The organism is Agrobacterium sp. NPDC058088 (assembly GCF_042885035.1).
Classification (GTDB): domain Bacteria; phylum Pseudomonadota; class Alphaproteobacteria; order Rhizobiales; family Rhizobiaceae; genus Agrobacterium.
In genome coordinates, this window is record NZ_JBHVSU010000001.1 from 561,155 (window position 1) to 616,230 (window position 55,076).

General features: G+C 58.9%; 54 protein-coding genes and 4 tRNA genes (2 of these 58 running past the window's edge). 36 read left to right on the forward strand and 22 right to left on the reverse strand.

Annotated elements, in window-relative coordinates:
* Together ACFVTJ_RS02690 and ACFVTJ_RS02695 are read right to left on the reverse strand one after the other, a co-directional pair.
* Positions 1 to 223, reverse strand: the 5' portion of a protein-coding gene (locus ACFVTJ_RS02690) for an RNA polymerase sigma factor (RefSeq protein WP_386904417.1). It extends 335 nt beyond the left edge of the window; the window shows 223 of its 558 coding nt (coding positions 1-223); it begins with the start codon at positions 221 to 223; its stop codon lies off the left edge, out of view.
* Positions 207 to 587 carry a hypothetical protein gene (locus ACFVTJ_RS02695; protein WP_386904419.1) on the reverse strand — a complete coding sequence of 127 codons (381 nt, stop codon included), beginning with the start codon at positions 585 to 587 and terminating at the stop codon, positions 207 to 209. Before ACFVTJ_RS02695 ends, ACFVTJ_RS02690 begins: the two co-directional genes overlap by 17 nt.
* Positions 588 to 720: 133 nt before the next feature.
* Between ACFVTJ_RS02695 and ACFVTJ_RS02700 the strand changes: the two genes are divergently transcribed.
* The 3 genes from ACFVTJ_RS02700 (at position 721) to ACFVTJ_RS02710 (ending at position 2,766) form a co-directional block, all read left to right on the forward strand.
* Positions 721 to 1,080: an ArsR/SmtB family transcription factor gene (locus ACFVTJ_RS02700; RefSeq protein ID WP_386904421.1), complete on the forward strand. Its 360-nt coding sequence runs from the start codon at positions 721 to 723 to the stop codon at positions 1,078 to 1,080.
* Complete coding sequence (locus tag ACFVTJ_RS02705; protein ID WP_173989529.1) at positions 1,077 to 1,559, forward strand: SRPBCC family protein; 483 nt, start codon at positions 1,077 to 1,079, stop codon at positions 1,557 to 1,559. Before ACFVTJ_RS02700 ends, ACFVTJ_RS02705 begins: the two co-directional genes overlap by 4 nt.
* A gap of 79 nt (positions 1,560 to 1,638) precedes the next feature.
* Positions 1,639 to 2,766: an ATP-dependent RecD-like DNA helicase gene (locus ACFVTJ_RS02710; protein WP_386904423.1), complete on the forward strand. Its 1,128-nt coding sequence runs from the start codon at positions 1,639 to 1,641 to the stop codon at positions 2,764 to 2,766.
* A 105-nt stretch (positions 2,767 to 2,871) separates the two neighbouring features.
* On the opposite strand, the gene ACFVTJ_RS02715 is transcribed toward ACFVTJ_RS02710, so the two are convergent.
* Positions 2,872 to 3,567: a MerR family transcriptional regulator gene (locus tag ACFVTJ_RS02715; RefSeq protein ID WP_386904425.1), complete on the reverse strand. Its 696-nt coding sequence runs from the start codon at positions 3,565 to 3,567 to the stop codon at positions 2,872 to 2,874.
* A gap of 235 nt (positions 3,568 to 3,802) precedes the next feature.
* Here ACFVTJ_RS02715 and ACFVTJ_RS02720 point away from each other — a divergent pair, with 235 nt between their 5' ends.
* Both ACFVTJ_RS02720 and ACFVTJ_RS02725 read left to right on the forward strand, forming a co-directional pair.
* Positions 3,803 to 4,558, forward strand: a complete 756-nt coding sequence (locus tag ACFVTJ_RS02720; protein ID WP_386904427.1) for a pyridoxine 5'-phosphate synthase — start codon at positions 3,803 to 3,805, stop codon at positions 4,556 to 4,558.
* A gap of 72 nt (positions 4,559 to 4,630) precedes the next feature.
* Positions 4,631 to 5,896: an NAD(P)/FAD-dependent oxidoreductase gene (locus ACFVTJ_RS02725; RefSeq protein ID WP_386904429.1), complete on the forward strand. Its 1,266-nt coding sequence runs from the start codon at positions 4,631 to 4,633 to the stop codon at positions 5,894 to 5,896.
* A 67-nt stretch (positions 5,897 to 5,963) separates the two neighbouring features.
* Here the strand turns inward: ACFVTJ_RS02725 and ACFVTJ_RS02730 are convergent, their stop codons facing one another.
* Positions 5,964 to 7,010, reverse strand: coding sequence for an NAD(P)-dependent alcohol dehydrogenase (locus tag ACFVTJ_RS02730; protein ID WP_386904431.1), 1,047 nt, complete (start codon positions 7,008 to 7,010; stop codon positions 5,964 to 5,966).
* A gap of 179 nt (positions 7,011 to 7,189) precedes the next feature.
* Here ACFVTJ_RS02730 and ACFVTJ_RS02735 point away from each other — a divergent pair, with 179 nt between their 5' ends.
* The 3 genes from ACFVTJ_RS02735 (at position 7,190) to ilvC (ending at position 10,196) form a co-directional block, all read left to right on the forward strand.
* The gene (locus ACFVTJ_RS02735) at positions 7,190 to 8,095 is read left to right on the forward strand and encodes an AraC family transcriptional regulator N-terminal domain-containing protein (RefSeq protein ID WP_386904433.1); all 906 of its coding nucleotides are present in this window, start codon (positions 7,190 to 7,192) and stop codon (positions 8,093 to 8,095) included.
* Between the two features lie 381 nt (positions 8,096 to 8,476).
* Positions 8,477 to 9,130: a TetR/AcrR family transcriptional regulator gene (locus ACFVTJ_RS02740; RefSeq protein WP_386904435.1), complete on the forward strand. Its 654-nt coding sequence runs from the start codon at positions 8,477 to 8,479 to the stop codon at positions 9,128 to 9,130.
* A gap of 46 nt (positions 9,131 to 9,176) precedes the next feature.
* Complete coding sequence (gene ilvC / locus ACFVTJ_RS02745) at positions 9,177 to 10,196, forward strand: ketol-acid reductoisomerase (RefSeq protein ID WP_386904437.1); 1,020 nt, start codon at positions 9,177 to 9,179, stop codon at positions 10,194 to 10,196.
* Positions 10,197 to 10,250: 54 nt separating this feature from the next.
* Here ilvC and ACFVTJ_RS02750 read toward each other — a convergent pair whose 3' ends face one another.
* Positions 10,251 to 10,706: an RbsD/FucU family protein gene (locus tag ACFVTJ_RS02750; protein WP_386904439.1), complete on the reverse strand. Its 456-nt coding sequence runs from the start codon at positions 10,704 to 10,706 to the stop codon at positions 10,251 to 10,253.
* 273 nt (positions 10,707 to 10,979) lie between these two features.
* Between ACFVTJ_RS02750 and ACFVTJ_RS02755 the strand changes: the two genes are divergently transcribed.
* From ACFVTJ_RS02755 to ACFVTJ_RS02775, 5 genes are all read left to right on the forward strand, one after another.
* Positions 10,980 to 12,224: a PLP-dependent aminotransferase family protein gene (locus ACFVTJ_RS02755; RefSeq protein WP_386904441.1), complete on the forward strand. Its 1,245-nt coding sequence runs from the start codon at positions 10,980 to 10,982 to the stop codon at positions 12,222 to 12,224.
* 342 nt (positions 12,225 to 12,566) lie between these two features.
* Positions 12,567 to 13,550, forward strand: coding sequence for an ABC transporter substrate-binding protein (locus tag ACFVTJ_RS02760; RefSeq protein WP_386904443.1), 984 nt, complete (start codon positions 12,567 to 12,569; stop codon positions 13,548 to 13,550).
* Positions 13,551 to 13,559: 9 nt separating this feature from the next.
* Positions 13,560 to 15,254 (forward strand): ABC transporter permease, encoded by a 1,695-nt coding sequence (locus ACFVTJ_RS02765; protein ID WP_386904445.1) that lies wholly within the window; start codon positions 13,560 to 13,562, stop codon positions 15,252 to 15,254.
* Complete coding sequence (locus ACFVTJ_RS02770) at positions 15,242 to 16,270, forward strand: ABC transporter ATP-binding protein (RefSeq protein ID WP_386904447.1); 1,029 nt, start codon at positions 15,242 to 15,244, stop codon at positions 16,268 to 16,270. Before ACFVTJ_RS02765 ends, ACFVTJ_RS02770 begins: the two co-directional genes overlap by 13 nt.
* 130 nt (positions 16,271 to 16,400) lie before the next feature.
* Positions 16,401 to 17,510: an endonuclease/exonuclease/phosphatase family protein gene (locus ACFVTJ_RS02775; protein ID WP_386904449.1), complete on the forward strand. Its 1,110-nt coding sequence runs from the start codon at positions 16,401 to 16,403 to the stop codon at positions 17,508 to 17,510.
* Positions 17,511 to 17,645: 135 nt separating this feature from the next.
* On the opposite strand, the gene ACFVTJ_RS02780 is transcribed toward ACFVTJ_RS02775, so the two are convergent.
* Positions 17,646 to 19,385, reverse strand: coding sequence for a GGDEF domain-containing protein (locus tag ACFVTJ_RS02780; RefSeq protein ID WP_386904450.1), 1,740 nt, complete (start codon positions 19,383 to 19,385; stop codon positions 17,646 to 17,648).
* Positions 19,386 to 19,597: 212 nt separating this feature from the next.
* Here ACFVTJ_RS02780 and ACFVTJ_RS02785 point away from each other — a divergent pair.
* Positions 19,598 to 19,673 (forward strand) — tRNA-Thr (locus ACFVTJ_RS02785).
* A 190-nt stretch (positions 19,674 to 19,863) separates the two neighbouring features.
* Positions 19,864 to 20,433, forward strand: coding sequence for a hypothetical protein (locus ACFVTJ_RS02790; protein ID WP_386904452.1), 570 nt, complete (start codon positions 19,864 to 19,866; stop codon positions 20,431 to 20,433).
* A gap of 39 nt (positions 20,434 to 20,472) precedes the next feature.
* Here the strand turns inward: ACFVTJ_RS02790 and ACFVTJ_RS02795 are convergent, their stop codons facing one another.
* Positions 20,473 to 20,826, reverse strand: a complete 354-nt coding sequence (locus tag ACFVTJ_RS02795; RefSeq protein ID WP_386904454.1) for a nuclear transport factor 2 family protein — start codon at positions 20,824 to 20,826, stop codon at positions 20,473 to 20,475.
* Positions 20,827 to 21,211: 385 nt separating this feature from the next.
* Between ACFVTJ_RS02795 and ACFVTJ_RS02800 the strand changes: the two genes are divergently transcribed.
* Complete coding sequence (locus tag ACFVTJ_RS02800) at positions 21,212 to 21,814, forward strand: J domain-containing protein (protein ID WP_386904456.1); 603 nt, start codon at positions 21,212 to 21,214, stop codon at positions 21,812 to 21,814.
* Positions 21,815 to 21,821: 7 nt separating this feature from the next.
* Here ACFVTJ_RS02800 and ACFVTJ_RS02805 read toward each other — a convergent pair whose 3' ends face one another.
* Both ACFVTJ_RS02805 and ACFVTJ_RS02810 read right to left on the reverse strand, forming a co-directional pair.
* Positions 21,822 to 22,427 carry a DUF922 domain-containing Zn-dependent protease gene (locus ACFVTJ_RS02805; RefSeq protein ID WP_386904458.1) on the reverse strand — a complete coding sequence of 202 codons (606 nt, stop codon included), beginning with the start codon at positions 22,425 to 22,427 and terminating at the stop codon, positions 21,822 to 21,824.
* A gap of 157 nt (positions 22,428 to 22,584) precedes the next feature.
* Entirely contained in the window at positions 22,585 to 23,040 is a 456-nt protein-coding gene (locus ACFVTJ_RS02810; RefSeq protein WP_060723339.1) for a PRC-barrel domain-containing protein, read from the reverse strand.
* Between the two features lie 163 nt (positions 23,041 to 23,203).
* Here ACFVTJ_RS02810 and ACFVTJ_RS02815 point away from each other — a divergent pair, with 163 nt between their 5' ends.
* The gene (locus tag ACFVTJ_RS02815) at positions 23,204 to 23,629 is read left to right on the forward strand and encodes a DUF1801 domain-containing protein (protein WP_386904461.1); all 426 of its coding nucleotides are present in this window, start codon (positions 23,204 to 23,206) and stop codon (positions 23,627 to 23,629) included.
* A 32-nt stretch (positions 23,630 to 23,661) separates the two neighbouring features.
* Here the strand turns inward: ACFVTJ_RS02815 and ACFVTJ_RS02820 are convergent, their stop codons facing one another.
* Both ACFVTJ_RS02820 and uvrB read right to left on the reverse strand, forming a co-directional pair.
* Positions 23,662 to 24,630, reverse strand: coding sequence for an alpha/beta hydrolase (locus tag ACFVTJ_RS02820; protein ID WP_386904462.1), 969 nt, complete (start codon positions 24,628 to 24,630; stop codon positions 23,662 to 23,664).
* 32 nt (positions 24,631 to 24,662) lie between these two features.
* The gene (uvrB, locus tag ACFVTJ_RS02825) at positions 24,663 to 27,641 is read right to left on the reverse strand and encodes an excinuclease ABC subunit UvrB (protein ID WP_386904465.1); all 2,979 of its coding nucleotides are present in this window, start codon (positions 27,639 to 27,641) and stop codon (positions 24,663 to 24,665) included.
* Positions 27,642 to 27,879: 238 nt separating this feature from the next.
* Here uvrB and ACFVTJ_RS02830 point away from each other — a divergent pair, with 238 nt between their 5' ends.
* On the forward strand, positions 27,880 to 28,341 hold the full coding sequence (locus ACFVTJ_RS02830) for a GNAT family N-acetyltransferase (RefSeq protein ID WP_386904466.1): 462 nt from the start codon (positions 27,880 to 27,882) through the stop codon (positions 28,339 to 28,341).
* A gap of 32 nt (positions 28,342 to 28,373) precedes the next feature.
* On the opposite strand, the gene ACFVTJ_RS02835 is transcribed toward ACFVTJ_RS02830, so the two are convergent.
* A complete protein-coding gene (locus ACFVTJ_RS02835) occupies positions 28,374 to 28,757 on the reverse strand; it encodes a winged helix-turn-helix transcriptional regulator (protein WP_386904468.1) in 384 nt (127 codons plus the stop codon).
* A 156-nt stretch (positions 28,758 to 28,913) separates the two neighbouring features.
* On the opposite strand from ACFVTJ_RS02835, the gene ACFVTJ_RS02840 reads away from it, so the two are divergent.
* Both ACFVTJ_RS02840 and ACFVTJ_RS02845 read left to right on the forward strand, forming a co-directional pair.
* Positions 28,914 to 29,525, forward strand: coding sequence for an NAD(P)-dependent oxidoreductase (locus tag ACFVTJ_RS02840; protein ID WP_386904470.1), 612 nt, complete (start codon positions 28,914 to 28,916; stop codon positions 29,523 to 29,525).
* A gap of 12 nt (positions 29,526 to 29,537) precedes the next feature.
* Positions 29,538 to 30,014, forward strand: coding sequence for a nuclear transport factor 2 family protein (locus tag ACFVTJ_RS02845; protein ID WP_386904472.1), 477 nt, complete (start codon positions 29,538 to 29,540; stop codon positions 30,012 to 30,014).
* Between the two features lie 67 nt (positions 30,015 to 30,081).
* Here ACFVTJ_RS02845 and ACFVTJ_RS02850 read toward each other — a convergent pair whose 3' ends face one another.
* The 4 genes from ACFVTJ_RS02850 to rlmB all read right to left on the reverse strand — a co-directional run bounded on the left by ACFVTJ_RS02850 (position 30,082) and on the right by rlmB (position 33,374).
* Positions 30,082 to 31,446 carry a PepSY-associated TM helix domain-containing protein gene (locus tag ACFVTJ_RS02850; RefSeq protein WP_386904474.1) on the reverse strand — a complete coding sequence of 455 codons (1,365 nt, stop codon included), beginning with the start codon at positions 31,444 to 31,446 and terminating at the stop codon, positions 30,082 to 30,084.
* A gap of 45 nt (positions 31,447 to 31,491) precedes the next feature.
* Positions 31,492 to 31,896 (reverse strand): DUF2946 family protein, encoded by a 405-nt coding sequence (locus ACFVTJ_RS02855; RefSeq protein WP_386904476.1) that lies wholly within the window; start codon positions 31,894 to 31,896, stop codon positions 31,492 to 31,494.
* A gap of 121 nt (positions 31,897 to 32,017) precedes the next feature.
* Positions 32,018 to 32,410 carry an acyl-CoA thioesterase gene (locus ACFVTJ_RS02860; RefSeq protein ID WP_386904478.1) on the reverse strand — a complete coding sequence of 131 codons (393 nt, stop codon included), beginning with the start codon at positions 32,408 to 32,410 and terminating at the stop codon, positions 32,018 to 32,020.
* 76 nt (positions 32,411 to 32,486) lie between these two features.
* Positions 32,487 to 33,374, reverse strand: coding sequence for a 23S rRNA (guanosine(2251)-2'-O)-methyltransferase RlmB (gene rlmB / locus ACFVTJ_RS02865; protein ID WP_386904480.1), 888 nt, complete (start codon positions 33,372 to 33,374; stop codon positions 32,487 to 32,489).
* A 209-nt stretch (positions 33,375 to 33,583) separates the two neighbouring features.
* Here rlmB and ACFVTJ_RS02870 point away from each other — a divergent pair.
* Positions 33,584 to 33,668 (forward strand) — tRNA-Tyr (locus tag ACFVTJ_RS02870).
* 25 nt (positions 33,669 to 33,693) lie between these two features.
* Positions 33,694 to 33,767, forward strand: a tRNA-Gly gene (locus ACFVTJ_RS02875).
* Between the two features lie 61 nt (positions 33,768 to 33,828).
* Here ACFVTJ_RS02875 and ACFVTJ_RS02880 read toward each other — a convergent pair.
* The gene (locus ACFVTJ_RS02880; RefSeq protein WP_386904482.1) at positions 33,829 to 34,023 is read right to left on the reverse strand and encodes a hypothetical protein; all 195 of its coding nucleotides are present in this window, start codon (positions 34,021 to 34,023) and stop codon (positions 33,829 to 33,831) included.
* A gap of 115 nt (positions 34,024 to 34,138) precedes the next feature.
* Positions 34,139 to 34,462 carry a BA14K family protein gene (locus tag ACFVTJ_RS02885; protein WP_386904484.1) on the reverse strand — a complete coding sequence of 108 codons (324 nt, stop codon included), beginning with the start codon at positions 34,460 to 34,462 and terminating at the stop codon, positions 34,139 to 34,141.
* A gap of 318 nt (positions 34,463 to 34,780) precedes the next feature.
* On the opposite strand from ACFVTJ_RS02885, the gene ACFVTJ_RS02890 reads away from it, so the two are divergent.
* Together ACFVTJ_RS02890 and ACFVTJ_RS02895 are read left to right on the forward strand one after the other, a co-directional pair.
* Positions 34,781 to 35,230: a hypothetical protein gene (locus tag ACFVTJ_RS02890; protein ID WP_386904485.1), complete on the forward strand. Its 450-nt coding sequence runs from the start codon at positions 34,781 to 34,783 to the stop codon at positions 35,228 to 35,230.
* A gap of 647 nt (positions 35,231 to 35,877) precedes the next feature.
* The gene (locus ACFVTJ_RS02895) at positions 35,878 to 36,246 is read left to right on the forward strand and encodes an MliC family protein (protein ID WP_386904487.1); all 369 of its coding nucleotides are present in this window, start codon (positions 35,878 to 35,880) and stop codon (positions 36,244 to 36,246) included.
* A gap of 467 nt (positions 36,247 to 36,713) precedes the next feature.
* Here the strand turns inward: ACFVTJ_RS02895 and ACFVTJ_RS02900 are convergent, their stop codons facing one another.
* Complete coding sequence (locus ACFVTJ_RS02900; RefSeq protein ID WP_386905259.1) at positions 36,714 to 37,346, reverse strand: TerC family protein; 633 nt, start codon at positions 37,344 to 37,346, stop codon at positions 36,714 to 36,716.
* A 403-nt stretch (positions 37,347 to 37,749) separates the two neighbouring features.
* Between ACFVTJ_RS02900 and tuf the strand changes: the two genes are divergently transcribed.
* From tuf to rpoC, 11 genes are all read left to right on the forward strand, one after another.
* On the forward strand, positions 37,750 to 38,925 hold the full coding sequence (tuf, locus tag ACFVTJ_RS02905) for an elongation factor Tu (protein ID WP_386904489.1): 1,176 nt from the start codon (positions 37,750 to 37,752) through the stop codon (positions 38,923 to 38,925).
* 138 nt (positions 38,926 to 39,063) lie between these two features.
* Positions 39,064 to 39,957, forward strand: coding sequence for an NAD-dependent epimerase/dehydratase family protein (locus tag ACFVTJ_RS02910; protein WP_386904491.1), 894 nt, complete (start codon positions 39,064 to 39,066; stop codon positions 39,955 to 39,957).
* 127 nt (positions 39,958 to 40,084) lie between these two features.
* A tRNA-Trp gene (locus ACFVTJ_RS02915) sits at positions 40,085 to 40,160 on the forward strand.
* Between the two features lie 183 nt (positions 40,161 to 40,343).
* Positions 40,344 to 40,544 (forward strand): preprotein translocase subunit SecE, encoded by a 201-nt coding sequence (gene secE, locus ACFVTJ_RS02920; protein WP_003523719.1) that lies wholly within the window; start codon positions 40,344 to 40,346, stop codon positions 40,542 to 40,544.
* A gap of 45 nt (positions 40,545 to 40,589) precedes the next feature.
* Positions 40,590 to 41,120 carry a transcription termination/antitermination protein NusG gene (gene nusG, locus ACFVTJ_RS02925; RefSeq protein WP_065113670.1) on the forward strand — a complete coding sequence of 177 codons (531 nt, stop codon included), beginning with the start codon at positions 40,590 to 40,592 and terminating at the stop codon, positions 41,118 to 41,120.
* Positions 41,121 to 41,264: 144 nt separating this feature from the next.
* Positions 41,265 to 41,696, forward strand: a complete 432-nt coding sequence (rplK, locus tag ACFVTJ_RS02930) for a 50S ribosomal protein L11 (protein WP_003523723.1) — start codon at positions 41,265 to 41,267, stop codon at positions 41,694 to 41,696.
* A 2-nt stretch (positions 41,697 to 41,698) separates the two neighbouring features.
* Positions 41,699 to 42,394 carry a 50S ribosomal protein L1 gene (rplA, locus tag ACFVTJ_RS02935; RefSeq protein WP_003523724.1) on the forward strand — a complete coding sequence of 232 codons (696 nt, stop codon included), beginning with the start codon at positions 41,699 to 41,701 and terminating at the stop codon, positions 42,392 to 42,394.
* A gap of 355 nt (positions 42,395 to 42,749) precedes the next feature.
* The gene (gene rplJ / locus ACFVTJ_RS02940; protein ID WP_003507705.1) at positions 42,750 to 43,268 is read left to right on the forward strand and encodes a 50S ribosomal protein L10; all 519 of its coding nucleotides are present in this window, start codon (positions 42,750 to 42,752) and stop codon (positions 43,266 to 43,268) included.
* A gap of 58 nt (positions 43,269 to 43,326) precedes the next feature.
* Positions 43,327 to 43,704: a 50S ribosomal protein L7/L12 gene (gene rplL, locus ACFVTJ_RS02945; protein WP_046798159.1), complete on the forward strand. Its 378-nt coding sequence runs from the start codon at positions 43,327 to 43,329 to the stop codon at positions 43,702 to 43,704.
* 262 nt (positions 43,705 to 43,966) lie between these two features.
* Positions 43,967 to 48,103 (forward strand): DNA-directed RNA polymerase subunit beta, encoded by a 4,137-nt coding sequence (gene rpoB, locus ACFVTJ_RS02950; protein WP_386904496.1) that lies wholly within the window; start codon positions 43,967 to 43,969, stop codon positions 48,101 to 48,103.
* A 183-nt stretch (positions 48,104 to 48,286) separates the two neighbouring features.
* Positions 48,287 to 52,495: a DNA-directed RNA polymerase subunit beta' gene (gene rpoC / locus ACFVTJ_RS02955; RefSeq protein ID WP_386904498.1), complete on the forward strand. Its 4,209-nt coding sequence runs from the start codon at positions 48,287 to 48,289 to the stop codon at positions 52,493 to 52,495.
* 143 nt (positions 52,496 to 52,638) lie between these two features.
* On the opposite strand, the gene ACFVTJ_RS02960 is transcribed toward rpoC, so the two are convergent.
* From ACFVTJ_RS02960 to ACFVTJ_RS02970, 3 genes are all read right to left on the reverse strand, one after another.
* Positions 52,639 to 53,724, reverse strand: coding sequence for a helix-turn-helix transcriptional regulator (locus tag ACFVTJ_RS02960; RefSeq protein WP_386904500.1), 1,086 nt, complete (start codon positions 53,722 to 53,724; stop codon positions 52,639 to 52,641).
* A gap of 98 nt (positions 53,725 to 53,822) precedes the next feature.
* Complete coding sequence (locus tag ACFVTJ_RS02965; RefSeq protein ID WP_386904502.1) at positions 53,823 to 54,173, reverse strand: VOC family protein; 351 nt, start codon at positions 54,171 to 54,173, stop codon at positions 53,823 to 53,825.
* A 10-nt stretch (positions 54,174 to 54,183) separates the two neighbouring features.
* Complete coding sequence (locus tag ACFVTJ_RS02970; RefSeq protein ID WP_149744401.1) at positions 54,184 to 54,477, reverse strand: transcriptional regulator; 294 nt, start codon at positions 54,475 to 54,477, stop codon at positions 54,184 to 54,186.
* Positions 54,478 to 55,003: 526 nt separating this feature from the next.
* Here ACFVTJ_RS02970 and rpsL point away from each other — a divergent pair.
* Positions 55,004 to 55,076 carry the 5' end (the start) of a 30S ribosomal protein S12 gene (rpsL, locus tag ACFVTJ_RS02975; protein WP_003507760.1) on the forward strand. 299 nt of this gene lie beyond the right edge of the window, so 73 of the gene's 372 nt are visible here — the first part of the coding sequence; the start codon lies at positions 55,004 to 55,006; its stop codon lies beyond the right edge, outside the window.

Here is a 55,076-nt window from a genome sequence, read left to right on the forward strand (position 1 = left end):
CCCATGTTTTCAAACCCGTTCCGCGCCATTGCCTTTTGTTGGCCAGCGCCTTTTCCACGCAGTCCTGCAAGAGGTCCTCGCCATCGGCGTCGGAGCGGGAAAGGCTGCGGGAATAACGGCGCAGCATGGGTATCAGCGCCAGCATCTCCGTCTCGAAGCTGCCGGCTGCGGGGGAGTGGCTCCCCCGCATTCTTCCCGTCATGCCATCAGGGTTTTGCGGCATCCCATACACCGTTCATACCGTCGCCGGTGGCATCGCCCTTTTTGGTATCCTTGACCCAGTAATAAAGCGGCATGCCGTCCTTTGCCCACTGCATCTTACCGTCCTTGCGCTTCACGAGCGAGTAAGCACCCTCGGCCTTGTCACTGGCGGCCGCGAAAAACGGCGGCCAGTTTACCGCGCATTTGTCGTAACAATTGGATACGCCCTTCTTGTCATTCTTGAAAGTGTAGAGCGTCATGCCTTTTTCGCCGGCAAGCACATTGCCTTTGTCGGTCTTGACCGTTTCGACCGCAGGTGCGGCATAGGCCGTGCCGGCAAAAGCCAGAACGAGGGCGGGAACGATAAAGCGGATCTTCATGGACATATCCTCCTTGGTTCGGGCGGGCTCAAGCCGCCAGCACATCAAGAGACACCGGCGCCCGCCGATTTATTCCCCGTTTCGCGATATTTTTAAACTTATCCATTGAGCTAAGTGTTTTGCCATGATAGTTAGCCTTATGGAAAACTATTCAGACGCGCTCGACGACATCTTCCAGTCTCTTGCCGATCCAACCCGCAGGGCCGTTATCCTGCGGCTGGGCGGCGGGGAGGCGAGCATCGGCATGCTGGCCGAACCCTTCGATATGGCGTTGCCGTCCTTCATGAAACATATCCGTCAGCTGGAGGAGGCGGGGCTGATCGTGACGCGCAAGCAGGGGCGGGTCCGCTTCTGCGCGCTGGAGAAACAAAGGTTTTCCATGCTCGATGGCTGGCTTTCGCAACAGCGCGCCATCTGGGAAGGCCGAACCGACCGGCTCGAACAATTCGTCATGGCGCAACAGGACAGGATGTCCAAAAAAAGGGAAAATGACCAATGACCGAGACTTTCAATCCCGATCTCGACCTGAAGATTTCACGCATCATAAGGGCGCCACGCCGGCTGGTCTGGAATGCATGGACCGACAAGGCCAGCCTCGAACAATGGTGGGTGCCGCATCCCGGCCAATGCCGGGTGGACAGAATGGAGCTTCACCCCGGCGGCGCTTTCGAGACGCGCTACAGCGAAGACGGCAAGGAATTCGGCCAGCATGTCAGCGGCTGTTTCCTGGCGGTGGATCATGAGGAACGTCTCATCTTCACCGATGCGCTGACCGCAGGTTTTCGCCCCTCCGCCCAGCCGTTCCTCACCGCCGTGATGACGTTTCGCGATCACCCTGATGGCATGGAATATGTTGCTTATGCCATGCACAACAACCTTGCCGACCGCGACAGGCATGCGGAGATGGGTTTCTTCGATGGCTGGAATACGGTTGCCGAGCAGCTGGCGCAACTTGTCGAGAAGCAGGCGGCGCATTGAAGCCGTCATTCTCATCCCGCGATTCATCTTTCGTTCTTTTTCTGTTGCGCATCAGGCTCGAATCCTGCGATGAGGGCGCATGTTATTTTCACCGCAACAGGACGAAGCGCTCAAGGCGGTTTCCCGCTGGCTGAAAGAAGGCCGCACACCGGTTTTCCGGCTGTTCGGTTATGCCGGAACGGGCAAGACGACGCTTGCCAAACATTTTGCGGAAAATGTCGATGGCGAGGTGCTGTTTGCGGCCTTCACCGGCAAGGCGGCGCAGGTGCTGCGTTCACGCGGGGCAACCAATGCCCGCACCATCCATTCGCTGATCTACCGCCCGCGCGGCGAGGAGACCGTTGAAGACGAGGAAACCGGCAAGACCTCGATTGCGCCGATGTTCTCCATCAACCGCCAGAGCCCGCTCGCCAAGGCGGCGCTGATCATCATCGACGAATGTTCGATGGTGGATGAACAGCTCGGCAAGGACCTGATGAGTTTCGGCACGCCGATCCTCGTGCTTGGCGATCCCGGCCAGTTGCCGCCGGTTTCGGGCGGTGGCTTCTTCACCGAGCAGGAGCCGGATTATCTGCTCTCGGAAATCCACCGTCAGGCCAAGGACAATCCCATCATCCATCTTGCCATGGATGTGCGTGAGGGCCGGGAGATCATGCGCGGCGATTATGGCGCCGCACAGGTGATTTCAAAATCCGAAGTGACGCAGTCGCTGGTTCTGGAGGCCGATCAGGTTCTGGTGGGCACCAATCGGACCCGCCGCCGCTATAATCAGAGGCTTCGCGAGCTCAAAGGGTTTTCCGCCGATTACCCACAATCCGGCGACAAGCTGGTCTGCCTCCGGAACGATCCCGCCAAGGGGCTGTTGAACGGTTCGCTCTGGCAGGTAATGAGCTCTTCGCGTGAGACGGTTAAGCCCGGCATCAACCTGATGATCCGGCCTGAAGACGACGATATGGATCGCGGTGCGGCCAAGATCAAATTGCTGAAGGCGGCCTTTGAGGACGTGGAGACCGAAATTCCGTGGTCAACGCGCAAGCGTTATGACGAGTTCGATTTCGGCTATGCGTTGACGGTGCACAAGGCGCAGGGTTCGCAGTGGAACAATGTTGTGCTGTTTGACGAAAGTTACGCCTTCCGGGATTCCCGCGAAAGGTGGCTTTATACCGCCATCACCCGCGCGGCAGAGACCCTGACGATCGTTCGTTGAGATAGAGCATTTCCGGCGAATAACGGGAGCAACTTCAATGCTCTGTCTTTTTGTCTACGCATTGTCCGGACGGAAAACCGCTGCGCACTTCCTGAAAATGCTCCGTCAGGCGCGGATGACGCCGAGCAGAACCGCCTTGGCCACCGCCTGAAAACGGTTGCTCGCGTTGAACTTGCCGATGATCCTTGCCTCGAGCGTGTTGAGATCGCTGCCTGAAAGACCAAGCGCACGGGCAAGCCGCACCGGCGCGTAACCCTCCGCCATCAGTTCCAGGCATTTGCGTTCGTTATCGGTCAGGGCGATGTCCTTTGCCGGCGCCCGCTCAGCGCCATCCACACCGTCCGTATCGGTCTCCGTCACCAGCAATTCCTCGATTTGCTGAGCCTGACGCTGGAGGGTGGAAAGTTCGGCGGTCAACTCCCTTTTTCGCTGCCGCAACGCGGCGTGAAATATGTCGTCGGCTTCTTCCTGCGAAAGTGAACGGACGAGTTTTTCCATAATTTCGGTAATGGCGGCGACGGAGATGCCGACTTCGCGACAGACGTTGATGACGGCCATGCGCTGGACGTTGCGGTGGGTATAAACCCGCATCTGGCCGATGCGCTTCGAGGTCAGCAGCGCCTTTTCCTCGTAAAAATGCAGTGTCCGGTGGGTTACCCCGAAAATATTGGCCATGTCGGCGATGGGAACGGGTTCGGCGGGCAGGGAGGAAGGCAGGCTCACATCCGGTAGAAAGCTGCTGATCCTTAGATTGGGTTTGTCCTCGTCGCCGTGTTCAAACGGCATCCTGCCATCCTGCATCGTCTCCCCCTTCGCGCTTTTTGACAGTGTGCCTGATTTTTATGGCATTCGTTATTCGTTCCCCCGTCACGTGCCTGTCTTCTGATCAAGACATCATGCCAAATGCAACGAAAAAACCATAACGTGTATTGCCTGCTTTCGTTCCCGCGCCTTTAAAAAATTTCATCGGCCTCCTTGCGGTTGGCGTCAACCTGCGTGAAACAAGGTGTCAATTCCGAACCGGAGCCCCGATGCCATGCCTGCAAAACTTTCCGTCAATCTGAACGCAATTGCCATGTTACGCAACCGTCGCGATCTTCCCTGGCCTGACGTCGCGCATTTCGGGCAAATCGCGCTTTCGGCTGGTGCACGCGGGCTGACTGTACACCCGCGGCCCGACCAGCGCCATATCCGCTTTTCGGACCTGCCGGTGCTTCGGGCGCTTATCGATGACCGCTTCCCCGGCGCGGAATTCAACATCGAAGGCTATCCGACCGAAGATTTTCTCGCTCTGTGTGAAAAGACCCAGCCGGAACAGGTGACGCTGGTGCCTGACGACCCGTCGCAGGCGACGTCAGACCATGGCTGGGATTTCCGCAAACACGGCGTTTTCCTGAAGGACGTGGTTGGACGCCTGAAGGCCCGTGGCATGCGCGTCTCGCTTTTTGCCGATGGCGATGGTGAGCGCGAGCCGGTGGAGCTGGCGGCGGAGACGGGTGCTGTGCGCATCGAGCTTTATACCGGCCCGTATGGCGGCTGTTTTGACGATGCACAAAAGGGCGACGCGCTTCTCGAAAAGCTCGGAGAGACGGCGGATCATGCCAGAGCGCTCGGGCTTGCCGTTAACGCCGGCCACGACCTCACCGTCGCAAACCTGCCCAGGCTGATGAAACGCATCCCTTATCTGGCAGAGGTCTCGATCGGCCACGGGCTGACGGCGGATGCGCTGGAATATGGCATGGCTGAAACAGTCCGGCGTTTTTGTCAGGCCTGCGGTCAGCCTAATTCATAACCAAAGTCAATTTTTTCGCCTATGCTCTGCCTTGCGCATGCTCCGTGCGCAAGTTTTGGAAGGCAGAGACATATGCAAGAACATCATGTTGTCGTCGTGGGTGGAGGCTTCGGCGGTTTACAACTGGTGCACGGGCTGGAGGGGGCCCCTGTCCGCATCACATTGATCGACCGTCGCAATCACCACCTGTTTCAGCCCTTGCTGTATCAGGTTGCGACGACGGCGCTGGCGACATCTGAAATCGCCTGGCCAATCCGCCATCTTTACCGGGACCGCAAGGAGGTGACGACCCTGCTTGCGGAGGTGACCGGTGTGGACCGCGTGGCACGGACCGTGCAGCTGAATTCCGGCCAGGTGATCGGCTTCGATACGCTGGTGCTGGCCACCGGCGCCCGCCACGCCTATTTCGGCCGCGACGAATGGGAGCGTTCCGCCCCCGGCCTCAAGACGCTGGAAGATGCCACGACAATCCGCCGCCGCCTGCTTCTCGCCTTTGAAAGGGCTGAACTTGCTACCAGTGAAGAGGAGCGGCAGGCGCTCTTGACCTTCGTCATCATCGGGGCTGGCCCGACGGGCGTGGAAATGGCTGGCATGATCGCCGAGCTCGCCCACAAGGCGCTGCCGGCGGAATTCCGCAATGTCGATACCACAAGGGCCCGTGTCCTGCTTGTCGAGGCCGGTCCTCGCGTCCTGCCGGTCTTTACGGAAGATCTTTCGGCTTATGCCAGGCAAGCGCTGGAAAAGCTCGGCGTCGAGGTTCTGCTCGGCACGCCGGTGACGGCCTGCACGGATGAGGGCGTGACGGTGGGGGAGACCTATTATCCCTGCCGCACCGTGGTCTGGGCCGCCGGCGTGCAGGCATCGCCAGCCGCAAAATGGCTCAATGCCACCGCCGACAGGGCAGGGCGGACCATTGTGGGTCCACAGCTTAATCTGGACGATGATGCCGATATCTTCGTCATCGGCGACACGGCCGCCGTCAATCAGGAAAACGGCAAACCGGTGCCTGGCATCGCGCCGGCGGCAAAGCAGCAGGGCGCCTATGTGGCAAAGGTCATCAAGGCGCGGCTGGAGGGCAAGCCGTCGCCGTCGCCTTTCCGCTACAGCCATCAGGGCAATCTCGCGACCATCGGCAAACGCGCGGCGGTGATCGATTTCGGCAGGTTCAAGCTGAAGGGCGTGCTGGCGTGGTGGATATGGGGGCTTGCCCATATCTACTTCCTGATCGGAACGCGGTCGCGGCTGGCTGTGGCGTGGAGCTGGTTGTGGATTTATCTGAGCGGCCAGCACAGTGCGCGCCTGATCACCCAGAAAGAGACGTTGAAGGACGAGGCGTGAGGGCAGGTAACAGAAAAGGCGGGAAGCATTGGCTTCCCGCCCTTTTTTATTTAGTCAGTGGTCTCAATCAAGCGTCGAGTGAGGCCATGTCGATGACGAAGCGGTAGCGCACATCGCTCTTCAAGACGCGCTCATAGGCTTCGTTGACATCCTTGATGTCGATCTTTTCGATCTCGGAGACGATGTTATGCTTGCCACAGAAATCCAGCATTTCCTGAGTTTCCTTGATTGAACCAATCATCGAGCCGGCGAGCGAACGACGAGCCGGAATGACCGAGAAAGCATGAACCGGGATTGCATGTTCCGGCACGCCGAGCAGAACCATGGTGCCGTTGACCTTCAGCAGGTTCAGATAGGCGTTCCAGTCGATTTCGGCTGAAACGGTGCAGAGGATCAGGTCGAAAGTGCCAGCGAGCTTCTCGAAGGTCGAGGCGTCGCTGGTGGCGTAATATTCCTTCGCACCGAGCTTCAGGCCGTCGTCCTTCTTTGAGAGCGTCTGCGACAGGACGGTGATTTCAGCGCCCATGGCCGAACCGATCTTGACGCCCATATGGCCAAGACCACCCATGCCGACGATCGCGACTTTCTTGCCGGGACCGGCATTCCAGTGATGCAGCGGCGAATAAAGCGTGATGCCGGCGCACAGAAGCGGCGCAGAGGCATCGAGCGGCAGGTTTTCGGGAATGGAGAGAACATAGTCCTCGCGAACGACGATATGGTCGGAGTAGCCGCCCTGCGTCGCCGTCTTGCCGTCCCTATCCACAGAGTTGTAAGTCTGGACAAGACCCGGCATGTACTGCTCATTATCGACATCGCGCGTAGCGCAGCCAACGCAGGAATCGACGAAACAGCCGACGCCGACATGGTCGCCGACCTTGAACCGGGTGACCTTGGAGCCAACGGCGCGGACGACACCGGCGATCTCATGGCCCGGAACGATCGGGTAAACGGCATTCTTCCATTCGTTACGGACGGTGTGGATGTCCGAGTGGCAGATGCCGGCATATTTGATATCGATGACGACGTCGTCATCATTCGGCTCGCGGCGTTCGAAAGTGAACGGGGTAAGCGGCTTCGACGCGTCGGTCGCAGCATAACCTCTAGCAATAGCCATCTAAGTATCCTTTCGGAAGTTTGGGGACGATGGAATATGCGATGGAAGATGCTGAAGCCGTTAGAGCGATCCTCCGAGCTTTTTGCACGATCCTGCAAAAATTGACTATTCGTCTCTTTGCGAAGTGCATTAGGCATTCTAGATAAACAAGGCTTCCTCCTCATTTGAAGGGTATCCCCATGTCCCTGCCGTTCAATCTCTATCAGGAGATTACATCCATTGCCGCGCGGCACGCTACAGCCGATGGCGAGGTGAGGACCGCCATTGACTCTCTCGGGATCAGCCGACGGACGACCCCGAGCGCGCCGTGCCACGGGAACTACCGCCCCTGTTTTGCAATGGTCATTCAGGGCGCGAAATGCGTTCAGCTCGGGACCGACACGATCAATTACGGGGCGGGCGACTACCTGCTGACCTCCCTCGACCTCCCGGTCGCCTGGCGTGTTGTCGAGGCAAGCCCCGACGTGCCGCACTTTTGCATTTCACTGGCAATCGATGGCGAAAAGCTGCTCGATCTCATGCGTCGCGTGCCAATAGATCCACCCGCCGAGCCCGTTAATGCGCAGCGCGGCATCGTCGTGAATGCCGCCACGCCGGAGCTTCTCGACGCTGCAGTCAGGCTGTTGCGCTTGCTCGATCGTCCCGCCGAGATTGCCGCGATGGCGCCGCTCATCGAGCAGGAAATTCTCTACCGTATTCTCACAGGCCCGGCGGGCGGCCAGTTGATGAACATCATTGCGGCGGGAAGCCCCGGCAACCGCATTGCCCGCGCCATCGCCTGGCTACGTGAAAACTTTGCTCGCCAATTGCGGGTCGAGGAGTTGGCCGAACAGATCGGCATGAGCGTGTCTTCATTCCATCATCACTTCAAGACGATTACCGCCATGACGCCGGTGCAATATCAGAAGCAGCTTCGTCTACATGAGGCGCGTCGGTTGATGCTGCTGGAGAGGCTGGATGTCGGCACTGCCGGCCACCGCGTCGGCTACCAGAGCCCCTCGCAATTCAGCCGTGAATACAGCCGCTTCTATGGCATGGCGCCATCACGTGATGTGGATGTCTCACGCGAGATTGCGGCGGGGTAGGGTGCGGTGTCCATTGAGGCAGAGCTGCGGTACCTGAGGATTCACCCCCCTCTGCCCTGCCGGGCATCTCCCCCACAAGGAGGGAGATCAGCAAGAAGCACTGTCGTCACTCGACCCTCAACACTGAGATTGGCGAAGCGTAGCGGCACATCGATCTCCCCACCTGTGGGGGAGATGCCCGGCAGGGCAGAGGGGGGTGAGCCGCGTGCGCCATCGATCCACTACCCAACCAAGAGTTCAAAAGCTCTCCTCACACATTCCGCACCGCACCAATTCTTCTCCGCTCCCGAAGAATCCGCTTGACCCCAACGCCACCTCCGCTTAAATGGCGCTCGAACCGTACCGTACGGTACATCAATCGAACCCCAGGAGTGGAAAGACTTGGCTTCCGACCCGATCACAGCGCAGGAATTTTCGCCGCGCCAGAACGCCGTTCTGGATCAGGCATTGCGTCTTTTGGTCGAGGGCGGCGAGAAAGCGCTGACCACATCCGGGCTGGCGCGCGCCGCCAACTGTTCCAAGGAAAGCCTCTATAAGTGGTTCGGTGATCGCGATGGCCTGCTGGCGGCGATGATCACGTTTCAGCAGAGCAAGGTTCGCACTTTCGAGAAAGCAGGGGACCGAGTGTCCGCGCCGCAGCTTGCCGATCATCTCGAGGTTTTCGCCCATGATCTGCTGGATGTTCTGGCGGGCGACGTGTCGCTGGCGCTGAACCGTCTGGCGATAGGGCAGGCGAGCCGCGACGGGTCGAAGCTAGGTGATCTCTTGCTGGAGCGTGGCCGGCGCCAGATCGACCGTCGCGCCCGTGGTCTTATCGAGGCCGGTCGCCGTTCCGGCTATCTGCGTTTCGATGATGCCGAAGAGGCATATCGCATTTTTTACGGTCTCATCGTTTCGGATCTGCATGTGCGCATGCTGCTGGGCGAGGCGCCGGACAAGGATTTTTCCGCCCGGGCGAAGAAGGCGGTCGTCGCCTTTCTGACCCTCTACGGCACGGAAAAGGTACATTCGGAACTGGGCGGCAAGGCTGCCTGAGGTTCCGGTTCACACACAGAGACAAGCATTAGGGAAGGACCATCAAATGCGCGTTTATTATGATCGTGATGCCGATCTCAATCTCATCAAGTCCAAGAACGTCGTTATCGTCGGTTACGGCTCCCAGGGCCGCGCTCATGCGCTGAACCTGAAGGATTCCGGCGCCAAGAACGTCGTTATCGCGCTCAAGGCTGGTTCGCCGACCGTCAAGAAGGCCGAAGCCGACGGCTTCAAGGTCATGACCGTTGCCGAAGCCGCCAAGTGGGGCGACCTCCTGATGATGGCGACGCCTGACGAGCTGCAGGCAGACATCTACAAGGCCGACATCGCTGGCAACATCCGCGACGGCGCAGCGATTGCTTTCGCACACGGCCTCAATGTTCACTTCGGCCTCATCGAGCCGAAGGCATCGCTCGACGTCGTCATGATCGCACCGAAGGGCCCCGGCCACACGGTTCGCGGCGAATATCAGAAGGGCGGCGGCGTTCCTTGCCTCGTTGCCGTTCACCAGAACGCTTCCGGCAATGCGCTTGAACTCGCTCTCTCCTACGCCTGCGGCGTTGGCGGCGGCCGTTCGGGCATCATCGAAACGAACTTCAAGGAAGAGTGCGAAACCGACCTCTTCGGCGAACAGGTCGTTCTGTGCGGCGGTCTCGTCGAGCTCATCCGCGCCGGTTTCGAAACGCTGGTCGAAGGCGGTTATGCGCCGGAAATGGCCTATTTCGAGTGCCTGCACGAAGTGAAGCTCATCGTCGACCTGATCTATGAAGGCGGCATCGCCAACATGAACTACTCGATCTCCAACACGGCTGAGTGGGGCGAATACGTCACGGGTCCGCGCATCATCACTGCCGACACCAAGGCTGAAATGAAGCGCGTTCTGCACGACATCCAGACCGGCAAGTTCACCACCGAGTGGATGCAGGAATGGAAGGCCGGCGGCGCTCGCTTCAAGGGTATTCGTCGCAACAACGACAGCCACCAGATCGAAGAAGTCGGCGCCAAGCTGCGCGGCATGATGCCCTGGATCGGCAAGAACAAGCTGGTCGACAAGGCCGTCAACTAAGCTTCATTGCTTGATGGAAATTTTGGAGGCCGGGGCGAAAGCTCCGGCCTTTTGTTATTTCTGCTCCGGCGGGATGACACCCTTCGTCAGCAGGAAGCAGCCGTAGAACCGCGTCTCGCCAGTGGTAATGACGCAATAGGCCTGCTTGGCTTTTTCGTAGAACGCGAAGCGTTCGATGCCGTACATGGGGGCTGGTTTTCCTTCTGCCGCGTCGATTTCCTTCTGCACTTCGGCCTGCACCGGCTCCAGCTGGTCGGGCGCGCCCATCACTTCCATGCGGCCGACCGACGGCTGCAGCGGCGTGTCGAGCGGCAGAACGGACAGGATCGCCTTCATGGCGCGGGCGGCCGAGACGTTGTCGATATGCAGCACCTTGCCAACGGCGGTCTGGCGGGCAACCGAATCGGAAGGGAAGTTGGTGTCGGAGATCACCAGCGTATCGCCGTGCCCCATGGCGCGCAGCGCGTGTAGAACATCGGCGTTCAGCGCCGGGTCGATATTTTTCAACATGTCGTCAAACTCCCATGATGCTTTCGCCGTGTCGCGGCGCGCGCGCAATCCAGCCGGAAAACCATGCCGCGTCAATCGCAAAGGTGTGATTGTGAAGCTTTGCACAAGGGTGTATTTGGCTTTGTCCGCAAAATCGGGCCTCCATGCAGGCCAGTTGCGGGCAATGTGCAGGGAGGCAGAAATAATTCGAAAAACTGATAAGTCAGTATTGCTGACATATCGACATTTCTGTAAAGATGCACGCATAAAAACGACACAAGAGGAAACGTACCCATGCTTGATTGGGAACAAATTTTCGCCACGCGCTCTTCGCGCATGAAAGCGTCTGAAATCCGCGAGCTGCTGAAGCTGCTCGAACAGCCCGATATCATCTCCTTTGCCGGTGGCATTCCGGACCCCGCTCTTTTCCCCGCAGAGGAGTTTCAGCAGGCTTACGCGGAAATTTTTTCCGGCGCGCAGGTCAACGCCGCGCTGCAATATTCCGTCAGCGAGGGTTACAAGCCGCTGCGCGAATGGCTGGCGGGCGAAATGGACAAGATCGGCATCGAATGCACGGCCGACAACGTCTTCATCGTTTCCGGTTCGCAGCAGGGTCTCGATTATCTCGGCAAGCTGTTCCTGTCGCCGAAGGATACGGCGCTGGTGACCTGGCCGACCTATCTGGGTGCGCTCTCGGCATTCAATGCCTATGAGCCGAACTATGACCAGCTGAACCCCGGCGGCAACCGCACGCCTGAGGCCTACCGCGAAACCGCGGCCAAGCTTGGCGGTGCGGTGAAATTCGCTTATCTGTCGGCCGATTTCTCCAATCCGACCGGCGAAACCGTTGACCTGGCCGGCCGCGAAAAGGTTCTGGCGCTGGCTGACGAGCTCGATATCGCCGTCATCGAAGACGCGGCCTACCAGTCGCTGCGTTACGATGGCGAAGCGGTGCCGCCCATCATGGCGCTCGACATTGCCCGCTCGGGCGGCATCGAGAACACTCGCACGATCTATTGCGGCAGCTTCTCCAAGACGCTGGCACCCGGCCTTCGTGTCGGATACATCGTCGCTTCCGCCCCTGTCATCCGCAAGCTGGTGCTGATGAAGCAGGCCGCTGATCTGCACTCCTCCACCATCAACCAGATCGCCATAGAGCGTGTCGCATCGCGTGGTTTCGACAAGCAGGTCGCCAAGATCAAGGCCGCCTACAGCGCGCGGCGTGATGCGATGCTGGCGGCGCTCGAGAAGTATATGCCGAAGACGACCAGCTGGACGAAGCCGGAAGGCGGCATGTTCATTTGGGTGACGCTGCCGGAGGGTATGGATGGGGCGGCGCTGCTCGCCAAATCCATCGCCACGGAAAAGGTCGCTTTTGTCCCCGGCCGTGCTTTCTTTGCGGATGGTTCAGGCACGAACACGCTGCGCATCAGCTTCTCCTGCGCCAATGAGGCGATGATTGAGGAAGGCATGAAGCGGCTTGGGCGGTTGATTGCGACGGCTCAGGCGGACACGGCTGAGGTGGTTCCCGCGATTTGAGGCGGCGTGTAAATTATCGGTAGCGACGGAGGGTGCGGCTTCACCCCCCTCTGTCCTGCCGGACATCTCCCCCACAAGGGGGGAGATCGACCTGTGGAAAGGTCTCGACCATCTCGACGCTTGAGAATGAAGTGATGAGAGGGCTTCTTGCCGATCTCCCTCCTTGTGGGGGAGATGCCCGGCAGGGCAGAGGGGGGTATGCCCCGGCCTCCAAGAGAACTTTCGTTCTTCCGCCCGGTGCTCTCAACCTTGTAGCGATCACACCCGCAAAAATCCTGCCTGTCACATACATGTTATGCAATCATGTTTTAGCGGTCCCACGAAACAACAGGGACTGGACCCATGAAAACGCTGCTTTCCGCTTTCACCGCCATCGTGTCGCTCGGCTTCATCGCCACCGCCGCCAATGCCGCCGATCTGGTGCTTTATACCAGCCAGCCCAACGAGGACGCGCAGGCGACCGTGGATGGGTTCAAGGCCGCCAACCCCGGTCTCGACGTCGAATGGGTGCGTGACGGAACGCCAAAGATCATGGCCAAGCTGATGGCGGAAATCAGCGCCGGTAATCCGGTTGCCGATGTGCTTTTGATCGCCGATATCGTGACGCTGGAGCGCATGAAGCAGGCCGGTCAGCTTCTCGCTCACAAGTCGCCGGAAGCCAAGAATATCGATGCCTCGCTTTATGATGCGGACGGCTTCTATTACTCCACCAAGCTCATCACGACAGGCATCATGTACAACACTGCCGCCGCGATGAAGCCGACGAGCTGGAAAGATCTGGCGAAGGCAGAGGCCAAGGGTCTCGTCACCATGCCTAGCCCGCTGACCTCTGGCGCGGCGCTCATCCATGCGCAGACGCTTGCTGCCGCAAACGGCCTGGGGTGGGATTACTACAAGCAACTGAAGGCCAATGAAGCCATCTCCGGCGGTGGCAACGGTGCGGTGCTGAAGTCCGTTGCTTCGGGCGAAAAGGCTTATGGTGTGGTCGTCGATTACATGCCGATCCGTGAAAAGGCCAAGGGCGCACCGGTCGAGTTCGTCTTCCCGGAAGAGGGCGTTTCGGCCGTCACCGAGCCGGTCGCGATCATCAAGGGCACCAAGCATGAGGAAGCGGCCAAGAAGTTTGTCGATTACGTGCTTTCGGAAAAGGGCCAGCAGGGCTTCGTCAAGCTCGGTTATATCCCGGTTCGTGCCGATGCCGGCATGCCGGAAGGTTTCCCGGCCCGCGACAAGATCAAGGTTCTGCCGCTCAACGCCGCTGACGCACTGAAGAACTCCGAGCAGGATCTGAAGACCTTCTCAGACATCTTCGGCTCCAAGGGCTGATATAGCGGAATGACCCGTTCCAAGGCTTATGGAAACAGCCAGCCGCGCTGGCTGTTTCCTTTTGTGGTCAGTGTCGTTTTTGTGCTGAGCGCCCTGCCGCTCGGGCGGCTCGCCTATACCGGCATCGTGTCATCACTGAACGGTGACATATGGCGGCTTCTTGCCGATCCTGCCCTTTGGAATGCGGCGCTGAATACGCTCTCCACCTCTTTCCTCGGCATGCTGATTTCGCTTGTCATCGGCGGCGCCTTTGCGCTTGCGCTGACGCTTTGCGACATCCGTGGCAAGTCGGTTTTGAGCTTCCTGTTCATGCTGCCGATGATGATCCCGCCGCAGGTGACGGCGCTGTCGTGGATCGGCATGACCGGCCCTTCGAGCACGCTGCTGAAGGCCATCGGCCTCGCGCCCGCGATGGGCTCGCCGCAGCCGCTTTATTCCATTGCGGGTATTGCGCTTCTGCTCGGCGTGCAGCACGCGCCGCTTGTTTATCTCTCGCTGCGGGCCGGGCTGCTGGCCTTGCCGCAGGACGGCATCGAGGCCGCCAAGCTTTCCGGTGCTTCGCCGCGGCGTGTACTGTTCGATATTATCCTGCCGCTTTCCACGCCGGGGCTGATTGCCGGGGCGGCGATCTCCTTCGTCTCCAATGTCGGCAATTTCGGCATTCCGGCGATCCTCGGCATACCCGCCTCGATATTCACTCTGCCGACGCTGATCTACAGCCGTTTTGCCAGTTTCGGCACCAGCACCTTCGGCGATATCGCCATGCTCTCGACCATGATCGCGATCATTTCCGTAGCCGGACTTGCTTTGCAGGAACGGGCGATGAAGGGTAGGGATTACCGCATCATCGGGCTCTCCGGCAAGGCGGCCACATTTGGACTGGCGCGGTGGCGGGTACCGGCGCAGCTTGCCCTGTGGCTCGTGCTGTTCTTCATGCTGGTCGCGCCGTTGACGGCGCTGGTGGCAAGCTCGCTCGCTCCCGCCTATGGGGTGCCGCTCAGCCTCAAGACCGCAACGCTGCATGCCTATGAGGAGCTGTTGTATCGGCAGAGCGTCACCCGCACGGCCTTCCGCAATTCGCTGTTTCTGGCAACAGTCACATCATTGTGCCTGCTGGCGGTGACGGTGTTGACGGCCTATTTTCTGGTGCGGGGCGAAAGCCGCTTCATGTTCCTGCTCTCGGCGCTGGTGGATATTCCCTATGCTCTACCGGGCGTCGTTATCTCCGTATCCTTCGTGCTGTTGTTCGCAGCCCCCATTCCGCTGCTGGGCTTCACGCTTTACGGCACGATCTGGATCATCCTGCTCGCCTATTTCTCCTCCTTCTTTGCCGTCAGCCTCAAGCCCATGGTCAGCGCCTTCCTGCAATTCGATCCGTCGCTGGAAGAGGCCGCAAGGCTCTCCGGCGCCGGTTTCTGGCGGCGGCTCCGGGATATCATCCTGCCGCTGGTTGGGCCTGCGGCCGGCGCTTCCGTCATTCTCGTTTTCCTGATCGCCTGCAACGAACTGACGGTGTCGGCGCTCCTCTGGTCCGCCGGTACGCAGACGCTCGGCGTGCTCATCTACAATCTCGATGACAGCGGCAGCTTCGATCTCGCCTCTGCACTGTCGGTGCTCGTCGTCATCATGGTCATTGTCCTTATGCTGCTGCTCGAAATTCTGGGGCGCCATCTGCCGAAAGGAGTCGTCCCGTGGCGAAACTGATCCTCAACCGCCTCTCTAAAAGTTTTGGTGCGGGACCAAAGCCCGCCGTGGACGATGTATCGCTAACGGTCCGCGAAGGTGGTTTTCTCGCTCTGCTTGGGCCTTCCGGCTGCGGCAAAACGACGGTGCTGCGCATGATCGCCGGTTTCGAACAGCCGACCGATGGTTCGATCCTGCTCGGTGAGCGCGTGCTGGCCGATGCCGGAGCCATGGTGCCACCGGAGCGGCGCAACATGGCGATGGTGTTCCAATCCTATGCGCTGTGGCCGCATATGTCGGTTGCCGACAATGCCGGTTATCCTCTCAAGGTGCGCGGCATATCGGGCGAGAAATATCGAGAAAAGGTGCGCCAGGCACTGGCCGCCGTCCGTCTCGAGAGTTTTGCCGATCGCCGCCCCGCCGAATTGTCCGGCGGCCAGCGGCAACGCGTGGCGCTCGCCCGCTGCCTCGTGACCGAGCCTGACGTGGTGCTGCTCGACGAGCCGCTCGCCAATCTCGACCGGCACCTGCGCCAGGAGATGGAGGAGACGTTTCGTGATTTCCACGCCCGTTCCGGCGCGACGATGATCTATGTCACCCATGATCAGGCGGAAGCCATGGCGCTGGCAACCGATGTCGCCGTCATGTCGCAGGGCAGGCTGCTGCAGGTCGCCGCGCCGGCGGAGCTTTATGCGCGACCGGAGGGCAAGCTGGTCGGTTCGTTGGTGGGGCAGGGAGCGATCCTCACCTTGCCGGTGCCGGCAGGGGTGTCGCGCGATCTTGACTGGGGGAGCCTGCGGGCGGCGATGGAGAGGGGTAAGCAATTGCCGCAGGCGGATGTTCTCGTGCGGCCGCAGGATGTGGTGCGGGATGCGGAAGGCATTGGCTGCACGGTGACGTCGGTTCTCTATGAGGGCGAACGATATGCTCTGCGTCTCGACCTGCCGGATGGGCAGGTGCTGAGGGCCTATTCGCGCGAGGCGGTGGCGGTGGGTGATAAACTACCGGTTGCCATTCGTGCGGCTTGGCGGCTCTGATGTCCGAGGGTGAGGATATGCGGGGCTGATGGCTCTCCGCAGCTCATCTCGCCAGCGCGCCATACCCCAGACCACTGGCGACGTCGCACGGGAGCGGCTAAGCTTCCCCTTGCTGCAATAGGATTGATTCATGTCGCTTCGGCTTGCCACCTTCAATATCGAAAATCTTCTCACCCGTTTCGATTTCACCGGCTTTCGCAACCAGACGCGGCGTGACAGGGCGATCCAGCTTTTCGATATCAGGGACGAGGCAACCTATCAGGCGCTGGAAAGTGCGCGGATGGTGTCATCCACCGACGATACGCGCCAACTTTCGGCGCTCGCCATTGCGGATGCGGATGCCGATATTCTCTGCCTGCAGGAGGTCGACAATATGGCCGCTCTGCAGGCCTTCGAATATGGCTATCTCTACCGCATGGTCGGGAATGGCTACCTGCAGAAATATCTGGTCGAGGGCAATGACAGCCGCGGAATCGATGTCGCCGTTGTCATGCGCGAGCAGACGCGCGACGGCGAGAAGATCGAGGTGGTCGACATCAAGAGCCATGCGGCGCTGACCTACCGCAATCTCGATATCTTCAATCCGGCACTTGCCACGACCAATCAGATCGATGACAAGATTTTCAAAAGGGATTGCCTGGAAATCGACCTGCGGATCGGCGGCAAACCGCTGACGCTTTACGTCACGCATTTCAAATCCATGACCAATGCCCGCGACGCCGTGGATGCGCGGATCGCCACCATGCCGATTCGCGAGGCGGAGGCCATGGCCGTTCGCCGCATCATCGAAAACCGCTGGGGCGTGGGCAATACCCGCAACAAGAATTTCGCGATCTGCGGCGATATGAACGACTATCAGGAGCGCGTTGCGATTTCCGGCGACAGGCGCAGCGGCTACAGTTTCGCGCCTGTGGAGGAGGAGCGCAGTGCGCTCGATATCTTCACGGCCGATGGTTTCGTCGTCAATCCGATGACGCGCCGCGATGTCATGGATCGCTGGACGCTCTACCATTCGCGCGGGCCGCAGGAACAGCACCTGTGCCAGCTCGATTATGTCTGGCTGTCACCGCGCCTGGCGGAAATAAACGCCACCCATGTTCCCGAAATCATCCGCAACGGGCAGCCTTTCCGCACGGTTTTCCCGCCGGGGCAGGAGGTCGAACGTTACCCGCGCACCGGCTGGGATCGCCCGAAGGCGTCCGATCATTGCCCTGTCGTGATGACGCTGGATTTGATCTAGAGCATCTCCGGTGAAGACCGGATCACCTGAAATGCTCGATCTCTTTGTTTTTACGCAGTCCGTGCGCAAAACCGCTGACGCAGTTTTGCTGGACGTGTCCTAGCGCGCGGCAAGATTTGTTGGCGGGGATGCCGTCTAGCCGTTTGCTACCTTGGGGTAATAGGTTGCCCATACCCGATTGCGGCCTGCGCGTTTGGCCTGGTAAAGCCGATCGTCGGCGATGGCGATCAGCTCGTCCCAGCTGTTGATTGTCTGCGCCTCCTGCCAGACGACGCCGAAACTCGCCGTCAATGACAATCCGGCCTGCTCGTCGAAGGTCTGAACTTCTATCAGGCGGCGAAGGCGGTCGGCGGTCGCGGTCGCCGTGGCGTGACTGACATCCTGCAGCACGACGACGAATTCCTCGCCGCCATACCGGGCCAGAATATCGTTCTTGCGCAATGCGCCTTTCAAGAGACTTGCGGTCTTTTGTAGCGCGAGATCGCCCATGGCGTGGCCGTAGCGGTCGTTTATCGATTTGAAGTGATCGATATCGACAATCATGACGCCGAGTGACTGATATTTCTCATCGCCGCTCAGAATGGCCCGAACCGACTTTTCCAGCGCGCGGCGATTGAAGACGCCGGTCAGGGCGTCGGTTTCGGAAAGTGTGCGGAGCTGCTCGGCCAGCGCGCGCTGCTGGTCCTCCATTTCCCCCTTCTGCCGAAGCTGCTCGCGCAGGAAATCGAGTTCCCGGAACATCTTCGTCACTTCTGGTGCGACGCCGGTCTGGCGCTCAGCTCCGGAAAGATCGCCTGCTGCTATCGCGGAGATCTGGGACAGGACAGACTGCATGGGCTGGAACAACGCGGTTTTATAGACCGAGGTGAGGCGCAGCAGGACCAGTACGGCGATCAAGGCGAGAAAGAGCGAGGCCAGTCCATAGATAAGCGCCTGTTGCTTGTTCTTTTCGATTCTTGCGCGGGTTTCTGCGAGGATAAGGTCACGCAGCTGATCTGACGACTTCATGCCCTGAATGTAGTTTTCGGAAAAATCGCGGGCGGTAGGACGTGCGGATGGCACGACGATAGCAATCGTATTCTGCGCGTAGCGAAGCGACTGGCCGAAATAATAGGTATCGAAATCGCGAAACGCAGCGTCCAGGCGCGGTGTCGACAGATAGGCGGCGGTGTAGTTCCAAAGCGAGGATTTCACCAGCATCACGCTCTGCATTTCAGTGTCGAATTTCGCACGATAGCTCAATCGGTCCTGCTGGTTTGCCTGCAGGCTCATGACCACGTAGGAGCCGAGGCGGCCGATCCTGTCGCGCATGACACCGGCGGTGCCGGTCATTGCGATATCGATGGCGACGTCAGGTGTTTTCGTGATGATGGCCCGGGCCACCTTACCGCGCAGCAGGTTGACGCTGTCTGCGGCCTTGAACATCGCTTGAATGGCGTTGGCCATGGCGCTGTAGCTGCGCGCCTCCGGGGAAAGGGCGACGACCGCGTCTACGGCCTCGCGCGATTGCGCGATTTTCTGACGCGTTTCGGCAAGGGACTTCGCCAGGCCGGGCTGCGCCTTGATTTCCTCGGCGAAGGAGATCTCGACTTGCGACAACTTGTCGTCTGTCGCCTTGCGCGCGGCGGCCAGATGCTCGACCCGGCCTGGATCGGCAGAAGAGGCTGCCATCAGGTTATTTGCCGGACCGCGCTCGGCCGAGACCAGCCATGCGGACTGGAGCGCGGTTTCAAAACGGTTCAGCTGCTTTGCATTCGTCCGATAACGAAGATAGCTGGAGACGCTGGGCAGCGCAGCAAGTGTCGCCAGCAGGATGGCGCTTACGGCAATAACGATTGTGCCTGTCAGCTGGATTTTCTGTATGCTCGCGCGCATCGGGTGCGTTATTCTCGCTGGAAAGGTTATGGTTTGCAGCCATTTTAGCTTCGTCGCGTAAATACTTCGCTTATTTTATAGCGGTTTGCTTTAATGGCGATCAGACGGAGACGTCGGCGGGGCAAGGTGTGGAAAAGAAGGCGACAGATGAGCCGCACACAGTTTTTGCTTTACACCAAGTCAGAATCTGATAGTTGGCAGGGCACTGGATTGCCCTTGTAGCTCAGTTGGTAGAGCACCTGATTTGTAATCAGGGGGTCGCGGGTTCGAACCCTGCCGGGGGCACCAGTATTTTCAATCCACGTCATCGCGAATCTGTTTGGGCGAATGGGCCTGCTGCCGGGCCGCACGCTTCATGTGCATGGTCTCGCCTGCCTTAAGGCGAGAGCGAAACGGGCCAGATATCCGCCAGAGTTGTAAAGTCTGCCGCTTTGAACATATTGTCCAGCGTATAAGTTGAGCAAAGGCGGGGCTTGAAATGGATGCATATGGTCATTTGCGGATATTGGTAAGCCTTATCCTCGGCCTTGCAATCACCAGAGTTTTGTCCGGTCTTTCGCGAAGGCTGCAGGAGCCGCAGAGAACCGATCGCATGCATGCGCAGATCGTCTGGTCGCTGGCCCTGCTTCTTGGGGCGGTTCATTTCTGGTGGTGGGAGTTTGCCTTGCGGCTCATCCACAACTGGAATTTCTGGATTTACATCTTCGTTCTGGTTTACACGTCGCTTTTCTTTCTGATGTCGACGCTGCTTTACCCCGATCACATCCAGGAGTCCGCCGAACGGGAAAGTTTTTTCCTGCGCCGGCGACATGCGTTTTTTGCGCTGTTTGCAGCCTCCTTTCTCTTCGATCTGATGGATACCTACATCAAAGGGAAAGAACACTTCGAGCAGCTTGGGCCATGGTATCTGGCACGGATTGCCGGCGGCCTCCTCATCGCGCTCGTGGCGATGAGGACCGATACTAACCGCATCATCATGTGGCTCGGTGTGGTCTGGCTTTTCTTTAACGCGCTCTGGATTACGGCGATCTATAGCGACCTGTTTTAGTCTTTAGCGCGCGCGTGGGTGCGCCGGTTTCGATGATGCCTATGGCTTTATGTGATACAGCTTGTGCACGATCGACCAGTTGCCGTCCCGTTCCAGCAGCGACAGATATTCGTAAAAATCCATACCGTCGAAACGGGTCGTCAGCTTTACCGAGGCGCTGTCGCCCTCCTTGTCGATGCCGATGATTTCGAAAGTGGGGTCTTGGTCGGGCAGCCCGCGTTCGCTCTTGCGTATCTGGTCGACGAAATCTTCCAGTGAGAGCCATTCGGTTTCACATTCGAAGGTGCCAACGATGCTGGCGCGTGGATCGAAGACATCACGCATCAGGCCCTCATCCGCATAGGCCATGGCATGGACGTAATCCGTGACGGTCTGGGTAATGGTTTGCGGCATCGGATCGTCCTCCCTTCAGATCCAAAAGCCGAGCCTACACCTTTTGGCGGCTTTCCACCATAAGGCCCTGAAAATGCGCCGGATATGCTTCTTCGCAGGGTATTTTCCGGCGGCCAGCGGCAGGCTGGTGTCGAATGTCGCGACATGTTTTGCCATCGCTTTCCACAATTTTGTCCCGCCCGTCATTATAGTCGCCTTCTGTCCGACAAATTTGGGCATCAAGGGCTTTTCGGTCCGTTGTGCCGTGAGACTTTGTGTGGGCTTTGCCGGTTTAAAAGCCGGGGCGGGGTGCCGCACGGGGCGGAATTGGCCTATGATCCGCCGGCAGGCCTCAGGCGTGTGGCATCGGGCATGCGGGTAACAGTTTGCGTTTGAAGGTGTTTTTGTGATCGATCCCTATGTTTTGCTTGGCGTGGAGCGCGATGCCGACGAGGCGGCGATCAAGACGGCCTACCGCAAGGTGGCCAAGGCAGCGCATCCCGACAGCGGCGGCGATGCCGAGCAATTCGCGCGCCTGCAGACGGCTTACGAGCTTCTTAAGGATCCGGTGCGGCGCAAGGTGTTCGATGATACCGGCTACGATCCGCAGCTTGCCGACGCCAAGGACCTCAAAGGCCTGCTGATGCTGGAAACGCTGGTCAATGAATTCATTCTGGATGAGCGCGAACCCGGCAGTTTCGATCCCGTGGCGGCCATGCGCCGCAAGCTGACCGACGACATTCTGAAAAGCCGTTTCCATATTCTCGAACTGGAACGGCACCGCACCCGGGTGCGCAAACACATGGATCGTCTGGGCCGCAAGCCGGAAACAGACGTGCTGAGTTCCATGCTGCGCGCCCGCAGCCAGTCCATCGCCGAAGCCATCCGCAACGCCGAAACCCAGATCGAGGCGATCGAGCAGGCCTATACGATGCTGGAAGGTTATTCCTACGAATTGGAGACCGTGACGCTCGCCGAACCTCTCCTGAAAGGCGAAGCGGCGGAGTAAGGGTCGCTCAGGGGCCGTTGGCCAGCGCCAGGATGAGCTGGTGCACGCGCCCGCCGGGCGAAAGCTCGTCGCGGTCGAAATCGCGGCCGCGCTGGCGCTGCTCGTTGGAAAGCTCGCCGAGACGCTGCTGAAGAACGGCGCGTACCTTCTGGCATTTGGGATCGCTCTCCGCCCGCAGCCCGGTGCTGAAGGCTTCGATCTTCTTCACCATGTCGAGAATATGCTCGCCATGGACGCGTTCATGGGTTTCCACGCCGGAAATGAAGGTCTTCCAGCTGGCGGCGACGGCGGGGGGCAAATTGGCCGGTGCTTTCGGCCAGGTATAGATGATGGTGAGGTTGGGCCTTGCCGTGGCCAGCACGCAGGCGCCATCCGGCTGCGGACGATAATCCCGCCGCCATGTCAGCTTGAAGGTGGTATGGGCAATCGCCTGCACACCCGCGGTCGGGCCTCGTTCGCCGATGGACTGGTACAGCGCACCTCCGGTATTGCCGCTGATGGCATAGGTCTTGATCTGCTCGGAAGGTTTCCAGCCGGCGGACTGCGCCGACAGCGGAAGGGCGCTGAGCAACAGGGCGGCCCTGACGGAAAGGGAAAAGAGATGGGCGGGCACGCATTGATCCTTGCTGGTTTGCGCAGCGAAGATAGGCGAGGGCCGGGCTCTCAGGCAAGGGGCTGTCCGCGGAGAGTTTCAGTTGCTGCGCGGAATAGACCATACGAAAACCCCCGCGCCTCGGCGCGGGGGAACAAGCGAACAACTGCAGGGGTAATCAGTCGTCCAGCTTGTCGTAATCGAGCTTGGGGGCGTTCTGCAGCGCGTCCTTGGTGGTGTCGACATAGGCTTTCCAGGTGCCGTTGTCGTTGTGTACGGCGACAGATGCCGGGTCGAGTACCACATAGCTCTTGTCGATGCCGAGGAAGCCGCCGACGCTGGCGACAAGGCCGATCACCGACTTGCCGTCGCCGATCACCACATCTTCGATCTCGCCGATGTTTTCGTTCTGCGCGTTGTAGATGTCCATGCCGTCAAGCTGGGAAGCGGTGAGATCGGTCTTCTGGACATTGACGAACTTCAGCGGGCCGCTTGCCTTGGTGCCCATCGTGATGCCAGGTCCGGACAGAGTGGCATCCGCGCCAGCAGCAGGGGCCGTGGTTGCCGTCTGGGCAAAGGCCACGGAGGAGGACAGCGCTGCTGCGGCAGCGAGAGCGATGACATTGATTTTCATGATGTTTCTTCCCTTTGTATGCTGAACATTGCGTTCGGGAAAGAAACGGTGAAGGGCGAATTTGGTTCCGCATGGGAGGACAGGAAAATTTGGTTTATGTTGAAAGCCGGAACAGAGGCGCAGCAGGGAGGGAGTGGCCTTGCGGCGAAATCGGGAGGGCATCATGGCAAAAAAGGTTACGGAAAAAGACGCGGCTGAGATCGGGGCCTCCGGCCTCATCGACCAAAAAATCGCGGAACTGGCCGACTGGCGCGGCGATATGCTCGCACGCATTCGCGCGGTGATCCTGAAGGCCGATCCCGAGGTGGTTGAGGAAGTGAAATGGCGCGGCGTGCCGGTCTGGTCGCATGCCGGCATCCTCTGCACGGGTGAAACCTACAAGAGCGCCGTGAAGATGACATTCATGAAGGGCGCTTCGCTTGAAGACCCGGCGGGCCTGTTCAATTCCAGCCTGGAAGGCAATACGCGGCGGGCGATTGATTTTCACGACGGGGATGTCGTGAATGAGGAAGCGTTGGCGGGGTTGATCCGCGCTGCAGTGGCGTTGAACCTTGCGAAAAAGAGCGGGAAGAAGCGAACCGTGAAATGATCGATATCTGATTTGAGAGGCCGGGCCATGCCTCAATCCCCGGCGATATCCGCGGCCTTGTCCCACTCCCCATCGATGAATTTCAACGCATCGATGATCGAGACCTTCCACACCGACCAGACGTGATCGCCATCGGTCACCCGCAGCTCGGATTTGCGCTTGTCGGCCTGTAGTGTCTCGTGCAGGGCGATGGCGCCGCGCCAGAGGAAGAAGCCGTCATCATCGCCAACGGTCAGATAGGTGGCGGGCACATCCTCGTTTTCGGCGACGTGCTGGGCAACGAGGGTGAAGACGTTTTTCTCGTTAAAGAGCCTTGCATCGAATGGCGTGCCGAAGGCCCCGGAGAAATGATCGCCGGTCGAAGGCAGCACGACGCCGCTGGTGATTGTGGTGCGGTCGAGCTGATGGAAAAAGGCGCTGTCCTGGATGAGCTTCAATTCGGCGGGTGTCTTGTCGAGATCGGAAGCGGGCACGTTCTGCCAGATGGCGCCGGACAGGCTGGCGACGGCGCCATAGAGGTCCTCGTGGCCATAGGCCAGATGCAGGGCGCCGAAACCGCCCATGGAAAGGCCGGCAATGGCACGACCTTGCCGATCCTTGCGCACCGGCAAGGTTTTTTCGATCTGGTGGCGCAGGTCGCCGGTCAGGGCGGTCTCGTAGTCGCCCGGGCCGCCGACAGCGGCAGAATCGACGTACCAGCTGTTCTTGACACCGGGCATGACGACCACCAGCGGACGGATGGTGCCCGCTTCGATGAGCGTGTCGAGGGTCTTTTCAATATTGCCGAGATCGCGCCAGCTGTTCTGGTCGCCATCATGGCCGTGCAGGAGATAGAGCACCGGCCAGCCGTTTTCCGGCGGAGCGCCATCTGGACGGTAGATGTTGACGGGAAGTGGCGCATTCAGGGCAGCGCTATGAAAGGTGGCGTCCTCGATCTGGCCGGAAAGGGCGGGTGTCCAGAGCAAGGCGAGAAACAAAGCGGCAAGGTGTTCTCGATACATGCGATGTCCTCTCGCGGTTTTTATTCGACCTATTACCGCCCCGGCCGACCCGTCTTGCCCTTCGTCCTGCCTTTACGCTTCTGCTCTCCGGCGTCTTCGTAAGACCCCGCACCGATCTTGCCGCGCACCAGTGGTCGCGGATCGTCAGTGCCCTTCGTCGGCTGCCCCTCCAGCAGCGGTGAGAAACGTTTGCCGGATTCGGTTTCGGGTTTGTCCGGCACCGCGCCGCGTACGGGCTTTTCGGTTCTGCCCACCGTCATTTCGTCCAGGGTGTTCCTGCGGAACAGTGGTTTCCCCGTGTCCGAGCCGGGGCCCATTTCGTCCAGAGAGGGTTTGGCGAAGAGGGATTTGCTGCTTTCGTTCGCGGCGGCACCCCGCTCTGTCCTGCCGGACATCTCCCCCTCAAGGGGGGAGATCGACTCGTGGCGAGCGCTCGTTCCGCTTTTCCTGCTCTTGCCGCCAGCCTCAAGCGATTTTGCCTCTTCCTTGGCCATGGGGTCGTCCATGGTGGCGAGTTCGGCGGCTTTGAGGCGCTTGATTTCGTCGCGCAGGCGGGCGGCCTTTTCGAAGTCGAGATCGGCGGCGGCGTCGCGCATGGATTTTTCCAGCGCGTTGAGATGGGCCTGCAGATTATTGCCGACCAGGTGGCCGCCATCGGCGAAGCCCTTGCCGGAAACGCCGGAAATATCGGCCCTTACGTGATCACGCTCATAAACCGAATCAAGAATATCCGAGATTTTCGCCTTCACCGATTCCGGCGTAATGCCGTGTTTGGCATTGTAGGCCATCTGCTTCTCACGGCGGCGGGCGGTTTCCTCCATCGCCCGCTTCATCGAGCCGGTAATGTTGTCGGCATACAGGATGACCTTGCCGTCGACGTTACGGGCGGCGCGGCCGATGGTCTGGATCAGCGAGGTTTCCGAACGCAGGAAACCCTCCTTGTCGGCATCGAGGATGGCGACAAAACCGCATTCGGGAATGTCGAGACCTTCGCGCAGCAGGTTGATGCCGACGAGAACGTCGAACGCGCCGAGGCGGAGGTCGCGGATGATCTCGATGCGCTCCAGGGTGTCGATGTCGGAGTGCATGTAACGGACGCGAACGCCCTGTTCATGCAGATATTCTGTCAGATCCTCGGCCATACGTTTGGTCAGCACGGTGCAGAGCGTGCGGTAACCCTTGGCGGCCGTCTCGCGGATTTCGCCGAGGACGTCGTCCACCTGGCTGCGGGCGGACCGCACTTCCACTGGCGGGTCGATCAGGCCTGTCGGACGGATGACCTGTTCGGCGAAGACGCCGCCCGACTGTTCCATTTCCCATGAGCCGGGGGTGGCGGAGACAGCCACGGTGAGCGGGCGCATCGCATCCCATTCCTCGAAGCGCAGCGGGCGGTTGTCCATGCAGGAGGGTAGGCGGAAGCCATATTCCGCCAGCGTCGCCTTGCGTCTGAAGTCGCCACGATACATGCCGCCGATCTGGCTGACAGAGACGTGGCTTTCGTCGATAAACAGCAGGGCGTTGTCGGGGATATATTCGAACAACGTCGGTGGCGGCTCGCCGGGGTTGCGGCCGGTGAGATAACGCGAATAGTTTTCGATACCGGCGCAGGAACCGGTTGCTTCCAGCATTTCGATATCGTAGCGCGTGCGCTGCTCCAGCCGCTGGGCTTCCAGCAGGCGTCCGGCCTTTTCGAGTTCGGCGAGGCGGCCCTTCAACTCTTCCTTGATCGACTTGATCGCGCCATTCAGCGTCGGACGCGGCGTGACATAGTGTGAGTTGGCGTAAATCTTGACGGATTGCAGGTCACCGGTCTTCTGGCCCGTGAGAGGGTCGAATTCGGTGATGGAATCGATCTCGTCGCCAAACATCGAGATGCGCCAGGCGGCATCCTCAAGGTGGGCGGGGAAGATTTCGATCGTATCACCGCGCACGCGGAAGGAGCCGCGCTGGAAATCCATGTCGCGGCGCTTGTATTGCTGGGCCACGAGGTCGGCCAGAAGCTGGCGCTGGTCCAGCCGGTCGCCCACCTGCATCTGGAAGGTCATGGCGGTATAGGTTTCCACCGAGCCGATACCGTAGATGCACGACACCGAAGCGACGATGATGCAGTCGTCGCGTTCCAGCAGCGAGCGGGTGGCGGAGTGGCGCATCCGGTCGATCTGCTCGTTGATCGAGGATTCCTTCTCGATGAAGGTATCGGAGCGCGGCACATAGGCTTCCGGCTGATAATAATCGTAATAGGAGACGAAATATTCCACCGCATTGTCGGGGAAGAAGTTCTTGAACTCGGAATAGAGCTGTGCCGCCAGCGTCTTGTTAGGCGCCAGGATGACGGCGGGTCGCTGCGTTTCCTCGATCACCTTGGCCATGGTGAAAGTTTTGCCGGAGCCGGTAACGCCGAGCAGCACCTGGCTGCGCTCGCCCGAATTGATGCCTTCGACGAGGTCGGCAATGGCCGTCGGCTGGTCGCCGGCGGGCTTGTAGTCCGAAGCCATGCGGATGGCGACGCCGCCTTCGGATTTCGGCGGGCGGGCCGGCCGGTGCGGCGTCCAGAGCTTGCCGTCCTTGAACAGCGGATTGCCGCTCTCGATCAGTTTCGAAAGCGCGTCCACCGTGGCGGTGACAGCACCCGGGTCGAGATTGGCGGCATCCTCCAGCGATACATCCATGCCTGCCACCGGATTGAGACCGGCAGCGGCTCTGGTTTTCGGATCGCTCGATGCGCCGATGGACACGCCGCGTGCTGTCTTGGAGGCCGTTGTGTTTTTCGCCGTTTTCGAAGCCGCTTTCTGCGCTTCCTTGCGCGCTTCGATCTCGATCTTCTTGCGGTGCTTGCCCGCTTTCGAGGCAATTTCGCGCTGGGTTTCGACCGAGCCCGCCTCGGCTTCCGCCTCGAGCTGCTTTACCCAATCGGCAACACTGCCGCTGAGCGGCGCGCCTTCAAACGACGATTGCGGGGCTTCCTCAAAGCCGGAGGGCGAGGATGGGGGATTTTTCGGTGATCTGGCCATGGGAGAAATATGGAGGGAGTCACGGGCAAAGGAAAGGGGACGCGGTGAAAAAATGAGTACAAAAAGGAAACGAAGCGTTCGGAACGAAATCCGACCGGATGCGTTGCGTGCGACCGGAACTGATGCTCGCGAACTCCAGGGGCTCGATGTTTTCTTTATTTTCCCAAGCCAAAGACGTAGGACGTACGGGGTTTCTGCCAGCTGGAACCAATCGTAACAAATCCAAGATGGTGTATCGATGAAAATACGGCCTGCAAAAATTGACGATGCCCAGGAAATGGCGGCGCTTCAGAATGAGATATTCTCGGCCGGCCTGCGAAAGATGCCAACGGATATGTCGACCGTGCTGGCAAATTATATCGAGCACACGGACCGTATCGAGTGCTCGGTCGCCGAGGACGAGAATGGGCGCATACTGGGGTTTCAGTCCCTGCGTTATGCGCGGGACGACAACCCCTATGGGGTGGCGGAAGGGTGGGGCATTATCGGCACCCATGTCAGCCCACAGGCCGCACGAAAAGGTGTTGGGTCCGCTCTTTTCGCGGCGACCCGGACGGCGGCGCAGGCCCGCGGCCTGAAAAATATCGATGCCAGCATCGGTGCCGATAATGTGCTCGGCCAGCGTTATTATGATGCCATGGGATTCACGACCTACCGTCAGCCAGAAGGGCTTGTCTGCAAGGTTTACCGGCTGGATTAAGCGCCGCTTTTGCAGATGTCGTGGCGGGGCATTCAGCTGCGATTGTCGTTTTCCGAATATTGCAGACGTGCCTTGCAGATGCGGATGTGGTTCTCATCGGCCCATTGCACCAGCAATTTCATCGGTACCAGAAAGGAGCGGCCGAGATTGGTGAGCTCATATTCCACGCGCGGCGGCACCTCGGCATAAAGCGTGCGGCGGATGAAACCGTCCTCTTCCAGCCGCTTCAGCGTGCGCGACAACATCTGCTTGGAAATATCGTCGATCCTGCGGTTCAGTTCGTTGAAGCGCAGAACGCCACCCTGAAGGGCTTCCAGAACCAAAAGACTCCATTGATCGCCGATGCGATCCAGGACGTCGCGGATGGGGCAGGGCTGCTCGAAGGTGAAGATTTCCCTGGTCTGTGTTTCCGACATTTTCTTACCCCTTGCCCTTTTTCTGGAGCCTCAAGGTCATCGCCATGTGACCAGATCACCAGCGGCTGACTTCTTGCGGCCAGCTTTGCGATACCATAGCTCTGCATTCCGGTCTATTATTTAGACCAATGACGATATCAACAGAGGAAACAAGCCATGGCTAAAATCGCGCTCATCGGCGCTTCCGGCAACGCCGGATCCCGTATCCTGAAGGAACTTTCCGATCGCGGCCATCAGGTCACGGCGATCGCCCGCAATCCCGAAAAGATCGCCGCCCTGCCGGGCGTGGTAGCAAAGAAGGGCGATGTTTTCGATCAGGCGGCGCTTTCGGAGCTGCTGAAGGGTCACGATGCCGTGATCAGTTCGGTACACTTCACCGCCAGCGATCCTGCAACGCTGATCGAGGCGGTGCGCGCTTCCGGCGTTCCGCGCTATCTCGTCGTCGGCGGCGCCGGCAGCCTCGAAATTGCACCCGGTCAGCGCGTCGTCGACCTGCCGGATTTCCCCGCCGCCTACAAGGCCGAGGCAACGAAGGGCGCGGAATTCCTGGACAGGCTGAAGCAGGAAAAGCAGCTGGACTGGACCTTTGTGTCGCCTTCGGCCGAATTCGTGCCGGGCGAAAGAACGGGGAAATTCCGGATCGGCAAGGACACCCTTCTCAGCAACGATCAGGGCAGCCGGATTTCTTTCGAGGATTACGCCATCGCGCTTGTCGATGAAATCGAGAAGCCGCAACATTCCCGTCAGCGTTTCACGGTCGGTTATTGAGAGGGATCACCCATGAATTTCGTTACACGCCGCCTCGCCATCGCTACGCTTGCGCTTGTGCCCGCATTGATGGCCGCTCCGGTTCTGGCCGAGACCGCCAAACGCGATTTCGCGCAGGAAGAAGCCAACCGCAAGCTGGTGATCGAGTTCTACGATACGGTCTTCAACAAGCATGAGGTTGACAAGGGCGCCGCCGTCCTCGTCGACAGCTACAAGCAGCACAACCCGATGGTGCCGGATGGCAAGGCGCCGTTCGTTAATTATTTTACCGGCTTCTTCAAGGAGAATCCGCAGTCGAAAGCGCGGATCGTGCGTAGCGCCACGGATGGCGATCTGGTCTATCTGCACATCCATTCGACGGAAAATGAGGGCGATCGCGGCAGGGCCATCGTTGATATCTTCCGCGTCACCGATGGCAAGATCACCGAGCACTGGGACGTGATTCAGTCTATTCCGGAAACGGCGGCGAACAATAATACGATGTTCTAAGGGCCGATGCCGTCGCATTGCCGATAGCAGGGGAACAGCCGGGATTTTCTCCCGGCTGTTTTCATTTTCAGATTGCACGTCGTTTCTGGCGCGACTGTACGATCAAATCCAGCGCCAGCATTGCCAGCAGGCTCGCGCCCACCAGCGGGAAAATGATGCCGCCGATGGCAAGCATGGCGATGAGACCGCGCAGGACGCGTTTCTCCTGTGGCAGGGGCGGTACGCCGAGTGAGCCTCTGGGGCGGCGTTTCCACCACATGATACCGGCGGACGCGGCAAGCAGGACGATGCCGATGCAGACCGCCAGCAGAACAATCTGGTTGGCAAGGCCATATTGCTGGCCGAGATGGACGTTGATGCCCCATTCCAGCGCCTTGCCGAGCGGACCGTAATCGGCATAGCTCATGTCGATCAGCGCCTCGCCGCTATATTGATCGAGATGAACCACGCGCTGCTGCGCGAGATCGTCGGGATAAACCGAGCCGCTGTAAACACCGGTCGATTTTCCCGGCAGGGCAACGGCGTAACCGGGAGCGAGGCCGAGCGCGTCGAAGCGCGCGATCGCGACGTCGATCCCGATCGGCGGGGTGCCGGCGGAAGCGGTGGATTGAGGTATTTTCGCCTGCTCCAGCGACCAGCTGGTCTTGGCAACGTGGTCGAGATGCTCGCCAGATATCGGAACGTTAGTGCGAACGCCGGCGGGATATCCGAAATTGCTGCCATTTGCCCATTCGTTGACCTTCGCGCCCCAGACGCCCGACCAGGGCATGCCGGTGACCGCAAGGAAAACGATGAAAAAGCCCACGAAAATGCCGGTGACGGCATGGGTATCGCGCCAGAACACTCGCTTCTTCGGCGTGCCGCGCACGGTAATGACGCCGCCGGTCTGCTTGCGTGGCCACCAGAGATAAATGCCTGTCGCGACAAGAAGAATGGACCAGCCCGCCGCGATCTCGATCAGATAGCGGGCATAGGTGCCGAAATATTTCAGGCTGTGGAGATAGCGGATCGTCCACATGACGGTGCCGCGATCCGGCAGGGAGCCGGCAACCTCGGCCGTGTAGGGGTCTACATATACCGCCTGCTTTCCGTTGGCGGTATTGACGGTGATCTCAGCGGAAGCGCCCGGATCGACGGGTGTGGTGTATTTGACGGCGGTCCCGGGTACGGCCGTTAGCGCCGCAGCGATGATATCGGAAGGAAGAGCTTTCGGCGTGTTCTGCACCACCTGCACCCGTTTCAGATCGGAATGGAGGAGATTGTCGAATTCATCCCGGAAGAGATAAAGCGCACCTGTCACCGCAAGCGTTATCATGAAGGGCAGGACGAGAAGACCGGCGTAGAAATGCCAGCGCCAGACGGCGCGGTAAAGATTGATGGACGAGGATTGCGCAGGCGCGCTTTCGCCCCCGAAGGAGGTCGTGACGGACATGAATGTCTCCGCGAAAGAAAGGATTTCCGGCAGGCCGGGAGGGTCTCAAGCGTGCGGAGAGGCAGGGGGTGCGCGCGGACGCGATTCCAGATTGGGTGGCGATGGTGGTGACGCCGCATCGAATTTTATATAGGCGACCGCGTCGGTCGGGATGAGCAGGTCCGCACGCTCGACGGGCGTGACGGGAAGGGTCGCGATGGTAGCCGATGCCAGTCGGCAGAGCGTGCCGCAACAGTCGCCGGCGATCTTTCCCGCCGGATCCTGCTTGCCTGAACCGCCTTCCGGCATACGGGTGGAGCAGATGATATCATCCGTCGCCAGCGCTGCCATTGCCATATTGGCGCGGGTCAGGCCACTCGCGAGGCCTTGCAACAGGAAAAGCAGAACCGCCAGCGTGGCGATGGCGCCCGCCGAACTCCTGTCCTGCATGATCCTGCGAATGATCCCCATGGACCTGAAATGTCACATTTGCGCTGCAATGTCACCGCGACACATTGGCGGGTAGTTGCCAGCGCGCGTCCTGGACATGTTTTTGAAGCAAAGCGGCGCTTTGGTTCCGCGCACTCTACGACTACTCCGCAGCCGGGATGGGCGTCGGTTGTCCGTTTTCGTCCATAGCCACCATGATGAAGGTGCCGGCGGTGACTTTTTCGAGTTTGTCGAAACGTGACCGCTGCGCCCAGGCTTCAACCGTCAGTGTAATCGAGGTGCGGCCGACGCGGGCGATATCGGTATAGATGGACAGCGTATCGCCGATCTTCACCGGCAGTTCGAAGGCCATTTCCTTGACCGCCGCCGTGACGACGCGACAGCGGGAGCGTTCCGCGGCGCGGATGCCGCTTGCCAAGTCCATCTGCGACATGACCCAGCCGCCGAAAATATCACCGGCGGGATTGGCGTCGGCCGGCATGGCGAGCGTTCTGAGCGTCAGCTCGCCGGTCGGTTTGATGGTCTGCTCGGTCATGTTGAGATGTGCTCCATGCGAATGACAAAGGCGCAGCATGCGTTGTGCTTTGTGATTTCGCAAGGAAGGGAAAGCGTCAAGACGACGCTTTGCCCAGAAATTGCTGCGTTGCGTAAAGAGCGATCGCCGCCGCGTTCGAGACGTTAAGCGATTTGATCTCGCCCGGCATATCGAGGCGCGCAAGCGCCGAGACGGTTTCGCGGGTCTTCTGCCGCAGGCCCTTGCCTTCAGCTCCCAGCACCAGTGCGATCTTTTCGCCGTTGAAAGTCCGCTCGATGGGGGCGGGACCTTCCGAATCCAGACCGACGGAGAAGAAGCCGAGCTTGTGCAACTCACCCAGCGCATCGGCCAGATTGGTGACCTGGATATAGGGAATGAGTTCCAACGCGCCGGAAGCGGATTTCGCCAGGACGCCTGACTCGGTCGGGCTATGGCGCATGGTGGTGATGACGGCACCGGCGTTAAAGGCGACCGCCGAGCGCATGATGGCGCCGACATTGTGCGGATCGGTGACCTGATCTAGCACGAGAACGAGGGGGCTGTCCTTCAGCGCGCCGAGACGCTTGACCGGCAGCGGCTTCGTTTCCAGCATCACGCCCTGATGGATCGCCTCGGGGCCGAGTACCTTGTCGATATCCTGCGGGGAAACCATCTCGACCGGGAAGGGCTGGGCACCCGCCTCGCCGATATCCAGACGCGCAAGGGCGTTTTGGGTGACGGAGAGCTTGACGATCTGTCGTTCGGGATTGACGAGTGCGGCGCGCACGGTATGCAGGCCGTAAAGATGCACCTGATCGGGCGCAAGCTGCGGCGGCTTCCAGTCGTCCGCGTCGCGGTTCCTGCGCCTCTGCTGCGGCGGGGTGGGGATTTCGCCCCTTTCGCGCTTGGCGTCGCGCACGGCGCGGCGAAGGGTGGCGTAGTGCGTATCGCGGGTGGATTTGTTGTTTGGATCGTCTTTGCTCATGGCGCCTTATATCTCCGGTAAGAGGCGCACACCAGCCCCCGCGATAATCCACAGGCCTGGAAAGAGGTTTGAATTTTTTCCCGAAAATTCGTGAAAGGGCGTGTTGACAGAAACGAACGAGGCCGTCATATACGCGCCACAGACGACGCAACGGCGCTTCGCCGCAGCGAAATCTGAAGAGCTTGGTCGCTCGATCCTAGCAGAAAGCTGGAGGGATGCCCGAGTGGTTAAAGGGGACGGACTGTAAATCCGTTGGCTACGCCTACGTTGGTTCAAATCCAACTCCCTCCACCATTCTGCACGGATCGAAATCACCACCGCGGGTATAGCTCAATGGTAGAGCAGCAGCCTTCCAAGCTGAATACGCGGGTTCGATTCCCGCTACCCGCTCCAAAAATTTCCCAGCGCGATCGATATTTTTTTGCCGTTCATTCTCTGACTGTGCAGTGCGTTTTCAGCTTGCCTCCAGGGCAGAGCAGATGCGCTGTTTCTCTTCGTCGAGCTCACTGAGCCTTCCCATATGCGCCGTGATTTCCTCAAAGATCGCAGGCAGATGCGTCGTTGAATGGCGTTCTAGTTGGCGCAGGGCGGTAATCACCTCGATCAGATCGATGCGTTCTCGTTCTAGTTTTTCAAGATTCCACAGCATGGTCGCGTTTTCCCGTTGGCATGCGTTCAACAGCCCAAGGGGATAAAAGTTCAAATCCATCAAGTTTAAGGTAAATTTTATCTTATCGACCGCATCACGTCGCATCAGTGCCGGTTTAGTAAGGAGAACGACACTGTGCCCGCGCGCCAGCGACCATATAGCTGTTGTCAGTGGGATGGTATGAGGCGTAACGTGCAGCGCACCATTTCACGTGGTTGATTTCGGCTTGCGAGAGCGCGTAGCCGCTGGCTGAGGCTTCTTCGGCCTTACCCGCGGCAAAGGCGGAGGCAGGGTAGCCGCGTGCGTCTGAATCCTGTGTCTGTTCGTGCTGCTGGTAGGCCGGCTGTATGAGGCTCAGTGCTTGCGCGGGCATGATAGAAGCGGCAGATATCGCGACGCTAAGAGCGAACGCGGAGATGGTCTTCGGCATCCTCAACATCGGTAAATCCTCGTTATTCGTTCGAGATGCTAACGAAAACTTAGGATATTCGTTCCGTGGGAGAGGTGATCGCACACGAACACGTGATTCTCCGGGCAGGGGGCGAGTCGTCAGTCGAAGCGGTAAGACCGGATGTCAGGCCATTCGCGCACGGGGGGCGAGTGGCGATACGATGCCGTCTGACCGCAAACACGATTTGCTCGATGAGCGCCTTTTCCCCGCCGCCAACACGACTTTCCGTCCATGCCGCACTGCTCGTTGACAAGTGGAAAATCCGGTCGGATAGTCGCCCGGCAATCATGCAACCGGGAGTCTTCTATGTTTAACAGGGCTGTCATTCTCTCATCATTTGCGCTGCTGGCATCGGCGGCGTTTGTCTCCCCCGCATCCGCACTCACCATGAAGGAGTGCAGCGTGAAATATCAGGCTGCGAAAGCCGACGGGTCTGCCAAGGATGTCAAGTGGAACGACTATCGCGCAAAGTTCTGTGGCAGCGATGCAGCCGCTGAAGATGCCGCCGATGACAAGCAGGTCGCGGCCACCACCGAGAAAGAACCCGAGAAAGCCACGATAAAGGCCCCGAAGGGCGTCGCTTTTCCGAGTGCTGTCGATAAGAAATATTCAAGCGAGACGCCCGGGAAGGCCCGCCTGAAGACCTGTGTCGACTCCTATCACAAGAACAAGAATGACGGCACGCTCGGCGATCTGAAATGGATCCAGAAGGGCGGCGGCTACTGGAGCCTCTGCAACACCGCTCTCAAGAGCTGAGACGGGTGGGAGCGGCGGCCGATGGTCGTTGCTCCAGCATTGCTGCTTTTGCGAAACGGCACTGGCTAAGGCATGTGCCGACTCGGCTGTGATTGCTCGTGCATGAGTTTCCAGCCGCCATCGTCGGCGCATGACGAGATGGTTGCCCATCCGCGGTCAGGAGTTGGCCGCGGATGAGCGGGTTGTGCGTCGGCTGGAAACGATGGCATGGGCAACCCCGTTTTCGGGCGGGTAATATCTGCGGATGGCTCGCGGGTCAGGCGCCTGATAGAAAGAGTTTAATTCTGCGGCTCGATCCGCATCCAGCAATTAAGACGACTGCTGCTCGCCGATGGCGGCTGGTCGGCAATGTGGGCGGATGACCAGGCGATTTCGAAACTATCTCACCGTGTTGGCCATATCTCTGCTGATGTGGACGGTGATACTCGGCGTCGTTTATTGGCTGTTTCGATAGTCGTATCGCGGCTTGCGGATCATGGTAAAATTGCTGCCATGCAGACGCAGTAACGAGCCCCGACAATATCCTTCCAAGCGTATTCTCGATCTCCCCAGCGCATTCTCGGAAATGTGATCGACGAAGGGTCGCTGCCTCATTTCGGCTATGCCGCCATGCCCTTATGGTTGGATGCCATCAGGAAAGGGTCATCATGAGAAAAACCGTTGCCTTACCATGTCTTGCAACCTTTGCCTTATCGATTGCTGCAGACGCTCTGGCGGAAGATCTGGTGATTCCGCTTCCGAAGGACACGGCGGTCGAAAAGGTGGAGACCCTCTACCAATGCGCCGCTGACAGGGTAGAGGCCGTCTATTTTAATACCGGCGATATCAGCCTTGTGCGGTTGGGGCTAAAGGATGGCGTCACCGTCGCTGCAAATGTGATTTCCGGATCGGGCGCCAAATATCAGGGTGGCGTCTATGTCTGGTGGTCAAAGGGTGATGAAGCCGATCTCTATGATCTGATGGCTGATCCTGACATGAAGAAGCCGGTTCACTGCGTGGAGGCCAAGAAGTCCTGATCGCTTGATATACCCCCTTAAAGGAGCGGCGGCAGGGCGGTTTCTGAAAACCTTGCCATGCCGCCGGTCAGCGTGGGCGTGCGACGCGTTCAGCCAAGAACGAGCGACGCAAGAAGAGCCAGCAGGATGAGAGAGCTGGCGACTACGCCCAGCTTCATCCGGCGAAGGCGGCGGGTGCGCCCGCCGCTCCAGTCATAAGCCATTGGCAGCTTTACCTTTCTTTTTATTATTATGACTTATTACCTAGCTCCCTAGGCTTGTCCGTAGCTGACCTCAATAGCCAGAATCCATCGGCAAAAAATTACGATTTCCCTGTCTCATCATGGTGTTGCAGCAAGCGAGGCGATTGATTCTCGCCCTCTTTCCGGCGTGGAGGCGGGAGGTGCGGCTCCGATGGGCGCGGTCATGAAAAAGGCCCGGAAACTGGTGTTTCCGGGCCTCTTTTGAAGGTATCGCTGCCGTCTGTCTCAGCCCAGATAGGGCCGGATGTAGGGCAGGACCTCGATCGTGCCGTGATACAGCATGTTGAGCGCCACATAGATGATGACCATCAGGCCGAGATAGGAAATCCAGCGATAACGGTGCAGCAGCTTGGCGACGAAGTTGGCGGCGAGGCCCATCAGCGCAATCGACACGATGAGGCCGATGATCAGCACCGTCACATGTTCCTGCGCGGCGCCGGCGACAGCAAGCACGTTGTCAAGCGACATGGAGACGTCGGCGATGACGATCTGGGTCGCGGCCTGGAAGAAGGTCTTGTGACCCTTGGTCAGATCGGCCTCTTCGTCCGTCACCTCGTCTTCGATGGAGCCCGAGGCCTCGCGCAGTTCCGTCCACATCTTCCAGCACACCCAGGCAAGCAGCAGGCCACCGAACAATTGCAGGCCGACAATGGCGAGGAGCTGCACGGTGACTGCAGCAAAACCGATGCGCAATACCGTGGCGGCGATGATGCCGACCAGAATGGCTTTACGGCGAAGATGGGCGGGGAGACCGGCGGCGGCGAGGCCGATGACGATCGCATTGTCGCCCGCTAGAACGAGATCGATCGCAATCACCTGTAAGAATGCCGTGAAGCCGGCGGCTGTGAAGATTTCCATGGAACGGTCCTGAAACGGATAAAAGGACACGGGGAGAAGCGAAAGATCGATATAGAGCCCAGCAGGCATGCCCTGCGCGTCTTTCCAATCGCCCGTCTCCCCCCGACGATTGAATGTCCTTAAGCCATCATGCCGGCGCGGGTAAAGAAGTTGTGATGCAAATATCTCAATTAGTGATCAACAATGGGGCGGAGCGGCTCTTCGGGCCCGCGCGGCTTCGCCCTCCTTCACGGGGTTTAAATGTCGCAAAACATATACCATATACGCGGCTCAGGGCACGCTTAGAGCGCGCGCGAAGACGCTTTCACAATTAAGTCTTGCGCATTCGCTTACAAAGCCTTAAACGGCGACACCAAACCGGTTCGCCGGGAAAACTACTTCACGTTCACAGGAAGCAATTCACATGGCAAAGAGCAAGTTTGAGCGCAATAAGCCGCACGTCAACATTGGCACGATCGGTCACGTCGACCACGGCAAGACGTCGTTGACTGCTGCGATCACGAAGTATTTCGGCGAGTTCAAGGCGTATGACCAAATCGACGCCGCTCCTGAAGAGAAGGCTCGTGGTATCACGATTTCGACGGCCCACGTTGAGTATGAGACGCCGAACCGTCACTACGCTCACGTTGACTGCCCCGGCCACGCCGACTACGTGAAGAACATGATCACCGGTGCTGCCCAGATGGACGGCGCGATCCTGGTTTGCTCGGCTGCCGATGGCCCGATGCCGCAGACCCGCGAGCACATCCTGCTTGCCCGTCAGGTTGGCGTTCCGGCAATCGTCGTTTTCCTCAACAAGGTCGACCAGGTTGACGACGCCGAGCTTCTCGAGCTCGTCGAGCTCGAAGTTCGCGAACTTCTGTCGTCCTACGACTTCCCGGGCGACGATATCCCGATCATCAAGGGTTCGGCACTTGCTGCTCTTGAAGATTCTGACAAGAAGATTGGTGAAGACGCGATCCGCGAGCTGATGGCTGCTGTTGACGCCTACATCCCGACGCCTGAGCGTCCGATCGACCAGCCGTTCCTGATGCCGATCGAAGACGTGTTCTCGATCTCTGGCCGTGGTACGGTTGTGACGGGTCGCGTTGAGCGCGGTATCGTCAAGGTTGGTGAAGAAGTCGAAATCGTCGGCATCCGTCCGACCTCGAAGACGACTGTTACCGGCGTTGAAATGTTCCGCAAGCTGCTCGACCAGGGCCAGGCTGGCGACAACATCGGTGCACTCGTTCGCGGCGTTACCCGTGACGGCGTTGAGCGTGGTCAGATCCTGTGCAAGCCGGGTTCGGTCAAGCCGCACAAGAAGTTCATGGCAGAAGCCTACATCCTGACGAAGGAAGAAGGCGGCCGTCATACGCCGTTCTTCACGAACTACCGTCCGCAGTTCTACTTCCGCACGACGGACGTTACCGGTATCGTTTCCCTGCCGGAAGGCACGGAAATGGTTATGCCTGGCGACAACGTCACGGTTGCAGTTGAGCTGATCGTTCCGATCGCGATGGAAGAAAAGCTGCGCTTCGCTATCCGCGAAGGCGGCCGTACCGTCGGCGCCGGCATCGTGGCTTCGATCGTCGAGTAATCTTTTCCCGCAAGGGATTTGAGAAAAACCCCGCTGGAGACAGCGGGGTTTTTTGTTTGTATCGAGGGCTTGGGCAAGGATAGCTTTCGCTCCGGGGACGGGGCTGTTACGTCAAGGTGGGGAATGAAGAGGAGTATCATGAAGAAGCGCATTCTGTTTACAGGTGGTTCCGGCAAGGCTGGCAGGCACGTGATCCCTTGGCTCATCGATAAGGGTTATGAGGTTCACAACATCGATCTCGTGCCGCTTGACCGGCCTGGCGTCACCAATCTCATCGTCGATATCACCGACAGCGGTCAGGTCTTTAATGCCCTGTCGATGCACCGGAATTTCTCCGAGCTCGAAAGCGGGAAGGGCGTTCTGCCTTACGATGCGGTTATCCACTTCGCCGCGGTTCCCCGCATCCTGATAAAGCCTGACAACGAGACATTCCGCGTCAATACAATGGGAACCTACAATGTCATCGAGGCGGCGGTGAAGCTTGGTATCCGGAAGATCGTGATCGCGTCGAGCGAGACGACCTATGGCATTTGTTTTGCCGAAGGTGATCGGAACTTCCATCAATTCCCGCTTGAGGAAGATTATGATGTGGACCCGATGGATTCCTACGGGCTGTCAAAAGTGGTGAATGAGAAGACCGCACGGGCGTTTGCCGAGCGAAGCGGCTGCGACATTTATGCGCTGCGAATCGGAAATGTCATCGAGCCCCATGAATATGAGAATTTCCACGGCTTCTTTGCGCGTCCCGAAATCCGCAAGCGCAATGCATGGGGCTATATTGACGCGCGCGACCTCGGGCAGATTTGCCATCTCTGTGTTGAAAAGGACGGTCTCGGATATCAGGTCTTCAACGCGGTCAATGACACCGCGACAGCAACGGTTCCCACACGCGAGATTGCCCGGCGCTATTTTCCCGATGTGGCTTTCCGCCGCGAAATCGGAGAATATGAAGGGCTGATTTCTAACCGCAAGATACGCGAGGTTCTCGGCTTCAAGGAGGAGCACGACTGGCGCAGTTACGTTAAAATTTGACAGGCGCACGCTTTTTCGGGACGAGAGTGGAAAAAACAAAAAACACACTTGCCATTCTTTTCCCGGCGTCTTAAAGGAGCGCATACCGAATTGGCCAAGCGATTTTCGCGGCCGGTTCAGGTGTTGAAGGGGTATAGCTCAGTTGGTAGAGCGGCGGTCTCCAAAACCGCAGGTCGTAAGTTCGAGCCTTACTGCCCCTGCCACTTTCCATTCGCAAGCGCGGTTTTCGCTGCATGGCAGATGGGGCCGGTTTACCGGCGAATTTCGCCGAATGTCGATTTCCTCTTGTTAAAAGTGGAATCGGTGTTTATGTAAGGTCAAAACAGACACGCGGTGCGTGGGGCTGATTAGTTCGGCTTTACGCGCCGTAATTGCGTGGGCAGTCAATGGCATCCAAAACCAATCCGTTTACGTTTCTGCAGCAGGTTCGCGCCGAAGCGTCAAAGATCACTTGGCCGTCGCGCCGCGAGACCATGATTTCGACGGCAATGGTGCTGGTGATGGTCATTTTTGCGGCTCTGTTCTTCTTTGCTGCGGACCAGCTCATCGGCTGGCTGCTCAGCCTGGTGCTGAACGTAGGCCGGTAACGGCACGCTCGAAGGCCCGGTAGAAGGATCGAACGGAGAATAAAAATGGCAGCGCGCTGGTACATCGTTCACGCATATTCGAATTTCGAAAAGAAGGTCGCTGAGTCGATCGAGGAAAAGGCCCGCCAGAAGGGTCTTGATCATCTTTTCGAGAAAATCCTCGTGCCGACCGAAAAGGTGGTCGAGGTGCGTCGCGGTCGCAAGGTCGATAGCGAGCGCAAGTTCTTTCCAGGTTACGTGCTGGTGCGCGCCAACCTGACGGATGAGGCCTATCACCTCATCAAGAACACGCCGAAGGTAACCGGTTTCCTCGGTTCGGACAGCAAGCCTGTTCCGATTCCCGACTATGAAGCCGATCGTATCCTCGGTCAGGTTCAGGAAGGTGTCGAGCGTCCGAAGTCTTCGGTTTCGTTCGAGATCGGCGAGCAGGTTCGCGTCTCCGACGGTCCGTTCGCGTCGTTCAACGGCGTGGTGCAGGATGTCGACGAAGAGCGTTCGCGCCTGAAGGTGGAAGTTTCGATTTTCGGCCGCGCTACGCCGGTCGAGCTGGAATACAATCAGGTCGAGAAGGTCTGATTGGCGGGGCGAAGCCCCAAGCGCGTGGAAGGCAAACTGGCTCTTTAAGCCGGGGCAGGGCGCCGCACCACGCAACCGCAGCCGCCGGAGCAATCCGGCTTAAGAGAAGCCGGGTAACCGGTTTGAATTGAAAGGCAGAGAGATATGGCTAAGAAAGTTGCAGGCCAGCTCAAGTTGCAGGTAAAGGCCGGGGCGGCCAATCCGTCCCCGCCGATCGGTCCTGCACTTGGTCAGCGTGGCATTAACATCATGGAATTCTGCAAGGCGTTCAATGCCGCCACGCAGGAAATGGAAAAGGGTATGCCGATCCCGGTCGTCATCACCTATTACCAGGACAAGTCCTTCACCTTCGTCATGAAGCAGCCGCCGATGACCTACTGGCTGAAGAAGGAAGCGAAGATCACCTCCGGTTCCAAGACGCCTGGCAAGGGCGCCAAGGTCGGCTCCATCACCAAGGCTCAGGTCAAGACGATCGCTGAAGCCAAGATGAAGGATCTGAACGCAGCCGACATCGAAGGCGCAATGGCAATGGTTGAGGGCTCTGCCCGCGCCATGGGCCTGGAAGTGGTAGGTTGATCATGGCCAAGGTAGCAAAGCGCATTCAGAAGATCCGCGAAGGCGTGGATCCGAACAAGCTCTACGTTCTCACCGACGCCATTTCTATGGTCAAGGAACGTGCCGTTGCCAAGTTTGACGAAACCGTTGAAGTTTCGATGAACCTGGGCGTTGACCCGCGCCATGCGGACCAGATGGTTCGTGGCGTTGTCAACCTGCCGAACGGCACCGGCCGTGACGTTCGCGTCGCCGTCTTCGCCCGTGGCGCCAAGGCTGATGAAGCCACGGCTGCCGGCGCTGACGTTGTTGGTGCGGAAGAACTGGTTGAAATCGTCCAGGGCGGCAAGATCGACTTCGATCGCTGCATCGCGACCCCGGACATGATGCCGCTCGTCGGCCGTCTCGGCAAGGTACTCGGCCCGCGTGGCATGATGCCGAACCCGAAGGTCGGAACCGTGACCATGGACGTTGCCGGTGCTGTCAAGGCATCCAAGGGCGGCGCTGTCGAATTCCGTGTCGAAAAGGCCGGTATCGTACACGCTGGCGTTGGCAAGGCTTCGTTCGACGCCAAGGCTCTTGAAGAAAACATCAAGGCTTTTGCCGATGCTGTCATCAAGGCAAAGCCGACGGGTGCCAAGGGCAACTACGTCAAGCGCGTCGCGATTTCCTCGACCATGGGTCCGGGCGTCAAGATCGACCCTTCGTCGGTCACCGCTTAATCAATTCTCGCGCTTCCCAAGGGAAGTGTGAATAAAAGAATTTCCGGCTCCCAGGAGCCGGAGATTTCCGGGGAAACCCGGAACTCCTGTCCGAGATTGTGGGTGGCCTTGTCTTTCGGGATCTGGCCTTAATCATTCAACCTGCATGAGACGGGTGAGGCTGGATTTGAGGCATCTTGCGGTGCCTGACTGTCCGGTTCGAACCTGGTGTGCCTGTGCCTGAAGCCGTTTGCGGCGACAGAGCGGGGGACAGGATCCTCGAGCGTCGCTCGGGATCTTTGTAAAAAGGTCCCTTGGGGCAAAGGCAAACCCGACGGGTTCACAATCATGTGGTCCCGTCTACTGGAGACAGACAGTGGAAAGAGCGGAAAAACGCGAATTCGTCACGGAGCTGAACGAAGTCTTCAAGGCTTCCGGTTCGGTTGTCGTGGCCCACTATGCTGGTGTCACCGTTGCGCAGATGAACGACTTCCGTTCGAAAATGCGCGCTGCCGGAGGCACCGTCAAGGTCGCGAAGAACCGCCTGGCCAAGATCGCTCTTCAGGGCACGGAGTCGGAAGGGATGACCAATCTCTTCAAGGGCCAGACGCTGATTGCATACAGCGTCGACCCGATGATCGCTCCGAAAGTCGTCATGGATTTCGCCAAGACCAACGACAAGGTCGTTGTTTTGGGCGGTTCCATGGGCGCAACCACGCTCAACGCCGAAGCAGTCAAGTCGCTTGCGACCCTGCCTTCGCTGGACGAGCTGCGCGCAAAGCTGCTGGGCCTTCTCAATGCCCCGGCAACTCGCGTCGCTACGGTTGTCGCCGCACCTGCAAGCCAGCTGGCTCGGGTGTTCTCGGCTTACGCCAAGAAGGACGAAGCCGCTTAAGGCGGTTTTTCGCTGTAATTATTCAAACCGGTTCGAACCGAATTAAAGGAACTAAAAAATGGCTGATCTCGCAAAGATCGTTGAAGACCTCTCCACCCTGACCGTTCTGGAAGCTGCAGAACTGTCGAAGCTTCTTGAAGAAAAGTGGGGCGTTTCCGCTGCTGCTCCGGTAGCTGTTGCTGCTGCTGGCGGTGCTGGCGTTGCTGCTGCTGCTGAAGAAGAAAAGACCGAATTCGACGTGATCCTGGTTGACGCTGGCGCCAACAAGATCAACGTCATCAAGGAAGTTCGCGCTATCACGGGCCTCGGCCTGAAGGAAGCCAAGGACCTCGTTGAAGGCGCTCCGAAGGCTGTCAAGGAAGCTGTTTCCAAGGCTGAAGCTGCTGACCTCAAGAAGAAGCTTGAAGACGCTGGCGCCAAGGTCGACGTTAAGTAATCTTGCGATTGCTGGCGGGAAGGGGCTTCATGCCCCTTTCCGTCGTTATCGTTTTTAAAACTCATTACCCAAAAGCCGCGTGAAAATGGCTTTTGGGTAATGGGTTCTTCAAGAGAATGGTTCCGAACCGGCTCATCTAGGCAATCCGGCCTGATCGATCCGGGATGTGGAACGAGATTGATGACACCCATTGCTTGACGGGATCGACTGGCCATCGGTTCCCGTCCGTTGCAGGCCCGGATGCAATTTTAAAGGAGCGACGATGGCTCAGACCCTTTCGTTTAACGGTCGCAGGCGCGTACGCAAGTTTTTCGGCAAAATTCCAGAAGTAGCGGAAATGCCGAACCTCATCGAGGTTCAGAAGGCTTCGTACGACCAGTTTCTCATGGTTGACGAGCCCAAGGGTGGCCGTCCCGACGAGGGATTGAATGCCGTATTCAAATCCGTATTCCCGATCACCGATTTTTCCGGCGCCTCCATGCTCGAATTCGTATCCTACGAATTCGAAGCGCCGAAGTTCGATGTCGAGGAATGCCGTCAGCGTGATCTGACCTATGCAGCGCCGCTCAAGGTGACGCTGCGCCTCATCGTGTTCGATATCGACGAAGATACCGGCGCGAAGTCCATCAAGGACATCAAGGAACAGTCCGTCTACATGGGCGACATGCCGCTCATGACCAATAACGGTACGTTCATCGTCAACGGCACCGAGCGCGTCATCGTTTCGCAGATGCACCGTTCGCCGGGCGTGTTTTTCGACCACGACAAGGGCAAGAGCCATTCTTCCGGCAAGCTGCTCTTCGCTGCCCGCGTGATCCCGTATCGCGGTTCCTGGCTCGACATCGAGTTCGACGCTAAGGACATCGTCTATGCGCGTATCGACCGTCGCCGCAAGCTGCCCGTGACCTCGCTCCTGATGGCGCTCGGCATGGATGGCGAAGAAATCCTGTCGACCTTCTATACCAAGGCGAGCTACGAGCGCTCCGACGACGGCTGGCGCATTCCGTTCCAGCCTGAAGCGCTGAAGAATGCCAAGGTCATCACCGACATGATCGACGCCGACACCGGCGAAGTCGTTGTCGAAGGTGGCAAGAAGCTGACCCCGCGCCTTATCCGCCAGCTGACGGAAAAGGGCCTGAAGGCGCTGAAGGCGACCGACGAAGACCTGTACGGCAACTTCCTTGCCGAAGACATCGTCAACTACTCGACGGGTGAGATCTATCTCGAAGCCGGCGACGAAATCGACGAAAAGACGCTCGGCCTCATTCTGCAGTCCGGCTTTGACGAGATTCCGGTTCTCAACATCGACCACGTCAATGTTGGCGCCTATATCCGCAACACGCTGTCTGCCGACAAGAACCAGAACCGCCAGGAAGCCCTGTTCGACATCTACCGCGTCATGCGTCCGGGTGAGCCGCCGACCATGGATTCGGCGGAAGCGATGTTCAACTCGCTGTTCTTCGATGCCGAACGTTACGACCTTTCGGCTGTTGGCCGCGTGAAGATGAACATGCGTCTCGACCTCGACGCGGAAGACACCGTGCGCACCCTGCGCAAGGAAGACATCCTCGCGGTCGTCAAGATGCTGGTCGAACTGCGCGACGGCAAGGGTGAAATCGACGACATCGACAACCTCGGCAACCGCCGTGTTCGTTCTGTCGGCGAGCTGATGGAAAACCAGTATCGTCTGGGCCTTCTGCGCATGGAACGTGCGATCAAGGAACGTATGTCCTCGATCGAAATCGACACCGTGATGCCGCAGGACCTGATCAACGCGAAGCCGGCAGCTGCTGCCGTTCGCGAATTCTTCGGTTCCTCGCAGCTGTCGCAGTTCATGGACCAGGTGAACCCGCTTTCGGAAATCACCCACAAGCGCCGTCTTTCGGCTCTTGGACCGGGTGGTCTGACCCGCGAGCGCGCCGGCTTCGAAGTCCGCGACGTTCACCCGACCCATTATGGCCGTATTTGCCCGATCGAGACGCCGGAAGGCCCGAACATCGGTCTTATCAACTCGCTTGCAACCTTCGCCCGTGTGAACAAGTACGGCTTCATCGAAAGCCCGTACCGCAAGATCACTGATGGCAAGGTCACCAACGACGTTATCTACCTCTCCGCCATGGAAGAGGCGAAGTATTATGTCGCGCAGGCCAACGCGCCACTCAATGAAGACGGTTCCTTCTCCGAAGAATTCGTCGTCTGCCGTCACTCGGGCGAAGTTATGCTCGCACCGCGTGACAACATCAACCTGATGGACGTTTCGCCGAAGCAGCTCGTTTCGGTCGCAGCGGCTCTCATTCCGTTCCTGGAAAACGACGACGCTAACCGCGCTCTCATGGGCTCGAACATGCAGCGTCAGGCCGTTCCGCTTCTGCGGGCGGAAGCGCCGTTCGTCGGCACGGGTATGGAACCGATCGTTGCTCGCGACTCCGGTGCTGCCATCGCGGCTCGCCGTGGCGGTATCGTCGATCAGGTGGATGCGACGCGTATCGTTATCCGCGCTACGGAAGATCTCGATGCCGGCAAGTCCGGTGTTGATATCTATCGTCTGCAGAAGTTCCAGCGTTCCAACCAGAACACCTGCGTCAACCAGCGTCCGCTGGTTTCCGTCGGTGACGCCATCTCCAAGGGTGACATCATCGCGGACGGTCCGTCGACCGATCTCGGCGATCTGGCGCTCGGCCGCAACGCGCTCGTCGCGTTCATGCCCTGGAACGGCTACAACTACGAAGACTCGATCCTGATGTCGGAGCGTATCGTTTCCGACGACGTGTTCACCTCCATTCACATCGAAGAATTCGAAGTGATGGCGCGTGACACGAAGCTTGGTCCGGAAGAAATCACGCGCGACATTCCGAACGTTTCGGAAGAAGCGCTGAAGAACCTTGACGAAGCCGGTATCGTGTACATCGGTGCGGAAGTTCAGCCGGGCGATATCCTCGTCGGCAAGATCACGCCGAAGGGCGAAAGCCCGATGACGCCGGAAGAAAAACTTCTGCGCGCCATCTTCGGTGAAAAGGCGTCCGACGTTCGCGACACTTCCATGCGCATGCCTCCGGGCACGTTCGGTACGGTCGTGGAAGTCCGCGTCTTCAACCGTCACGGTGTGGAGAAGGACGAGCGCGCGATGGCTATCGAGCGCGAAGAGATCGAACGTCTGGCGAAGGACCGTGACGACGAGCAGGCGATCCTCGACCGTAACGTTTACGGCCGTCTGATCGAAATGCTGCGTGGCCAGGTTTCCATCGCCGGTCCGAAGGGCTTCAAGAAGGGCGTCGAGCTCTCCAACGCCGTCGTCTCCGAATATCCCCGCTCGCAGTGGTGGATGTTCGCTGTCGAAGACGAGAAGGCTCAGTCCGAGCTGGAAGCGCTTCGTGGCCAGTATGACGAATCCAAGTCGCGCCTTGAACAGCGCTTCATGGACAAGGTCGAAAAGGTCCAGCGCGGCGACGAAATGCCTCCGGGCGTGATGAAGATGGTCAAGGTCTTCGTTGCGGTTAAGCGCAAGATCCAGCCCGGCGACAAGATGGCCGGCCGTCACGGTAACAAGGGCGTCGTCTCGCGTATCGTTCCGGTCGAAGACATGCCGTTCCTCGAAGACGGCACGCATGTCGACATCTGCTTGAACCCGCTCGGCGTGCCTTCGCGCATGAACGTCGGCCAGATTCTCGAAACCCACCTCGCATGGGCATGCGCAGGCATGGGCAAGAAGATCGGCGAGATGCTCGAAGAGTATCGCAAGACGATGGACATCAGCGAGCTTCGCAGCGAGCTGACGGAAATCTATGCGTCTGAAGCCAATGACGAGGTTCAGCGTTTTGACGACGACTCGCTCGTCAAGCTTGCCGAAGAAGCCAAGCGCGGTGTTTCCATCGCGACGCCGGTTTTCGACGGGGCGCATGAGCCTGACGTTGCCGCGATGCTGAAGAAGGCAGGTCTGCATGAATCCGGTCAGTCCGTCCTTTACGACGGCCGTACCGGTGAGCCGTTCGACCGCAAGGTCACCGTCGGCTACATGTACATGATCAAGCTGAACCACCTTGTCGACGACAAGATCCACGCTCGCTCGATCGGTCCTTACTCGCTCGTTACCCAGCAGCCGCTGGGCGGCAAGGCGCAGTTCGGCGGACAGCGCTTCGGGGAAATGGAAGTCTGGGCTCTGGAAGCATACGGCGCAGCTTACACGCTGCAGGAAATGCTCACCGTCAAGTCGGACGACGTGGCTGGCCGTACCAAGGTTTACGAAGCGATCGTCCGTGGCGACGACACCTTCGAAGCCGGTATTCCCGAGAGCTTCAACGTTCTCGTCAAGGAAATGCGGTCGCTCGGCCTGTCCGTCGAGCTGGAAAACTCGAAGATCGAGAACCAGCCGGAAGACCAGCTGCCCGACGCGGCGGAATAAAATTGAGAGAGGCGGGCGCCTGCAAGGGCGCCTGCCGGTTTCCCGGGCGGGTATTGGTCGGCTCGGGACACTTTCGCCGCATTGTGCGGTTAAATCCGTATTTAAAGCTCTGGACGGTGACCCGGGAAGAAGCCGGTCCAGATGCAAACAGGGGCAGCAGCTAGCCTCTCAAGGAGACAAGGCATGAACCAAGAGGTCATGAATCTTTTCAATCCTCAGGTGCCTGCGCAGCATTTCGATTCCATCCGGATTTCGATCGCTTCGCCGGAAAAAATCCTGTCGTGGTCCTACGGCGAGATCAAGAAGCCGGAAACCATCAACTACCGTACGTTCAAGCCTGAGCGTGACGGTCTTTTCTGCGCGCGTATCTTCGGACCGATCAAGGACTATGAGTGCCTGTGCGGCAAGTACAAGCGCATGAAGTACAAGGGCATCATCTGCGAAAAGTGCGGCGTCGAAGTCACGCTGTCGCGCGTTCGCCGTGAGCGCATGGGCCATATCGAGCTCGCAGCGCCGGTTGCCCACATCTGGTTCCTGAAGTCGCTTCCTTCGCGTATCTCGACCCTGCTCGACATGACGCTGAAGGATGTCGAGCGCGTTCTCTATTTCGAGAACTACATCGTCACCGAGCCTGGCCTCACTTCTCTCAAGCAGAACCAGCTTCTGTCTGAAGAAGAGTACATGATCGCCGTTGACGAGTTCGGCGAAGATCAGTTCACCGCCATGATCGGCGCTGAAGCCATCTACGAGATGCTGGCTTCGATGAACCTCGAAAAGATCGCCGGCGACCTGCGTGCCGAACTTGCTGAGACCACGTCCGATCTCAAGCAGAAGAAGCTGATGAAGCGCCTGAAGATCGTCGAGAACTTCATGGAATCCGGCAACCGCCCGGAATGGATGATCATGAAGGTCGTTCCCGTGATCCCGCCGGACCTGCGTCCGCTGGTTCCGCTGGATGGCGGTCGTTTTGCGACGTCCGACCTCAACGATCTCTATCGCCGCGTTATCAACCGTAACAACCGTCTGAAGCGTCTGATCGAGCTTCGTGCGCCTGGCATCATCATCCGCAACGAAAAGCGTATGTTGCAGGAATCCGTCGATGCGCTGTTCGATAACGGCCGTCGCGGCCGCGTCATCACGGGCGCCAACAAACGTCCGTTGAAGTCGCTCTCCGATATGCTCAAGGGCAAGCAGGGCCGCTTCCGCCAGAACCTTCTCGGCAAGCGCGTCGACTATTCCGGTCGTTCGGTTATCGTGACCGGTCCGGAGCTCAAGCTGCACCAGTGCGGCCTGCCGAAGAAGATGGCGCTCGAACTGTTCAAGCCGTTCATCTACGCCCGTCTTGACGCCAAGGGTTATTCCTCGACCGTCAAGCAGGCCAAGAAGCTGGTTGAAAAGGAAAAGCCTGAAGTTTGGGATATCCTCGACGAGGTCATCCGCGAACATCCGGTTCTGCTGAACCGCGCACCGACGCTGCACCGTCTGGGTATCCAGGCTTTCGAACCCATGCTGGTCGAAGGCAAGGCCATCCAGCTGCATCCGCTCGTCTGCACGGCCTTCAACGCCGACTTCGACGGTGACCAGATGGCTGTTCACGTTCCGCTTTCGCTGGAAGCCCAGCTGGAAGCGCGCGTGTTGATGATGTCGACCAACAACATCCTGCATCCGGCAAACGGCCACCCGATCATCGTTCCTTCGCAGGACATGGTTCTCGGCCTGTATTACCTGTCGATCATGAACCAGAACGAGCCGGGCGAAGGCATGGCCTTCTCCGACATCGGTGAGCTACATCACGCGCTTGAAAACAAGGTCGTGACGCTGCATGCCAAGATCCGTGGCCGCTTCAAGACCGTGGATGCCGATGGCAAGCCGGTTTCGAAGATCCATGAGACGACCCCTGGCCGTATGCTGATTGGCGAACTTCTGCCGAAGAACGTCAACGTGCCTTTCGACGTCTGCAACCAGGAAATGACCAAGAAGAACATCTCCAAGATGATCGACACGGTCTACCGTCACTGCGGCCAGAAAGACACGGTCATCTTCTGCGACCGCATCATGCAGCTCGGCTTCAGCCACGCCTGCCGCGCCGGCATTTCGTTCGGCAAGGACGACATGGTCATTCCGGACAGCAAGGTGAAGATCGTCGGCGACACCGAAGCCTTGGTGAAGGAATACGAACAGCAGTATAATGATGGTCTCATCACCCAGGGCGAAAAGTACAACAAGGTTGTCGACGCCTGGGGCAAGGCAACCGAGAAGGTCGCCGAAGAAATGATGGCACGCATCAAGGCTGTCGAGTTCGATCCGGAAACGGGCCGTCAGAAGCCGATGAACTCCATCTACATGATGTCCCACTCGGGTGCTCGTGGTTCTCCGAACCAGATGCGTCAGCTGGGCGGCATGCGCGGCCTGATGGCAAAGCCGTCGGGTGAAATCATCGAGACCCCGATCATCTCGAACTTCAAGGAAGGCCTGACCGTTAACGAGTACTTCAACTCGACGCACGGTGCCCGTAAGGGTCTTGCAGACACCGCCCTGAAGACCGCGAACTCGGGTTACCTGACCCGTCGTCTCGTTGACGTCGCGCAGGACTGCATCGTCAACTCCAGGGATTGCGGTACCGACAAGGGCCTCACCATGACCGCGATCGTCGATGCCGGTCAGGTCGTTGCCTCGCTCGGCGCACGTATTCTCGGCCGTACGGCTCTGGATGATATCGATCATCCGGTTTCCGGCGAGAACATCGTCAAGGCCGGTACGCTCATCGATGAAGCCGACGTGGCTGCCATCGAGAAGGCGGGCATCCAGTCCGTTCGCATCCGTTCGGCTCTGACCTGCGAAGTGCAGATCGGCGTCTGCGGCGTCTGCTACGGTCGTGACCTTGCACGCGGTACGCCTGTCAACATGGGCGAAGCCGTTGGCGTCATCGCCGCACAGTCGATCGGTGAACCGGGCACGCAGCTTACCATGCGTACCTTCCACCTTGGCGGTACGGCGAACGTGGTCGACCAGTCGTTCCTCGAAGCTTCGTACGAAGGCACGATCCAGATCAAGAACCGCAACATTCTGCGGAACTCCGAAGGCGTTCTTATCGCGATGGGCCGTAACATGGCCGTCACCATTCTCGATGAGCGCGGCCAGGAGCGGTCTTCGCAGCGCGTTGCATACGGTTCGAAGATCTTCGTGGACGATGGCGACAAGGTAAAGCGCGGTCAGCGTCTTGCAGAGTGGGACCCCTACACCCGTCCGATGATGACGGAAGTGGAAGGTACCGTTCACTTCGAAGACCTCGTCGACGGCCTCTCCGTTCTGGAAGCGACCGACGAATCCACCGGCATCACCAAGCGTCAGGTCATTGACTGGCGTTCGACACCGCGCGGTTCGGACCTCAAGCCTGCGATCGTCATCAAGGACGCGTCCGGCGCTGTTGCGAAGCTTGCCCGCGGTGGCGAAGCCCGCTTCCAGCTCTCGGTTGACGCCATCCTGTCGGTCGAGCCTGGTGCGAAGGTCTCCCAGGGTGACGTGCTTGCACGTTCGCCGCTGGAAAGCGCCAAGACGAAGGACATCACCGGTGGTCTGCCGCGCGTTGCGGAACTGTTCGAAGCCCGGCGTCCGAAGGACCACGCCATCATCGCAGAGATCGATGGTACGATCCGGCTGGGCCGCGACTACAAGAACAAGCGTCGCGTGATGATCGAGCCTGCGGAAGACGGCGTCGAGCCGGTCGAATACCTGATCCCGAAGGGCAAGCCCTTCCACCTTCAGGAAGGCGACTATATCGAAAAGGGTGAATACATCCTCGACGGTAACCCGGCACCGCATGACATTCTGGCGATCAAGGGCGTGGAGGCTCTGGCTTCCTACCTCGTGAACGAAATCCAGGAAGTCTATCGTCTGCAGGGCGTTGTGATCAACGACAAGCACATCGAGGTGATCGTTCGCCAGATGCTGCAGAAGGTTGAAATCACCGATGCTGGCGACAGCCAGTACATCGTGGGTGACAACGTTGATCGCATCGAGCTCGATGACAACAACGACCGCCTGATCGAAGAAGGCAAGAAGCCTGCCTATGGCGAGCCGGTTCTGCTCGGTATCACCAAGGCTTCGCTGCAGACGCCGTCCTTCATCTCGGCCGCATCCTTCCAGGAAACCACCAAGGTTCTCACGGAAGCTGCGATTGCCGGCAAGACGGACACGCTGCAGGGCCTCAAGGAAAACGTCATCGTCGGCCGTCTCATCCCGGCCGGTACTGGCGGCACCATGACGCAGATTCGCCGTATTGCCACCTCGCGCGACGACCTCATTCTCGAGGAACGCCGCAAGGGTACGGGCGCAGGCTCTGCGAACCAGATGCTGCAGGACATGACGGACCAGGTTCCGGCCGCCGAATAAGGCAAGGGCAGGGGCTTTGCGAAGCCCCTCCAGAGTTCAGTGAAAAACGCCCGGAGCAATCCGGGCGTTTTTTGTTTGAGCGGAATTTGGAAGGCTTCTTACTCTTTGCCAGTGAATCCGGATCTCCATCCACGGAAGGTGACTTAGCCCTGTCCGCGGATGTTGTAGCGAGTGAGAACGGAAAGCCGGCGAACGAGGTCGGTCTTGCCGGTGCTGCCGGTCTTTGCGTAGATCGACTTGGCGTTGCTGCGAACGGTTTCGTGGGAGACTTTCAGTTGCTTCGCCACCGCCGGGAGCGAAAGCCCCTTCATGATTTCCAACGCTACCCGCGCTTCGCCCTTAGTCAGATCGTAGAGACCCTTCAGTAACGTGTTTGCGTCGGCAATGGTGCCCGTCGGCTGCGATACGAGCGCGATTGCGTTGCCGTTGGGTGAAAAATCCAGCGCGCTCTTGCGCAACGGTATGAGGTGGAGAATGCAGGCGCCGTCTTCGTTGGCGGGGAGAGGGAAGGAGCCGGCGTCTTGCCCGGAGAGTGCCTTGTAGAGCAGCCGGTTCACTCTCTCATCGGCGATGGTGATTCTGTCGCGCGTGCGGGCGGAGAAGCATTTCTGTAATGACAGGAACAAATCGTTGGCCGAGAGAATGCGGCCGCTCGTCTGCAGCACTGCGGCCGGCGCGCCAATGGCGTTGAGACCAAGGGTCATCGCATCGGCCTTCTGTCGCTGCAACTGTGTTGCGAGCGTGAGGCTACGGGCGATATGCGGTCTCAGTCCGCCGAGTGCTGCCATGGTTTCAGGCGTGATGACGCCAGCGTCGAGCCTGCGTTCAAACAGCACTGTCATCTCCGGATGGCCGGGTGGAGCGACCTGTGTCGCCGCGCCGTGCCCGAGACCGCGGGGCATGAGAAAGTCACGAACGATCGGCAGTTCGGCCCATTCCTCATGATTGAAGACGTCCAAATCCCGCGCGAAGGAGAATTGGCCTTCCCGCGCGATGCGGCTGAGACGATCATTGCGGTGGTTCCAGCCGCCCGCGACGAAGTCCTTCATCAGTTCCTGAAAGCTCGGCGTGTAAAGCCAGACCTGGTCTTCTCCCTTGCCCCAGGTAATCGCGCCGGCCCAGAAATTGAGATGGCGGCAAACAGCTACCAGAACCTGTATCCAGCGGTCAGGAAAAAGCGCCGCTTCATAAATGTCATCGATAATGTCTGCCGACGATATAGTATCCAACCCGCCACCGAAAATTTGCGTCGGAACTACTCTAAGCTGATGTCGGCTAGATGTTCAATGTATAAAAAATTAATACTACTGTACTCAAAGTATATAATCTATAAGTGACTTAATATATTGATGAGTTTGCCGAAGGGGTCACGTACGAACAGGCGGCGTACACCCCACGCCTCGACTGCGGGGCCGTATTCGATCGGGAGCTCGGCCGTCAGGATTCGAGCGTGGACCTCGTCGAAGTTGTCGACCTCGATGGAGAGGTCCGGCACATCCGTGCCGGAGCCGCCTTCGCGTGCAAAACTCACCTGAACCCGCGCTTCGAGCGGGCTGGCATGGGTGACGATCCAGCCGTGATCCATGGCGACGGGCATGCCGAGAATGTCACCGTAGAACGCCTGAGCCCGCGCGGGGTCTGGTGTTGCTATATTGGCGACGACACGTCTGACCGCCATGGTTTGAACCTCAGGCGAAGCGGATGATGGCGACTTCGCCTTCAAGCGCGCCCTGATAGGCGGAGGCGTGAGGCTCTTCATCCGGGATCTCGGTCAGCATGCCGATCTGGTCGAGATCGGCTTCGATGAAGCCTTCCTCGGAAAGCGCGTTCAGCGTTTCGCGCACGGCGGTATCGTCGTCCGGCGCCCTGAGGATGACGTGAATGTCGATACCCTCGGAGTTGTCGGTTTCGTAAGCCTTGCCGATGACGATGAAGACCATCGGCTCGTCGCGTCCGTTGTCGTTGTCGGGGAGGGTGGTCATGACGCGTTCCTTGATCTTTCGTTGCTGTCATGCGGGCCGATGGAATCGGTCCTGCGGGTGGCGAGACCGATCCGGCCCGCCCTGAGGGAATCAATAGACGGATTTTGTGAAAAGCCAAAGCGCGGAGGTCAAAATCGCTGCCTTCTGCGCAGACTTATGTTAAAGCGCGTTGGAAATGGCCCGGGCGCGGGCTTTGCGGCTAGGGGTGGCGGCGCAAAATGTGGATTCACCCTTGACGAAAGCTGGCTAAAACAGTAGTACGCCCGCCATCGGAGCCTCTGTGGGTGCTGGCCGTTCGGTAAGCTTTTTCCCGAACATCATCTCAAACGGGTCTCCATTGCACGTAGAAGACACGAATGTTGCACGCAAGACGCCTCATCCGGTGTCCTCTGCTCTTGGTGGTCCATCCGTGAAAACGGATCGGGCCACGTTTTGCGCATGAGGATATATGCGTGCATCGTCGCCGGCAACGGCATAGCCGCCACCCGTGAGGGTGGCTAAAGTAGTTTTTGCAAGGGATGGTTATATGCCTACCGTAAACCAGCTGATCCGCAAGCCTCGCCAGGCACAGGTAAAGCGCAACAAGGTTCCTGCTCTTC

Bases quoted from the DNA above. Each gene is read 5' to 3' on its own strand.
- ACFVTJ_RS02695 (WP_386904419.1), bottom strand. From the start codon at position 587: ATGTCCATGAAGATCCGCTTTATCGTTCCCGCCCTCGTTCTGGCTTTT.
- ACFVTJ_RS02700 (WP_386904421.1), top strand. From the start codon at position 721: ATGGAAAACTATTCAGACGCGCTCGACGACATCTTCCAGTCTCTTGCC.
- ACFVTJ_RS02705 (WP_173989529.1), top strand. From the start codon at position 1,077: ATGACCGAGACTTTCAATCCCGATCTCGACCTGAAGATTTCACGCATC.
- ACFVTJ_RS02710 (WP_386904423.1), top strand. From the start codon at position 1,639: ATGTTATTTTCACCGCAACAGGACGAAGCGCTCAAGGCGGTTTCCCGC.
- ACFVTJ_RS02715 (WP_386904425.1), bottom strand. From the start codon at position 3,567: ATGCAGGATGGCAGGATGCCGTTTGAACACGGCGACGAGGACAAACCC.
- ACFVTJ_RS02720 (WP_386904427.1), top strand. From the start codon at position 3,803: ATGCCTGCAAAACTTTCCGTCAATCTGAACGCAATTGCCATGTTACGC.
- ACFVTJ_RS02725 (WP_386904429.1), top strand. From the start codon at position 4,631: ATGCAAGAACATCATGTTGTCGTCGTGGGTGGAGGCTTCGGCGGTTTA.
- ACFVTJ_RS02730 (WP_386904431.1), bottom strand. From the start codon at position 7,010: ATGGCTATTGCTAGAGGTTATGCTGCGACCGACGCGTCGAAGCCGCTT.
- ACFVTJ_RS02735 (WP_386904433.1), top strand. From the start codon at position 7,190: ATGTCCCTGCCGTTCAATCTCTATCAGGAGATTACATCCATTGCCGCG.
- ilvC (WP_386904437.1), top strand. From the start codon at position 9,177: ATGCGCGTTTATTATGATCGTGATGCCGATCTCAATCTCATCAAGTCC.
- ACFVTJ_RS02750 (WP_386904439.1), bottom strand. From the start codon at position 10,706: ATGTTGAAAAATATCGACCCGGCGCTGAACGCCGATGTTCTACACGCG.
- ACFVTJ_RS02755 (WP_386904441.1), top strand. From the start codon at position 10,980: ATGCTTGATTGGGAACAAATTTTCGCCACGCGCTCTTCGCGCATGAAA.
- ACFVTJ_RS02760 (WP_386904443.1), top strand. From the start codon at position 12,567: ATGAAAACGCTGCTTTCCGCTTTCACCGCCATCGTGTCGCTCGGCTTC.
- ACFVTJ_RS02765 (WP_386904445.1), top strand. From the start codon at position 13,560: ATGACCCGTTCCAAGGCTTATGGAAACAGCCAGCCGCGCTGGCTGTTT.
- ACFVTJ_RS02775 (WP_386904449.1), top strand. From the start codon at position 16,401: ATGTCGCTTCGGCTTGCCACCTTCAATATCGAAAATCTTCTCACCCGT.
- ACFVTJ_RS02780 (WP_386904450.1), bottom strand. From the start codon at position 19,385: ATGCGCGCGAGCATACAGAAAATCCAGCTGACAGGCACAATCGTTATT.
- ACFVTJ_RS02790 (WP_386904452.1), top strand. From the start codon at position 19,864: ATGGATGCATATGGTCATTTGCGGATATTGGTAAGCCTTATCCTCGGC.
- ACFVTJ_RS02795 (WP_386904454.1), bottom strand. From the start codon at position 20,826: ATGCCGCAAACCATTACCCAGACCGTCACGGATTACGTCCATGCCATG.
- ACFVTJ_RS02810 (WP_060723339.1), bottom strand. From the start codon at position 23,040: ATGAAAATCAATGTCATCGCTCTCGCTGCCGCAGCAGCGCTGTCCTCC.
- ACFVTJ_RS02815 (WP_386904461.1), top strand. From the start codon at position 23,204: ATGGCAAAAAAGGTTACGGAAAAAGACGCGGCTGAGATCGGGGCCTCC.
- ACFVTJ_RS02820 (WP_386904462.1), bottom strand. From the start codon at position 24,630: ATGTATCGAGAACACCTTGCCGCTTTGTTTCTCGCCTTGCTCTGGACA.
- uvrB (WP_386904465.1), bottom strand. From the start codon at position 27,641: ATGGCCAGATCACCGAAAAATCCCCCATCCTCGCCCTCCGGCTTTGAG.
- ACFVTJ_RS02830 (WP_386904466.1), top strand. From the start codon at position 27,880: ATGAAAATACGGCCTGCAAAAATTGACGATGCCCAGGAAATGGCGGCG.
- ACFVTJ_RS02835 (WP_386904468.1), bottom strand. From the start codon at position 28,757: ATGTCGGAAACACAGACCAGGGAAATCTTCACCTTCGAGCAGCCCTGC.
- ACFVTJ_RS02840 (WP_386904470.1), top strand. From the start codon at position 28,914: ATGGCTAAAATCGCGCTCATCGGCGCTTCCGGCAACGCCGGATCCCGT.
- ACFVTJ_RS02845 (WP_386904472.1), top strand. From the start codon at position 29,538: ATGAATTTCGTTACACGCCGCCTCGCCATCGCTACGCTTGCGCTTGTG.
- ACFVTJ_RS02850 (WP_386904474.1), bottom strand. From the start codon at position 31,446: ATGTCCGTCACGACCTCCTTCGGGGGCGAAAGCGCGCCTGCGCAATCC.
- ACFVTJ_RS02855 (WP_386904476.1), bottom strand. From the start codon at position 31,896: ATGGGGATCATTCGCAGGATCATGCAGGACAGGAGTTCGGCGGGCGCC.
- ACFVTJ_RS02860 (WP_386904478.1), bottom strand. From the start codon at position 32,410: ATGACCGAGCAGACCATCAAACCGACCGGCGAGCTGACGCTCAGAACG.
- rlmB (WP_386904480.1), bottom strand. From the start codon at position 33,374: ATGAGCAAAGACGATCCAAACAACAAATCCACCCGCGATACGCACTAC.
- ACFVTJ_RS02880 (WP_386904482.1), bottom strand. From the start codon at position 34,023: ATGCTGTGGAATCTTGAAAAACTAGAACGAGAACGCATCGATCTGATC.
- ACFVTJ_RS02885 (WP_386904484.1), bottom strand. From the start codon at position 34,462: ATGTTGAGGATGCCGAAGACCATCTCCGCGTTCGCTCTTAGCGTCGCG.
- ACFVTJ_RS02890 (WP_386904485.1), top strand. From the start codon at position 34,781: ATGTTTAACAGGGCTGTCATTCTCTCATCATTTGCGCTGCTGGCATCG.
- ACFVTJ_RS02895 (WP_386904487.1), top strand. From the start codon at position 35,878: ATGAGAAAAACCGTTGCCTTACCATGTCTTGCAACCTTTGCCTTATCG.
- ACFVTJ_RS02900 (WP_386905259.1), bottom strand. From the start codon at position 37,346: ATGGAAATCTTCACAGCCGCCGGCTTCACGGCATTCTTACAGGTGATT.
- tuf (WP_386904489.1), top strand. From the start codon at position 37,750: ATGGCAAAGAGCAAGTTTGAGCGCAATAAGCCGCACGTCAACATTGGC.
- ACFVTJ_RS02910 (WP_386904491.1), top strand. From the start codon at position 39,064: ATGAAGAAGCGCATTCTGTTTACAGGTGGTTCCGGCAAGGCTGGCAGG.
- secE (WP_003523719.1), top strand. From the start codon at position 40,344: ATGGCATCCAAAACCAATCCGTTTACGTTTCTGCAGCAGGTTCGCGCC.
- nusG (WP_065113670.1), top strand. From the start codon at position 40,590: ATGGCAGCGCGCTGGTACATCGTTCACGCATATTCGAATTTCGAAAAG.
- rplK (WP_003523723.1), top strand. From the start codon at position 41,265: ATGGCTAAGAAAGTTGCAGGCCAGCTCAAGTTGCAGGTAAAGGCCGGG.
- rplA (WP_003523724.1), top strand. From the start codon at position 41,699: ATGGCCAAGGTAGCAAAGCGCATTCAGAAGATCCGCGAAGGCGTGGAT.
- rplL (WP_046798159.1), top strand. From the start codon at position 43,327: ATGGCTGATCTCGCAAAGATCGTTGAAGACCTCTCCACCCTGACCGTT.
- rpoB (WP_386904496.1), top strand. From the start codon at position 43,967: ATGGCTCAGACCCTTTCGTTTAACGGTCGCAGGCGCGTACGCAAGTTT.
- rpoC (WP_386904498.1), top strand. From the start codon at position 48,287: ATGAACCAAGAGGTCATGAATCTTTTCAATCCTCAGGTGCCTGCGCAG.
- ACFVTJ_RS02965 (WP_386904502.1), bottom strand. From the start codon at position 54,173: ATGGCGGTCAGACGTGTCGTCGCCAATATAGCAACACCAGACCCCGCG.
- ACFVTJ_RS02970 (WP_149744401.1), bottom strand. From the start codon at position 54,477: ATGACCACCCTCCCCGACAACGACAACGGACGCGACGAGCCGATGGTC.